The 57,048-nt window shown below is 59.4% G+C and carries 50 protein-coding genes and 3 pseudogenes (2 of these 53 running past the window's edge); 29 read left to right on the top strand and 24 right to left on the bottom strand.

All coding sequences use genetic code 11. From position 1 onward, the window contains the following. Together F6R97_RS29250 and tpx are read right to left on the bottom strand one after the other, a co-directional pair. A protein-coding gene (locus F6R97_RS29250; protein WP_315867548.1) for an MdtA/MuxA family multidrug efflux RND transporter periplasmic adaptor subunit crosses the window boundary here: on the bottom strand, positions 1–384 show its 5' portion. The gene continues 933 nt to the left of window position 1, outside the view; 384 of the gene's 1,317 nt are visible here — the first part of the coding sequence; the start codon lies at positions 382–384; its stop codon lies off the left edge, out of view. A gap of 166 nt (positions 385–550) precedes the next feature. Further along, a complete protein-coding gene (tpx, locus tag F6R97_RS29245) occupies positions 551–1,051 on the bottom strand; it encodes a thiol peroxidase (protein ID WP_038983540.1) in 501 nt (166 codons plus the stop codon). Positions 1,052–1,306: 255 nt separating this feature from the next. On the opposite strand from tpx, the gene F6R97_RS29240 reads away from it, so the two are divergent. Then, on the top strand, positions 1,307–1,732 hold the full coding sequence (locus F6R97_RS29240; RefSeq protein WP_038983541.1) for a YciI family protein: 426 nt from the start codon (positions 1,307–1,309) through the stop codon (positions 1,730–1,732). A gap of 152 nt (positions 1,733–1,884) precedes the next feature. On the opposite strand, the gene F6R97_RS29235 is transcribed toward F6R97_RS29240, so the two are convergent. The 4 genes from F6R97_RS29235 to F6R97_RS29220 form a co-directional block, all read right to left on the bottom strand. Continuing rightward, entirely contained in the window at positions 1,885–2,556 is a 672-nt protein-coding gene (locus F6R97_RS29235) for a DUF3313 domain-containing protein (protein WP_038983542.1), read from the bottom strand. A 175-nt stretch (positions 2,557–2,731) separates the two neighbouring features. Beyond that, the gene (locus F6R97_RS29230; RefSeq protein WP_038983544.1) at positions 2,732–3,700 is read right to left on the bottom strand and encodes a hypothetical protein; all 969 of its coding nucleotides are present in this window, start codon (positions 3,698–3,700) and stop codon (positions 2,732–2,734) included. A 207-nt stretch (positions 3,701–3,907) separates the two neighbouring features. Continuing rightward, positions 3,908–4,402, bottom strand: coding sequence for a DUF934 domain-containing protein (locus F6R97_RS29225; protein ID WP_315867547.1), 495 nt, complete (start codon positions 4,400–4,402; stop codon positions 3,908–3,910). Continuing rightward, a complete protein-coding gene (locus F6R97_RS29220; RefSeq protein WP_315867546.1) occupies positions 4,399–6,072 on the bottom strand; it encodes a nitrite/sulfite reductase in 1,674 nt (557 codons plus the stop codon). The genes F6R97_RS29225 and F6R97_RS29220 overlap by 4 nt, the downstream gene beginning before the upstream one ends. A gap of 432 nt (positions 6,073–6,504) precedes the next feature. Between F6R97_RS29220 and ccoN the strand changes: the two genes are divergently transcribed. Next, positions 6,505–7,932: a cytochrome-c oxidase, cbb3-type subunit I gene (gene ccoN, locus F6R97_RS29215; RefSeq protein WP_315867545.1), complete on the top strand. Its 1,428-nt coding sequence runs from the start codon at positions 6,505–6,507 to the stop codon at positions 7,930–7,932. Positions 7,933–7,947: 15 nt separating this feature from the next. Next, positions 7,948–8,169, top strand: a complete 222-nt coding sequence (locus F6R97_RS29210; protein ID WP_315867544.1) for a cbb3-type cytochrome c oxidase subunit 3 — start codon at positions 7,948–7,950, stop codon at positions 8,167–8,169. A 126-nt stretch (positions 8,170–8,295) separates the two neighbouring features. Here the strand turns inward: F6R97_RS29210 and F6R97_RS29205 are convergent, their stop codons facing one another. Further along, positions 8,296–8,790 carry a hypothetical protein gene (locus tag F6R97_RS29205; RefSeq protein ID WP_315867543.1) on the bottom strand — a complete coding sequence of 165 codons (495 nt, stop codon included), beginning with the start codon at positions 8,788–8,790 and terminating at the stop codon, positions 8,296–8,298. A 240-nt stretch (positions 8,791–9,030) separates the two neighbouring features. Between F6R97_RS29205 and F6R97_RS29200 the strand changes: the two genes are divergently transcribed. The 4 genes from F6R97_RS29200 to F6R97_RS29185 all read left to right on the top strand — a co-directional run bounded on the left by F6R97_RS29200 (position 9,031) and on the right by F6R97_RS29185 (position 12,708). Further along, positions 9,031–10,413 carry a hypothetical protein gene (locus F6R97_RS29200; protein WP_315867542.1) on the top strand — a complete coding sequence of 461 codons (1,383 nt, stop codon included), beginning with the start codon at positions 9,031–9,033 and terminating at the stop codon, positions 10,411–10,413. A gap of 87 nt (positions 10,414–10,500) precedes the next feature. After that, on the top strand, positions 10,501–11,433 hold the full coding sequence (locus F6R97_RS29195; protein ID WP_038983549.1) for a hypothetical protein: 933 nt from the start codon (positions 10,501–10,503) through the stop codon (positions 11,431–11,433). Positions 11,434–11,503: 70 nt separating this feature from the next. After that, a complete protein-coding gene (locus F6R97_RS29190; RefSeq protein WP_174160150.1) occupies positions 11,504–11,899 on the top strand; it encodes a DUF2599 domain-containing protein in 396 nt (131 codons plus the stop codon). 116 nt (positions 11,900–12,015) lie between these two features. After that, positions 12,016–12,708: an aspartate/glutamate racemase family protein gene (locus F6R97_RS29185; protein ID WP_315867541.1), complete on the top strand. Its 693-nt coding sequence runs from the start codon at positions 12,016–12,018 to the stop codon at positions 12,706–12,708. A gap of 1 nt (position 12,709) precedes the next feature. Here F6R97_RS29185 and F6R97_RS29180 read toward each other — a convergent pair whose 3' ends face one another. Beyond that, positions 12,710–13,231 (bottom strand): GNAT family N-acetyltransferase, encoded by a 522-nt coding sequence (locus tag F6R97_RS29180; RefSeq protein WP_048397632.1) that lies wholly within the window; start codon positions 13,229–13,231, stop codon positions 12,710–12,712. Positions 13,232–13,767: 536 nt separating this feature from the next. Here F6R97_RS29180 and F6R97_RS29175 point away from each other — a divergent pair. From F6R97_RS29175 to F6R97_RS29145, 7 genes are all read left to right on the top strand, one after another. Beyond that, positions 13,768–14,052 (top strand): DUF3077 domain-containing protein, encoded by a 285-nt coding sequence (locus F6R97_RS29175; protein WP_048397630.1) that lies wholly within the window; start codon positions 13,768–13,770, stop codon positions 14,050–14,052. Then, on the top strand, positions 14,049–14,315 hold the full coding sequence (locus F6R97_RS29170) for a hypothetical protein (protein ID WP_048397628.1): 267 nt from the start codon (positions 14,049–14,051) through the stop codon (positions 14,313–14,315). The genes F6R97_RS29175 and F6R97_RS29170 overlap by 4 nt, the downstream gene beginning before the upstream one ends. A 206-nt stretch (positions 14,316–14,521) precedes the next feature. Next, positions 14,522–15,316 carry a hypothetical protein gene (locus F6R97_RS29165; protein WP_235375781.1) on the top strand — a complete coding sequence of 265 codons (795 nt, stop codon included), beginning with the start codon at positions 14,522–14,524 and terminating at the stop codon, positions 15,314–15,316. After that, the gene (locus F6R97_RS29160; RefSeq protein ID WP_315867540.1) at positions 15,274–16,590 is read left to right on the top strand and encodes an MFS transporter; all 1,317 of its coding nucleotides are present in this window, start codon (positions 15,274–15,276) and stop codon (positions 16,588–16,590) included. Before F6R97_RS29165 ends, F6R97_RS29160 begins: the two co-directional genes overlap by 43 nt. Next, positions 16,583–17,614: a fatty acid desaturase family protein gene (locus F6R97_RS29155; protein ID WP_315867539.1), complete on the top strand. Its 1,032-nt coding sequence runs from the start codon at positions 16,583–16,585 to the stop codon at positions 17,612–17,614. The genes F6R97_RS29160 and F6R97_RS29155 overlap by 8 nt, the downstream gene beginning before the upstream one ends. A gap of 3 nt (positions 17,615–17,617) precedes the next feature. After that, positions 17,618–18,601, top strand: a complete 984-nt coding sequence (locus tag F6R97_RS29150) for a fatty acid desaturase family protein (protein WP_050683267.1) — start codon at positions 17,618–17,620, stop codon at positions 18,599–18,601. 3 nt (positions 18,602–18,604) lie between these two features. After that, positions 18,605–19,360 (top strand): metal-dependent hydrolase, encoded by a 756-nt coding sequence (locus F6R97_RS29145; RefSeq protein ID WP_050683266.1) that lies wholly within the window; start codon positions 18,605–18,607, stop codon positions 19,358–19,360. Between the two features lie 102 nt (positions 19,361–19,462). Here F6R97_RS29145 and F6R97_RS29140 read toward each other — a convergent pair. From F6R97_RS29140 to F6R97_RS29115, 5 genes and pseudogenes are all read right to left on the bottom strand, one after another. Then, positions 19,463–20,444, bottom strand: a pseudogene (locus F6R97_RS29140) (LysR substrate-binding domain-containing protein). 277 nt (positions 20,445–20,721) lie between these two features. After that, positions 20,722–21,012, bottom strand: a pseudogene (locus tag F6R97_RS29685) (transposase); the annotation flags it as partial. Positions 21,013–21,752: 740 nt separating this feature from the next. Continuing rightward, a complete protein-coding gene (locus tag F6R97_RS29125) occupies positions 21,753–22,166 on the bottom strand; it encodes a hypothetical protein (RefSeq protein ID WP_315867538.1) in 414 nt (137 codons plus the stop codon). Positions 22,167–22,771: 605 nt separating this feature from the next. Beyond that, positions 22,772–23,131: pseudogene (locus tag F6R97_RS29120) on the bottom strand (DUF6124 family protein). A 449-nt stretch (positions 23,132–23,580) separates the two neighbouring features. Continuing rightward, on the bottom strand, positions 23,581–24,021 hold the full coding sequence (locus tag F6R97_RS29115; RefSeq protein ID WP_315867537.1) for a carboxymuconolactone decarboxylase family protein: 441 nt from the start codon (positions 24,019–24,021) through the stop codon (positions 23,581–23,583). 196 nt (positions 24,022–24,217) lie between these two features. Here F6R97_RS29115 and F6R97_RS29110 point away from each other — a divergent pair, with 196 nt between their 5' ends. The 3 genes from F6R97_RS29110 (at position 24,218) to F6R97_RS29100 (ending at position 26,714) form a co-directional block, all read left to right on the top strand. Next, positions 24,218–25,651, top strand: coding sequence for a PLP-dependent aminotransferase family protein (locus tag F6R97_RS29110; RefSeq protein ID WP_315867536.1), 1,434 nt, complete (start codon positions 24,218–24,220; stop codon positions 25,649–25,651). A gap of 123 nt (positions 25,652–25,774) precedes the next feature. Then, positions 25,775–26,068 (top strand): antibiotic biosynthesis monooxygenase family protein, encoded by a 294-nt coding sequence (locus tag F6R97_RS29105; RefSeq protein ID WP_008010413.1) that lies wholly within the window; start codon positions 25,775–25,777, stop codon positions 26,066–26,068. A 226-nt stretch (positions 26,069–26,294) separates the two neighbouring features. Further along, positions 26,295–26,714 carry a cupin domain-containing protein gene (locus tag F6R97_RS29100; RefSeq protein WP_315867535.1) on the top strand — a complete coding sequence of 140 codons (420 nt, stop codon included), beginning with the start codon at positions 26,295–26,297 and terminating at the stop codon, positions 26,712–26,714. Positions 26,715–26,885: 171 nt separating this feature from the next. Here F6R97_RS29100 and F6R97_RS29095 read toward each other — a convergent pair whose 3' ends face one another. Beyond that, positions 26,886–31,793 carry an NAD-glutamate dehydrogenase gene (locus F6R97_RS29095; RefSeq protein ID WP_050682856.1) on the bottom strand — a complete coding sequence of 1,636 codons (4,908 nt, stop codon included), beginning with the start codon at positions 31,791–31,793 and terminating at the stop codon, positions 26,886–26,888. Positions 31,794–32,296: 503 nt separating this feature from the next. On the opposite strand from F6R97_RS29095, the gene F6R97_RS29090 reads away from it, so the two are divergent. The 10 genes from F6R97_RS29090 (at position 32,297) to F6R97_RS29045 (ending at position 45,451) form a co-directional block, all read left to right on the top strand. Next, positions 32,297–32,650 (top strand): hypothetical protein, encoded by a 354-nt coding sequence (locus F6R97_RS29090; RefSeq protein WP_038984062.1) that lies wholly within the window; start codon positions 32,297–32,299, stop codon positions 32,648–32,650. Between the two features lie 289 nt (positions 32,651–32,939). Continuing rightward, positions 32,940–33,899 (top strand): AAA family ATPase, encoded by a 960-nt coding sequence (locus F6R97_RS29085; RefSeq protein WP_007901181.1) that lies wholly within the window; start codon positions 32,940–32,942, stop codon positions 33,897–33,899. 5 nt (positions 33,900–33,904) lie between these two features. After that, positions 33,905–34,849 (top strand): DUF58 domain-containing protein, encoded by a 945-nt coding sequence (locus F6R97_RS29080; RefSeq protein ID WP_038984064.1) that lies wholly within the window; start codon positions 33,905–33,907, stop codon positions 34,847–34,849. Further along, positions 34,846–35,340, top strand: coding sequence for a DUF4381 domain-containing protein (locus tag F6R97_RS29075; RefSeq protein WP_038984065.1), 495 nt, complete (start codon positions 34,846–34,848; stop codon positions 35,338–35,340). The genes F6R97_RS29080 and F6R97_RS29075 overlap by 4 nt, the downstream gene beginning before the upstream one ends. Next, a complete protein-coding gene (locus F6R97_RS29070) occupies positions 35,333–36,412 on the top strand; it encodes a vWA domain-containing protein (protein WP_038984066.1) in 1,080 nt (359 codons plus the stop codon). The genes F6R97_RS29075 and F6R97_RS29070 overlap by 8 nt, the downstream gene beginning before the upstream one ends. Further along, positions 36,409–38,145, top strand: coding sequence for a tetratricopeptide repeat protein (locus F6R97_RS29065; protein WP_315867534.1), 1,737 nt, complete (start codon positions 36,409–36,411; stop codon positions 38,143–38,145). Before F6R97_RS29070 ends, F6R97_RS29065 begins: the two co-directional genes overlap by 4 nt. After that, complete coding sequence (locus F6R97_RS29060) at positions 38,142–39,794, top strand: BatD family protein (protein ID WP_315867533.1); 1,653 nt, start codon at positions 38,142–38,144, stop codon at positions 39,792–39,794. Before F6R97_RS29065 ends, F6R97_RS29060 begins: the two co-directional genes overlap by 4 nt. A 181-nt stretch (positions 39,795–39,975) precedes the next feature. After that, positions 39,976–41,220 carry an exonuclease SbcCD subunit D C-terminal domain-containing protein gene (locus F6R97_RS29055; protein WP_315867532.1) on the top strand — a complete coding sequence of 415 codons (1,245 nt, stop codon included), beginning with the start codon at positions 39,976–39,978 and terminating at the stop codon, positions 41,218–41,220. After that, positions 41,217–44,858: an AAA family ATPase gene (locus F6R97_RS29050; RefSeq protein ID WP_315867531.1), complete on the top strand. Its 3,642-nt coding sequence runs from the start codon at positions 41,217–41,219 to the stop codon at positions 44,856–44,858. Before F6R97_RS29055 ends, F6R97_RS29050 begins: the two co-directional genes overlap by 4 nt. Continuing rightward, a complete protein-coding gene (locus tag F6R97_RS29045; RefSeq protein WP_315867530.1) occupies positions 44,855–45,451 on the top strand; it encodes a glutathione S-transferase in 597 nt (198 codons plus the stop codon). The genes F6R97_RS29050 and F6R97_RS29045 overlap by 4 nt, the downstream gene beginning before the upstream one ends. Before the next feature lie 95 nt (positions 45,452–45,546). On the opposite strand, the gene F6R97_RS29040 is transcribed toward F6R97_RS29045, so the two are convergent. The 9 genes from F6R97_RS29040 to F6R97_RS29000 form a co-directional block, all read right to left on the bottom strand. Continuing rightward, on the bottom strand, positions 45,547–45,804 hold the full coding sequence (locus F6R97_RS29040) for a hypothetical protein (protein ID WP_038984078.1): 258 nt from the start codon (positions 45,802–45,804) through the stop codon (positions 45,547–45,549). After that, positions 45,801–46,013 carry a hypothetical protein gene (locus F6R97_RS29035; RefSeq protein WP_038984079.1) on the bottom strand — a complete coding sequence of 71 codons (213 nt, stop codon included), beginning with the start codon at positions 46,011–46,013 and terminating at the stop codon, positions 45,801–45,803. Before F6R97_RS29035 ends, F6R97_RS29040 begins: the two co-directional genes overlap by 4 nt. 114 nt (positions 46,014–46,127) lie before the next feature. Then, positions 46,128–46,253 carry a hypothetical protein gene (locus F6R97_RS29030; protein ID WP_007901166.1) on the bottom strand — a complete coding sequence of 42 codons (126 nt, stop codon included), beginning with the start codon at positions 46,251–46,253 and terminating at the stop codon, positions 46,128–46,130. Between the two features lie 200 nt (positions 46,254–46,453). After that, on the bottom strand, positions 46,454–46,633 hold the full coding sequence (locus F6R97_RS29025; protein ID WP_315867529.1) for a hypothetical protein: 180 nt from the start codon (positions 46,631–46,633) through the stop codon (positions 46,454–46,456). A gap of 155 nt (positions 46,634–46,788) precedes the next feature. After that, entirely contained in the window at positions 46,789–47,958 is a 1,170-nt protein-coding gene (locus F6R97_RS29020) for a lactonase family protein (RefSeq protein ID WP_050682953.1), read from the bottom strand. Further along, positions 47,951–48,247 carry a DUF5629 family protein gene (locus F6R97_RS29015; protein WP_038984082.1) on the bottom strand — a complete coding sequence of 99 codons (297 nt, stop codon included), beginning with the start codon at positions 48,245–48,247 and terminating at the stop codon, positions 47,951–47,953. Before F6R97_RS29015 ends, F6R97_RS29020 begins: the two co-directional genes overlap by 8 nt. 196 nt (positions 48,248–48,443) lie before the next feature. Beyond that, positions 48,444–50,024 carry an aldehyde dehydrogenase (NADP(+)) gene (locus F6R97_RS29010; RefSeq protein WP_315867528.1) on the bottom strand — a complete coding sequence of 527 codons (1,581 nt, stop codon included), beginning with the start codon at positions 50,022–50,024 and terminating at the stop codon, positions 48,444–48,446. Between the two features lie 10 nt (positions 50,025–50,034). Then, the gene (gene araD1 / locus F6R97_RS29005; protein WP_315867527.1) at positions 50,035–51,027 is read right to left on the bottom strand and encodes an AraD1 family protein; all 993 of its coding nucleotides are present in this window, start codon (positions 51,025–51,027) and stop codon (positions 50,035–50,037) included. Positions 51,028–51,178: 151 nt separating this feature from the next. Further along, a complete protein-coding gene (locus F6R97_RS29000) occupies positions 51,179–52,501 on the bottom strand; it encodes an MFS transporter (protein WP_315867526.1) in 1,323 nt (440 codons plus the stop codon). 193 nt (positions 52,502–52,694) lie between these two features. On the opposite strand from F6R97_RS29000, the gene F6R97_RS28995 reads away from it, so the two are divergent. Continuing rightward, positions 52,695–54,431: an IlvD/Edd family dehydratase gene (locus F6R97_RS28995; RefSeq protein WP_038984086.1), complete on the top strand. Its 1,737-nt coding sequence runs from the start codon at positions 52,695–52,697 to the stop codon at positions 54,429–54,431. A 207-nt stretch (positions 54,432–54,638) separates the two neighbouring features. Then, positions 54,639–55,358, top strand: coding sequence for a FadR/GntR family transcriptional regulator (locus F6R97_RS28990; RefSeq protein WP_032835696.1), 720 nt, complete (start codon positions 54,639–54,641; stop codon positions 55,356–55,358). Between the two features lie 174 nt (positions 55,359–55,532). Here F6R97_RS28990 and F6R97_RS28985 read toward each other — a convergent pair whose 3' ends face one another. After that, a protein-coding gene (locus tag F6R97_RS28985; protein WP_305421540.1) for an efflux RND transporter permease subunit crosses the window boundary here: on the bottom strand, positions 55,533–57,048 show its 3' portion. Its footprint extends 869 nt past the window's final position; only the last 1,516 of its 2,385 coding nucleotides appear in the window; the start codon falls outside the window, past its right edge — the gene reads right to left on this strand; its stop codon occupies positions 55,533–55,535.

Raw genomic sequence — 57,048 nt, 5'->3', positions numbered from 1 at the left:
CTCGGCCAGCAGGTCGCCCGCCTTGACCATCTGCCCTTCTTCGAACGAAATCTTGATCAACTCACCGCCAACGCGGCTGCGCACATTGATGGTGTTCAGCGCGGTCACGGTGCCCAGCGCCTTGTAATACAGCGGGAAATCGCCTTTGACCGCCGGCGCCACGCGCACCGGCACCGGCCCGCTCGCCCCGCCGAATCCCGGACGCATCCCCCCTGACCGGCCTGTATGCCCGGCAACGGCTTTCTGCCCCGCGCCCTCTTTCGGGCTGCTGCCGGCGGGCCAGAATTTCCAGCACAGGCCGGCGATGACCAACAGGACAAGCAGGCCGAACAGCCAGCGACGAGGATTGCGGGAAGCGGAGGATTGCATGGAATGATCAACCATTGGGCGCGTGAGCTTTTTCTACGGGAGGCTGAACGATAAGCACTGATGGGTATTAAGCAAAGCGCCTTTACCGGCAATTTACCTTTGGCTTACGTTGGCTAAAACACTGAAGCACAAATGAAAACGGCCTGGACAGGGCCAGGCCGTTAACAATTGTAAACTTCGCTTACTTCAGAACGGCGAGTGCTGCGTCGTAGTTCGGTTCTTCAGCGATTTCCTTGACCAGTTCGCTGTGCAGGACCTTGTCGTTTTCGTCCAGCACCACGACGGCACGAGCGGTCAGGCCTTTGAGTGGGCCATCGGCAATCGCTACGCCGTAGTTCTCGATGAACTCGGCACCGCGCAGGGTCGACAGGTTCTGGACGTTTTCCAGACCTTCGGCGCCGCAGAAACGAGCCTGGGCGAACGGCAGGTCAGCGGAGATGCACAGCACGACGGTGTTGGCGATGTCATTGGCCTGGGCGTTGAACTTGCGCACGGAGGTAGCGCAGGTCGGAGTGTCCACACTTGGGAAGATGTTCAGCACTTTGCGCTTGCCGGCGAAGCTCGCCAGGGTCACGTCGGACAGATTGCCGGCAACCAGGGAAAAGGCTGGCGCCTGAGAACCGGCTTGTGGCAGTTGGCCGTTGACTTGAACCGGGTTGCCTTTAAGAGTGACTTGAGCCATGAACGGAGTCCTTCTGAACGTTGATGTGGAGAATTTTGACGAGGCCGAAGTTAACCACGAAATCGCCTGACGACCTATGCCCAGATACAAATTGTGATATGTCGTCGCACAAAACTGGATACACGTTTCAATAAAACTTACTAACACTGCATAAGCTTGTGGGAGCGAGGCGATTTTCCATTGGCCGCGTTGTCGATTTGGCCCGTCGCTATTCGACTAGACAGCGAGTCACTCAAATCCAGCGGAGACAAGACCATGCGATTCATGATCATTGTGAAAGCCAGCCCGGATTCCGAGGCCGGTGTGATGCCCAGCGAAGAACTGATGACCGCGATGGGCAATTTCAACGAGGAACTGGCCAAGGCCGGCATTCTTATCGATTGCGACGGCCTGCAGCCCAGCAGCAAAGGCGCCCGCGTACGTTTTTCGGGTGACCAGCGCACGGTGATCGACGGCCCGTTCGCCGCAACCAAGGAGCTGATCGCCGGCTATTGGCTGTGGCAGGTGAAGTCGAAAGAGGAAGCGATCGAGTGGGTCAAGCGCTGCCCCAACCCGATGCCGGGTACAGAGGCCGAGATCGAGATTCGCCAGGTGTACGAGGCCGAAGACTTTGGTGCCGAGTTCACACCGCAGTTGCGCGAGCAGGAAGAACGAGTGCGTGCGCAGGCGAAGAAGCTCTGAAGCACACCTGATACACCTCCTACGCCTGAACGACCGCTTTCGCGAGCAAGCCCGCTCCCACATTTGATCTGCTGTGAACACACTATTCGTGAACACTGGAGATCGAATGTGGGAGCGGGCTTGCTCGCGAAGAGGCCCTCAGCCCCGCCGCATTACTTGGACTTGAGCTTCAGATACGACTGATGCAGATCCGACGCCCAGCCATCGATCACGTTTTTCACATCATTGGGCTTCATCACCTGATCTACGTTTTCCAGCGGTTTGCCGGTGCCCTTGCGCACGACTTGGGCGATGACTTTGTTGTTGCCGCCATCGAGAAACACCGCTTCGGTGGCCAGATCGGTTTCCTGGTCGCGAATGCCGGTCGCAGTGCTGACTGCCGCCGCCACCAGGGCAATCGGGATGACTTCATAAGGCTTGAGGCCTTCGGTCTTGCTACTGACGGCAGTGATCGCCGCACGCACCACCATAACGCCAGGGCCAGGGCCGGAGGCCAATGGCAGGGATTTACCCACTTCGCGTTTGAGCGCCTGATCGTAGTAACTGGTGATGCCGTTCAGTGTGGTCTGAGGGATTTTCACCGTCGGTTGTGGTTTGGGATAAAGCTGAGTCGGCTCGATGTAGACACTGGTGAATTTATTGACATCGAGCTTGGGGTCCATCCAGCGCATCACCACGGCGCCTGATGGCGACTTGGCTTCCTTGAGCTGACTGTAGTCCTTGAGAAAGCCGGAATACTGGTCGGGCTCAACGACTTTGCTGGAGCAACCCACCACCCCGATAGAGGCGATGCACAGTGTGCTCATCATTAACGCAAGCTTCATGCTTGTAACTCCTGTCAGAAGGCCGGGCAACAATATTGCGTAGGGGAATTACAGGTATAGCCAATGCTCGGCGTTTTGTTATCAAAACATACAATATTCATCTATTGCCGTAGCCGTTGAAGTGATCGCGGCAATATTCAAAGGCCCCTTCGCGGACAAGCCTCGCTCTACAGAATCACCAAGAAGACCCGCTTTTCGCGGCCAACTCCCGCCGACTATTGGCCCGCATCGCCTTGATCAGCGACACCGTGCCCACCAGGATAATCACCGCGGCAAACAGGAAGTCGATGGTGTACAGCTGGAAGTCGTTCAATGGCCCCACCAGAAACACCCGGATCGCACCGATACTCACCAACGTCGCGAGAAAATCGATGCCCGGCTCGTCGCGATAAAACACATGCAGCAGCGGCAGGCACATCACCAGCAACAACAGCAGCACAATCACCTTGAACGAGCCCTTGCGCTCGACGCTGAATGCGCATTCGTTGGCGCTGTAGGGCTTGTAGTCTTCCTCGCGAATCAACGAATTCTTCTCGTTGATGTACTCGACGCGGTTGTACTTCTGGATCGGCGTAAAGGTGTTGGACATCTCCATGCTCGTGGTGATGTTCCTGAACTTCAGGTCGATGCGTTCGTTGCCCTTGAGGTAGTACAGCACCGGTTTGTAGCCGTAACGATAGGTGTCGAACGGAAAGTCCGTCGACCGCCCCTGGACGCCGATGGGTCTGGACTCAAGTTCCGCGTAGGCACTTTTGTTGGTCGAAGACAGGTTGCGGCTCAGGGGTTTGATCTTGACCTGTTCCATGAGAATCGGCGCAATGCCGTAGGACCACTGCATGGGCTCCATGCGCAGCCGCAGTTCGTTGCGGCCCAGGTCATAACGATCAAAGGTTCGCTCGGAGACGATCACCGCGCCCGAGAGCATGAACTCGCCATGAACGTTGTTGGTGATGTGCAGCGACAGTCGGTCCTTGCCCGAGCCGGTGGCATCGCTGGCCGGCGGCGTGCCACACCAGGCGTAGCTGCTGAACGTCTCCCCGAGTTGGCCGTTACGGTTCTCTTTGAACACATAAAAGTAACTGCCCCACAGGGCCGCCATCAGTAACAGCGCCATCAGCCCTAAAATCTTCTTGCCCACGCTCAAACCAGACTCCTTTCTTTTGCTGACTCCTTATGAGGCGCGGACTCTACCAAAATGCCATCATTGGCCCAAGCAAAAATACCCAGGCAAGAGAGATCCCTGTGGGAGCGAGGCTTGCCCGCGAAGAACGATGACGCGTAATACCTGAAAAACCGCGGTGTATTCTTCGCGGGCAAGCCACGCTCCCACAGGATTTTCGTCGCTCAAAATTCAGCGCCGTCTGAACAACGGCCGCGGCTCAATCACCGAGCGCCCATAAAGCACGCTCATCCCGGCCAATCCCTTCAGCGCATCTTCGGCGGATTTGTCTTCGCGCACGGCAAAGCTGTCGAAACCGCATTGGCGCATGTGGCTGAGTTGATCGCGCAGTACATCGCCAATCGCGCGTAATTCGCCTTGCCAACCGAAACGCGTACGCAGCAGATAGGCTTGGCTGTAGGCGCGTCCGTCGCGAAAACTCGGGAAGTCCAGGGCAATCAGCGGCAGGTCGGGAAACCACGGAGTCAGGTTTGTCACTTCGTCATTGGGACCCAGCCAGACGCCTTCGAGCGCTGATGTCCTGTCGGCATTCAGGGCCAGCCACTGGGGTAGCGGCAATATCAGCGGCCCGGCCGGCAACTCATTCGTTGCTTCACGAATCAACTGCCACGGGTCATCGCGCACCCACTCGGCGCCGCCGTCTTGCAAACGCAGCAGATTGTTCATGCCGACACCTCCAGCATTTTCGGGTACACCCGCTCCTTGAACGGCTCCAGACCGATGCGTGCCAAGGTATCGACGAACAGCTCCTCGCTCTCCCGGTAGCGGACAAACGTACCGATGATCCGCTCGATTACCTCGGGCACTTCGGCGGCGCTGAAGGACGGGCCGATGACCTTGCCCAATGCACTGTTCTTGCCCTGGGCGCCACCGAGGGTGATCTGGTACCACTCGCTGCCGTTCTTATCGACGCCAAGAATGCCGATGTTGCCGATGTGGTGGTGGCCGCAGGCGTTCATGCAACCGGAGATATTCAGGCTGATGTCGCCCAGGTCATGCAGGTAATCCAGATCCTCGAAGCGCGCCTGAATCGCTTGTGCAATGGGGATTGATTTGGCGTTGGCCAGCGCGCAAAAGTCGCCGCCCGGGCAAGCGATGATGTCGGTCAGCAAGCCGATGTTGGCGCATCCAAGGCCTTGCTCGCAGGCCAGGCACCACAGTGGGTAAAGGTCGGCCTTGGGCACATCCGGCAGGACGATGTTCTGTTCATGGGCGATGCGGATCTCGCCGAAACCAAACTGCTCGGACCACTGGGCCACCGCTTCCATTTGCTCGGCCGTGACATCCCCCGGTGGCGCGGCGATGCCCGGTTTGGTCGACAGCACCACGCTGGCGTAACCCGGCACCTTATGCGGCTGAACGTTGCGCGTCACCCAACGGGCGAACGCCGGGTTCTCGGCCAGGCGTGTGCCGAAGTCCAGGTCGGTGCCGGCCAGTGAACGGTAATCGGGGGGCACGAAGGCACTGGCGACACGCTCATATTCGACGTCGGTCAACTGTGCCGGACCGTTCTTGAGGTACTGCCATTCCTCCTCCACTTCTTTGGCGAAGGCTTCGATACCCAAGGCTTTGACCAGAATCTTGATCCGCGCCTTGTACTTGTTATCGCGCCGCCCGTGGCGGTTATAGACCCGCAGCACCGCCTCGACGTAGGACAGCAGATGCTGCCACGGCAAACCTTCGCGAATCTGCAAACCGAGGATCGGCGTGCGTCCCAAGCCGCCGCCAACGATCACCCGCAAGAGCATTTGCCCGCTGTCATCGCGATAAAGATAAAGGCCGATGTCATGCATCATGATCGCCGCGCGGTCCTGCTTCGCCGAGCAGATGGCGATTTTGAACTTGCGCGGCAGGAACAGGAATTCCGGGTTGATGGTCGACCATTGACGCAGGATCTCCGCCAGCGGGCGCGGGTCCATCAACTCGTCCGCCGCGACGCCGGCGAAGGCTTCGGTGGTGATGTTGCGCACGCAGTTGCCGGAGGTCTGGATCGCATGCATTTCCACCTCGGCCAGGCGTTCGAGGATGTCCGGTACCTGAGCCAGTTCGATCCAGTTGAACTGCATGTTCTGCCGGGTGGTGAAGTGGCCGTAGCCACGATCGTAGTCCCGCGCAATGCTCGCCAGAATGCGCATTTGCTTCGCACTCAGCGTGCCGTAGGGAATCGCCACGCGCAGCATGTAGGCATGCTTTTGCATGTACAGGCCGTTCTGCAGACGCAAGGGCAGGAATTCTTCTTCGCTCAAATCGCCTGCCATGAAGCGTTCGACCTGATCACGAAACTGCGCAACACGCTCGAACACCAGGGCCCGGTCATAGTCGTCGTACTGATACATGTAGCTGCCACCTCATCAGGATTATCGGGCTCTGTGGCTAATGCCAGTCAGTAAGGTGCAAAACCTGTGGGAGCGGGCTTGCTCGCGAAGAGGCCGTCACATTCAACATTACCGGTGACTGACACTCCGTCTTCGCGAGCAAGCCCGCTCCCACAAGGATTGCGGTGTTCAATTCCTTAACTGGTCGGCATCAGGCTCTGCGGCTCGTTCTTGAGGTGGCGACTATGCACCGGCAGCGCAGCACGTTACAGATTCAGCTGCACACTAAAAAACCGTATCAGAACGCGGCCTATGGCCTCAGGCCCGCATTGCATCTGATCCGCATAAACTCGGTTTTTCTGAGTCTGTTTTGTTTGCGGCAGGGTTTCTACAGTTCATGGCATGCCAGACCGGGTGGCCTGGCAAGTCTTTGCAACCGTGGAAGAACTGACCATGAGCACAGCAACAATCGGACAAGCCTATAACTACAAGGTCGTTCGCCAATTCGTCGTGGCAACCATCGTCTGGGGTGTCGTCGGGATGGCGATGGGGGTATGGATCGCCTCGCAACTGGTCTGGCCCGAGATGAACCTCGACCTGCCGTGGACCACCTTCGGCCGCCTGCGTCCGCTGCACACCAGCCTGGTGATTTTCGGCTTTGCCGGCAGCGCGCAATTCGCCGCCAGCTACTACGCGGTGCAACGCACCTGCCAGGTGCGGCTGTACTCCGACAAGCTCGCCGCGTTCACCTTCTGGGGCTGGCAATCGGTGATCGTGGTCATGCTGATCACCCTGCCGCTGGGCTATACCACCACCAAGGAATACGCCGAGATCGAATTCTCCGGCGCGGTGTGGATGACGGTGGTCTGGGTCGCTTACGCCATCGTGTTCTTCACCACCGTGGTGCAACGCAAGACCAAACACATCTACGTCGGCAACTGGTTTTTCGGTGCGTTCATCGTGGTGATCGCCATGCTGCACGTGGTCAATCACCTGTCGATTCCGGTGGACTGGTTCAAGTCGTATCCAGTGTATTCCGGGGCCACCGACGCTATGGTGCAGTGGTGGTATGGCCACAACGCGGTAGGTTTTTTCCTGACCACCGGCTTCCTCGGGATGATGTATTACTTCGTGCCGAAACAGGTTGGGCGGCCGGTGTATTCCTATCGGTTGTCGATCGTGCATTTCTGGGCGCTGATCACCCTGTACATCTGGGCCGGTCCGCACCACTTGCACTACACCGCGCTGCCAGACTGGGCGCAGTCACTGGGCATGGCAATGTCGCTGATTCTGTTGGCGCCGAGCTGGGGCGGGATGATCAACGGCATGATGACGTTGTCGGGCGCCTGGCATAAGTTGCGTACCGACCCGATCCTGCGCTTTCTGGTGCTGTCATTGGCCTTCTACGGCATGTCGACCTTCGAAGGGCCGATGATGGCGATCAAAACGGTCAACGCCCTCTCTCACTACACCGACTGGACCATCGGCCACGTTCACGCCGGGGCCTTGGGCTGGGTGGCGATGATCACGTTTGGTGCCATCTACCACATGGTCCCGAAAGTCTTCGGCCGCCCGCAGATGCACAGCATCGGCCTGATCAACGCGCACTTCTGGCTGGCGACCATCGGCACCGTGCTGTACATCGCCTCGATGTGGGTCAACGGCATCACCCAGGGTTTGATGTGGCGCGCGATCAACGACGACGGCACGCTGACCTACTCCTTCGTCGAAGCCTTGCAAGCCAGTCACCCGGGGTTTGTGGTGCGCTTTGTAGGCGGAGTGTTCTTCCTCAGCGGCATGTTGCTGATGGCCTACAACACCTGGCGCACGGTGCGTGTGGCGAATGTGCAAATGGCTGAACTTGAAGCGCAGATTGCCTGAGGCAAGGAGCCGGACATGATCGAGATGGGGTTGAATCTATTGGGTGTTTTGGGGCTTTGGTTGGCGGTCGAGTACTGCCTGAAACACCAGACCGCCGAAAGCCTGGACGATGCCAGCCTGATTCCGTTCGCCGATGACCCCGAAGTGGCGCGGCGGGTGGAATTGGCCACGGGCAAGAAAGTGAACGCGGTGGCACCGCAAGAGCTGAAGCCGGGTTGGGGCAACCTCGAAATCTAATGCAGCACCAATGATCGTTCCCACGCTCTGCGTGGGAATGCAGCCCGGGACGCTCTGCGTCCCATTGGAACGCGGAGCGTCCCTTGAGGCATTCCCACGCAGAGCGTGGGAACGATAATCACCGGGTCAGCCGCGCTCGCGGGGAATCAGGCCCTGCAGCTGCTGCGCCAGAAAATTCGCATCAAAGGCAAAGACGTCCGGGTCTTTCAAGCCATTGGTCTTGCGCCACTGCCAATCGCTGGACGGTGGCAGGCACACCAGCGAAATGCTGCCATAGCGCGCCGCGGTCAAGCCCATCACGGCGAGGGAAATCTGCCCTCCCGCACCCATCACGTCCGGCACAAACTCCACCGGTTTCCCGGCGATGACGATGCTCAGCTTCTCGGTCTTGAACGTCGACGTTTCCGCCGGAACGCTCGGCCCGGACGCGACATACGCCTCGCGGCTCACTTCCAACAGATTCGGCGTCAGGACCGGTGCCAGCCACTGCTGGATCTGATCGAACAACTCACCAATGCGCGTCGCCCACACGGCCGATTGCGACTCAAACAGTTGCTTCTTGTGTGCTTCGCTATCTGCGTAGTGGCGAAGCATCTCACCTAGTTGCTGTACGTCATCCATTGCGGTGTTCCTTTGGTTGAAGCGGTGCTGCGGACTTTGAGCATGGCAGATGCCGACAGCTTCCGTACGACAAAGGTGCGAACGGCTACAGAGGCTCGGCCGATGAGCGCGACGAACGGTCGTGTTTTGCCTGCTTTTCAGGGTTTTACCTGTCAGATCTGTCAGTTGCGGGGCATGACAATCCGGGTATTAGATAAACCTTGTCCGCAAAGCCCACATCACGATCAAGGAAGGCGAGCCATGAGTAGCCAGGAAGACGTCGGGGTTTTAAATATTGATAAGGTGATCATCACCGGGTTGACGATTCCGGTTATCCATCCTGACCCGGACGTTACGGGAGGCCTGGCACTTTCTCTAATCGTCAATTCGGTGGTGAAAGTGCTAATCGATCCCTGGCTCAATCAATCCGCTGACGACAGAGCAGAGCTCCTGATCAATGAGGAGCCCACAGCGGTGGCCACCAAAACCATCAATCCGGGTGAGGAGAACAAACGGTTCACGATGGATCTGCCGGCTGCTTTTCTGCGAAACGGCATCAACCGGATTCGCTTGAGAGTCACACGTGTCAGTCAGGAACCTGAGACATCAGCCGATCTTGTGGTTCTTTATCACACACCCCGCCCGGGGGGCGAAGTGGTGGGCTCCGGAGACAACCCCAATCTCCTGATGACGCTTCCCGCGGATGTCATCGACAAAGGAGTGGATGCCGCTCGCGCCGCGCAAGGGGTGGACGTCACGCTGAGCTACGTCCATATGCGCGAACACGACAAAATCACGCTGGATTGTGATGGTCACCTGGTTTTGCACACCGTGACGGCTGCCCAGGCCGCAGCCGACACCGTCGTACTGAAGCTGTTCGCCGATGACTTCTGGCAAGACAACCAAGAATTCGCCCTGAAATTCAGGGTGGTCGATCAAATCGGTAACTCCTCCGGTCCTCTGGCGATCTGGTCGTCAACCACCGTTATCGATGTGCATATCCGCAAACCGGTGCTGGATCTGTTGCCGCCCAAAGTGCTGGAAGCCAAGGACTCCAACGGCACCGTGTTGAATTTTGTGCGGGACTTTTATGAGGCCCAATTCGCCACGGTCGAGGTGAACTACATCGGATCGGCTCCGGGGCAAACGGTGAAGGTGTATTGGCTTGGCCGCAACAGCACCTATGGCAGCGAGATCCAGACGGTAGCCGTCGCCGGGGAGACGCTGAGATTTTTAGTGCCTCGACTGGAAGTGGTCGACTGCATCGGTAAGGAGGCAAGAATCTGGTACACCGTGAGACTGCCCAATACCACCCAAGACCGTCCCTCCAGGGAGCTGAACATCACGGTCACCCCACAAAGTCTGAGCCTTGGAGAGCCTACCCTCAACGCCGACAAGACCAATCTCAGAACCCCCTACCCATCACTGGTCGGCCAATACTCGGTGCGCATGGCCTTTTTCGGCGTCAACACGTATTACGGTCCGGAAGTCCCGATCACGCAAGCCTCCTATACCAATCACTCCGTGCCACGGGCTTGGCTGGATGAAAACCGAGGGAAAACCGTCATGTTCAATTTCACCCTGAGAAAAACAGGTGCTGGCGAACCGATTATCTTTTCGTGGTGCCTCAGGCTGATTCCGTAACAGCTTAGATCTCAACGACACCTGACTGACATTCAATGTCTCAAAGTGCCCGAACAAAGTGCTGTCTTAATGGACAAGGGAGCTGTCATGCAAAAAATAATCGGTTCTTTGCTAATCGCGTTGCTGGTCGGTTGCACTCAGGTCACCCCACAACCGCCAAGTGAAGTGGGAGCGATCAACAATGTACAGACCCTGAACGGCCCCACCATCGCCACCCAATTGAACACGCTGTACAACCGCAAATTTCCCAACTGCAACAAGTCAGACTCACAGCCTGCGTTTCTGTGTTCGGGTGTGACCCTCAGGGTGACGGTAAAAGACCCCAACAATACTTATAAAGTCTGGGATCCCAGCCCTGCCTCAGTCAAAAATGGCGGAGTGGCATTCTCCTATCTCCGGGCGGATTCCAATTTTGGCCGACTCGCCTGGGGGCACGGTAACGGCTATATCGTGTATCCGATCTTCGAAGCGCCTACAGACAAGTATGATCTGGATTACCTGTGCGCCTACCCTTATGACGCATGGACCTGGACCCGCAATGCCAACGCTGTCTGCGTCGCCCACCCTACTTATCCGGATCAAAGTCAGATCTGCCATAACGCTGGGGTAACCAGCGCAGAACAATGGCTCGCCGTCTGGAATATTCCTGGAGGAAACCCCAACCAGCGCCAATGCGGGTTCGACGTATCGGATGACCGCAACGCATTAGCAGGCCCGGCCTTCTATCAATCCATACGCGCCAGAGGCCTGGCCGGGGTGACGGGGTACAACGAACATAACGAAATTCTGATCAAGACCTGGAGTTTTCGCGACCCCAACAAGTTCCCGATCATGGCGTTTTTCTATATTTACGGTGGTACCAACGCCGGCCTTGCCGAAGCTCGATACAACCAACAGGACTTCTATAACTCGACTAACCCGAAAGTCGTTGTACCGATTATTCGGCTGATACCTGCCGACAGTGCTGGTGGAAATTCCAGTTTTGCCTACGCTCCGGCGGATCAGGTGGTGACTCAATGAACACCCTACTGTGGCGCACGCTCGGCAAGGTCCTGAGGATTCTCTCTTATTCGCTAATGGGGTCGGTTTAATGTTGAGTATCAACTCGCCCCTTTATGCACAAACAGCAACAGAACCCCCTGACAGCTACATTCTTACCGTGGAACGCTGTGTGAAATATGTCGAAAGTGCGCAATGGGTTTATCGGGACTATCAGTGGTCGTTTTCCATCACGCCCACACCCTGTGCGCGGCGGACACAACCGGAAGGGACAGCCTTCCTGTTGGACGAACTTTCCCGTGACTATTCCAATAGCCACTACTGGAAAAATAACCATGGCATGCGCCACCAACTGATTTGTCATCTAGCGATTGCACGAGATAAACCACAGTGGAACCTGGAGCCGTGGCGACCTGATGTGGGATATGCGCAAACTTTGGCTGCCGGCTGCAACCATGTCGTCCCGCTGCCTGAAAAGGCACCATGACACTTCACCAAAACTTGAGCATTACAGTTGATTTATCGCTGGTGCCCGCCATCGAACAAATGGAAACTCGCTTCAGGCCTGGCCTATCAACACAGGCCATAGCCTGAGGAAATCCAATGCGCACCATCGGCCTTATCGGCGGCATGAGCTGGGAGTCCAGCGCCGAGTATTACCGTCTCATCAACCAGCAGGTACGCGATCGCCTCGGGCCGTTGCGTTCGTCGAAATTGCTGATGTACAGCGTCGACTTCGGCCCTGTCGAACAGGCCCAGCATGCCGGGCGCTGGGACGATGCGGCGGCGATTCTGGTGGATGCAGCCCTGCGCCTGGAAGCGGGTGGCGCCGAGTGCGTGGTGCTGTGTACCAACACCATGCACAAGGTGGCCGGGCAGATTCAGGCAGCGATCGATATTCCGTTCCTGCACATTGCCGACCCGGCCGGTCAGGCGGCACTGGAAACCGGTGCTCTGCGGGTGGGTTTGCTCGGCACTGCGTTCACCATGGAGCAGGACTTTCTCAAGGCACGTCTGACGGCCAAGGGCCTGACGGTGCTGGTGCCGGAAGCCGAGGAGCGCCAAGCCGTGCACCGGATCATCTATGACGAGTTGTGCGTCGGGGTGATCAGCGAGGCCTCGCGCCAGGTCTATCAACGGGTGATCGAATCGCTGACCGAGCGCGGCGCCCAGGCGATCATCCTCGGCTGCACCGAAATCGGCCTGCTGATAAAGCCCGAGCACAGCGCCCTGCCCTTGCTCGACACCACCGAACTGCATGCGCAGGCGGCGGTGGCGTTTGCTTTGGGCGACTGACTCAGTCTGCCTTGAGCGTGCGACGCAGGCGCGCCATGCTCAGGGTATCGACCAGTCGGCCGTCACGCACGGCGTAATCGCGGAACAGGCCTTCGGTCTCGAAGCCGAATTTTTGGTACAACCCAATAGCTGCTTCGTTGTCGGCGTACACCGACAGTTCGACCCGTTGCAGGTTCATCCAGTTGTCGGCGACATCGAGTGCTGCTGCCAGCAATTTCGAACCGACGCCCTTGCCCTGCCACGCCACTGCGACGCCCATGCCGAGGTTGCCGGCGTGGCTGCGGCGGATTCGCGAAAACTGCTCAAGCCCAATGTTGCCGATGACCGACCCCTGATGCAGCGCCACCAGTTGCACCACTCGTTCATTGTCCGGCGCCAGGCGTTTGCGCCAGACCTCGGTGGACTGAAACGGCATTTGCAGCACCTGACGGGTGATCGCCGGGTCGTTGTAGAGCGCGGTGATGCCCTCGATGTGGGATTCGTTGAAGCGTTCGAGGTGAATGGCGGAGTCGTGGTCGGGCATGGTGAGTCGTCCTTGATCGGGTTGTGGCCGGTCACTCTAAACCGCCGCACCTTCCTCTGCCAGATCCGGCGAATGCATCCTTACTGTAGGAGCTGCCGAAGGCTGCGATCTTTTGACTTTGCTTTTGCTGTACCCGGAAAACACAAGATCAAAAGATCGCAGCCTTCGGCAGCTCCTACGGGGTTGGGGTTGTTTGTTGAGGTTATGAACGAATGGAATTCATACCGGCACAGACCTACACGCAAAGCAGCGCTTCGCCGGTTGACTGCCCTGCCCTCACTCCCTATCCTCGCGCCTGTCACGACTCATTCGTGATCGGGTTTGACGGCTCGGTTGTATCTCTCAGGTCGTATAGTTCCTTAACTTTGCACGCGTACGCTTTCGTCCGCAGCAAAGTGATATGGCAACTGTACGTGGGGCATCTTCGGATGCGCCGGGTGCCTTGAGACCGGTCCGTCAACCTGCGTACAGTTGCCACCCTAATTTCGTTTGACGGCGATCTAGTGGCAGCTCTTATTTTTCTCAGGAGCGACACCATGACCGACCCAACCACAAAATCCACACCCTTCGCCCGCTGCGACCACGTCGATCACCACCTCTTCGCCGTACAACCCGGCATCCCGTTACTCGACGCCCTGGAGCACGCCTCGGTCTACCTCAGCTGCGCCGAAGCCCTCGCCCATCAAGCCCCCACCGCCACCCGCCCGGAACACAGCGCTTCGTTGCGTTGGGCCAGCCAGCAGATGCTCGGCACCGCACGCTCGCTGGTGCAAGCTTCGGTCGACGGTTTACACGCCGCTCAGGCGGGAGGTGACGCATGAATCCGCACATGCCGATGACGCATAACGAAGACAATATTCCAGTGTTGCTGGTGGCCACCCAAGCACCGCTGGATGTACTGCATCGCAGTGCAGCCAGCCGTTTTCTGGCGGTAACGCAGATGATGGAAAGCCTGGCCAGCCTTGATATCACGGGGGCCAAAGGCACCGATGTGCAGCAACTGGCCCATGCGGCGGCGATGTTGCTGCGCGATGGCTGTGATGTGATGGATGTACTGGGGCGGCAGCTACGGGCGCGAGTCTGACGAAAGCCACGCAGATCAAAAGATCGCAGCCTTCGGCAGCTCCTACAGGGATCATGTGAACCCGTCATTGCGCGGGTGTACGCACCCTCTGTAGGAGCTGCCGAAGGCTGCGATCTTTTTTGGCCCGATCATCAGACGTTCACAAAGGCGCAATACATTAGCGCGGATTGATTTCTCGCCCCTTCAATCTGTGAGCCGTATACGTCATGTTGCCTGTTGCCGAGATGGAAGCTGCCTTAAAAAACGGGATTGCAAAGGTCCCTGATCGTTGCGCTGGCAGACATGACGTGGGGGCTTACAGCCCCTCTGATGACCTTGAGATCGAGGTTCGATTTCTGTCGCTGGCGGACATTCCTTCGGTGCTTGAACTTGAGCAAAGGAAATGGCAAGACGATCAGCGCGCCGATGCCTCGATGCTGGCGTCACGGATCGCCTCTTTCCCTGCATTGAGTATCGGCGCTTTTTGCACTCGCACGGGGACTGCACTGGCGTCAGTGTTCATGAAACCTGCCCGGCACGACATCATACGCAAGTGCCCGACGTGGGAAGACTGTGCAAGAAAACAGCACGGCGACGAGTCTGCAAAAACTGGCGTGCTGTTTGGCATCAGCCTGAGCAGCGTTGATCCGAAAGCGGCGCAAGCGATTTTCGAGTTCTTTTGGCCCCATGCGCTGAAGGCGGGATGGTCAGAGGTCTATCTTGGCTCGCCGGTTCCGGGCCTTCGTAACTGGATCTCGAAAAACCCTGACATTCCGGTAGCGCAGTATGTGCGAGGTGAACGCAAGGGCCTGCCGCTGGATCCGCAACTGCGGTATTACTTCAAAAAAGGCTTTCGCAAGATCGTCGCCATCAACGACAACTATTTCCCGCATGAGCCTTCGCTGGATGTCGGCGTGCTGATCGTAGGTAAAGTGCCACTCTCCGGCCTTTCCTTTATATGGAAGCGAGTTCCGCTGACTTGGCTGCAGCGTATGAAAAAACTATTCTTCGTGTGCTTGTGAACGCTTCCCTGGCAGTAGAAAGCGCAGCCCGTCCACTCGCGCGCGACAGACGTTTTTGGCGGCTGCTGACCTGCGCTGCGGCGTCCATGATGGGAGACCAGTTCACCCTCGTCGCCTTTCCCCTGCTGGTCATGGCCATAACGCCAGACCCGATGGCGCTCGGCTGGGCTTTTGCCGCGCTCGCATTACCGCGCGCCTTGTTCCTGTTGGCGGGCGGCTCGCTGGTCGACCGTTTTGGCGCCCGCTCGGTATGGATGTTCGGCTGCTGTTCAAGTGCAATGGCGCTATGCGGCTTGTCCTGGGCGGTTTTTCAAGGCCATGCCACGTTGCCCGTGATCTTTGGATGCGCCGCATTATTGGGGCTGTTCAGCGCGCTCACTTTACCGGCCGGCAGTGCCTTGGTGCCCGGCATTGTGAACCCGCGCGATCTGGAGCAGGCCAACGGCGTCTTTCTTGCGCTCAGACAGGTCACCATGGCCCTGGGCCCGGTCGCCGCCAGTGCGCTCATCGCCAGCGCGTTCTTGCCCTCTGGTGCGCGCTCAGATTCAAACGGCGCGCTGGACGCCTTTGCCATCGCGTTTGCACTCGATGCGCTGACCTTTGCCCTGTCCGCGTTCGGGCTGAGGACTCTGCTTATCCGCAGAGCGACTTCCGCTGATTCCGGCCCCACGGCCTCGGCAGAAGGCCTGCGTTATTTCTTTCAGAATCAGCGGCTTCGTACGTATCTGATCTATATGGCGGCCATGACACTGTTCATGAGCGGCCCCGTACAGATCGCCGTGCCGCTACTGGTTCACATGCGTTTCACCCCTGAGGCGCAAGCCCTGGGCTGGCTACTCGGTGCCCAAGGCGCGGGTACCTTGGTCGGCATGCTGATGTTCACGGCCCACCCGAAACTGCGGATTATCAATTTAGGCACCACCCTGCTCGCAGTGGACGGCGCCATCGCCTTGCTGCTGATGCCGCTGGGATGGGTATATGCCCTCTGGCAAGGCGTGGCACTGCTGTTCGCCATTGGTATCTTCGGCGGCTTTGTGCAGGTCATGGCGTACACCTGGCTGCAGCGAGCATTACCGCCTGCATTGCTCGGTCGCGGCATGAGCCTGTTCATGCTCGTGTTTGCCGGACTCGCGCCGGTCTCGGCAGCGATTTCAGGCTGGGTTTTGCAATTCATCTCCATCGAAGCCGTGTTCGTAGCATCCGGTGTGCTGCTATTGACGACGGTGGCGTTTTTTTACGTTGGCTCGGGCCTTGGGAGGCTGTCGGATGTTTAAGCAAGCAGAGCCATTGGGTAGTGTCCGTAGCAGCTGCCGCCAGGCTGCGTCCGGCCGCGAAGCGGTCGCAAAATCAGGCACTCCGGTATTGCAGGCGAACCGTGCAAGCAGGATTTGCGACTGCTTCGCAGCCGAACGCAGCCTTCGGCAGCTGCTACATTTGGCGGCCTTTCATTCATTGCGCTCCAACATGCCCAGCTATCTGTTCATGGCCCTGTGCGTCTTGAATACGGCGGCGATTGTCTGGCTGGCTGCACACGAGGTGTTCGGATGGCTGGCCATTGCTCCGCTTATAGTGTTTCAGGCGATTCTGATGATCGGGGTTCAGGAGGCCAAACATCAATGTGTGCATCGCCAGTTCCTCGTTGGCACGCGTCTGAACGATGCAGTGGGTGTGTTCACGGCTGCCATTTTCGGCGTCAACTTCGTGGGCTACCGCTGCTTTCACCTCGAACACCATCGCAAAACCTGCCAGGCCGATGATCCCGAAGGGTTGCTGTACCAACAGACATGGCGAACACGCCTGATCAGCCTGTTTGGCGCCGTTGAGCAGTTGTGGGTTGCCGTTTCCATCAATATTTTTTCCCGACGCTACACACCTCCTCATGCGCTCCGGCGCTGGCGCTGGAACAATGCCCTTCTCGCTGTTTTCGTCGCAGCGCTGGCTTTGGGCATCCATGAGGTGCCTCGACAAATCGTATCCGCCTACCTGCTTCCGTATTGCATTTTTGCCTGGCTGGATTTCTGGCTGACCCAGGCCGAGCACTATGGAGTACCGATCTCGGCTCAAGGCTCGCGCCGCGCGCCCTCTGACATCACAACCGATTTATATCTGCCAACGCCACTGTCCTGGCTCGTCCTGCATCGCTCGCTGCACCGCATTCATCATGAGGCGCCGGCGACGCGCTGGTTCCATGCCCACGCTCAATCGAGGGCTCTGGCCGAACGCAAGCCAGGCGGCGTAACGGACCTCCCCACCTTCTTTGCGACCTGGATGCGACTCGGTCCCCGACTCTGGAAGTAAGCCATGACAGACGCAGCTATCGAACCACGGCACACAAAGACTGCCGAGACCCAACACCCCATCCGCACTGTAGAGCGCGCCCAGCTGTTGGCGTGGGGCAAACCCGCCCCATTGCGTTTACTCGCCGCCACGGTTTTCGAGTGGGTGCTGATCCTGTGTGCGGCAGGCCTGGCCATGTACGCCGGCACGATTTGGGCCTCGGTGTTGGCCGTTGTGTTCATCGGCACAAGGCAGCATGCATTGCTCATCCTGATGCATGAGTTTTCACACCGGCAGTTCAGCCGGTCTCGCCCCATGCTCAACGACACCCTTGGCGATTTCCTGACGGCAATCCCGTTCACCATCACCATCTTCGGATTTCGTCGCGACCACACCGCCCACCACCTGCATACCGCGACCGACCGTGATCCCAACTGGGTTTCATGCATGGGACAGGACCGATTCACGTTTCCGAAATCTCCGTTCAACATCGCCATCCTGTTGCTGAAACACTGCGCTGGGCTGTACGGCATCCATGAGTTGAAAACGGCCCTGGTGACTTCAAAAATGGCGTCGCAATGCCCGCCTTCCACGCGGTATAGGCAATGGATTTTCGCCGTTTTTTGCGCGGTGGTTTTCACCTGGCTCCACCTCTGGTTGGCGGTCTTGGTGTACTGGCTCCTGCCACTGTTTACCGTGTTGATGGCCTTGCTGTATTTCCGCGACGTGGCAGAGCACTTCGCTCTGCCCCACCCCGGTCCCGGAGCATCCCGAACGGTGATTGCAACGTGGTGGGAACGCTTGTTGATCGCCCCCCACGGCGTCGGCTTTCATGCCGAACACCACCTGTATCCTGCCGTGCCGTGCTTTCGCCTTAGGCAGGTGCATGAGGCGCTCGCGAAAGACGAGGCACATACCCGGCAGGCGCAAATCACGCAGGGTTATTTCTCGGGATTGATTCGCGAGATCGCTGCCGCCGACACCCCGCGTTCATGTGTGAGGCATTGACCCATGGACTACCTCGAGCAGCCTGTATCTGACAAACGCGAAGAGGCCACCCTCTTCAAGCCATTCTGGAACGACACATCGATCAAGACTTACCTGTTCGATGCCTGTTCGGTACTGCTTCCTGCGGGTGAGCAATTCGTGATTTCGGTGGTGGAGTCAGCCGCTTTGCGATTGCAACAAACGTCGGTTCTTGCCAAATGTTCGCGCAACTTTGTGGCCGAGGAACGTGCTCACCAACGAGCGCACCGGCTGTACAACCAGCAACTGGAAAACCAGGGGTTTGAAGTCAAGACGTTCGAGCACATGATCGAGAAAGACCTTGAGGCTCTTCAGTCGAAATTGTCACTCAATGCGCAATTGGCATTGGCTGCCGCGTTCGAGCACGTGACGGCCGTCATGTCCGCAGCCGCCTTACGTAGAAACGGCTTGCTCTCGGTCAAGGAGTCACCACAGACCCGCCTGTGGCGATGGCATTGCGCTGAAGAAGTGGCGCACCAGCACGTCACCACGGACCTGGTGCGGTCGCTGGGCATACCCTATTGGCAGCGGATTTTCTATTTCCTGGCAGCATCGGGGCTCATGGCGTTCGATGTCATTCGCCACATGCACAGTTTTGCCCGCCTCGACATCGCCCGCGGCCGCGTCAGCTCGAAGGAAGTACGGCGTGCCGCGGGCAGCTTGCTGTTGCGCGATGGCGCCAATCTGGCGTTGATGGCAATCAGATGGGCCGCCTACTTTCTTCCGCTGAAAAAAAGCTGATTTCGCAAGACACTGGCTCGCGATGGGACCCTCACATTCAACGTTGATGTTGATTGCTGGATCGCTATCGCGAGCAGGCTCGCTCACACATTAAAACAGTGGTTATCCTTCGAACCACTCCCGTCGCTCACTGAACGTGTTGTGGATCAACTCGACGATCCCCTGCACCCCGGCCTCATTCCGGGAGTCGGCATTGACCGCCATCCACACCTGGCGCTGCATCGGTTGCTTGAAGAGCCCGGGCAACGCCACCAGCCCCCGGTCGAATTGGCTCATGTAGTGCGGCAACAAACCGATGCAGGCGCTGCAACGGATCATCTCCAGCATCAGTTCGTAGGAATGCAGCTGCACCACCCCCGCCAGGCGCTGCTCCACCAGATTGTTCCACGGCCCAAAAGCGGTGACGTGGCGATCGTGCTGCCATTGCACCAGCATGAAATCGGCCAGGTCACCCAGACTGTCCGGCCGCGCCGCGACCCGTGAATAGCGTTTGGCGATGTGCGGCAGATAGTCCAGCCGTGCCAGACGCTGGGGTTCGCTGATGGCAAAACTGGGGCCTGGCAACGGCGAATCGGTGCCCGCCAGCCACACCACCACATCGGCACTGATCGCTCGCAGGGACAGCTCGCTGTCCAGGGAAATGATGTCCAGGCGCACACTGGCGTTGCGTCGCAGCAGCGAGACCAGATCGCGGCCGAGGATGTCGTGCAGGATCGACTCGGCCACGGCCAGGCGAATCAACGGCTGTTCGATCACCGGCAACTTGCGCTCGTGCGCCAACGCGACCAACTGCGCCTGCAACTGCTGACCGTCACGACTCAAGGTCAGTGCGCTGCCCTGGAACTTGAACAGCGAACGTTGCAGCTGATCTTCCAGCTGCGCCAGGTGCTTGCGCAGCAGGGTCGCCCGCACATTGAGGCTGCGCGCGGCCTGCATGAAACATGCCGCAACGGGCGCTGACCAGAAAGTATTGCGCGACCTCGGTATCAATCCCGGCGGCCCGTGCCAGCCAGGATTCGGATGGCCCCTGCGGCGATCGGTATTCGACAACACCCTGACGTCCTGTGGGTTCTATGAATGACATCGATGACTCCCTGTCGATCTTTGTTTTTGATTGCTTCCAGCGCGATAGAAATTCTTTAAACCAGTGAGAAACCTGTGGGAGCGGGTTCGTGTGTGGCGAAGGGGGTTGCTCTCATCACCAGAAATTCGCCCTGCACCGACATCCTTGGCCCCGCCATACATCTGTTGATTCTTGACCGCACATTGCTGCATTTGTGTGTCACGCTCAGCCAATTGCGTCTCGAGCTGGGTACGTGCGGCTTCTCGACCAGCGTTCGACCCACTCAATTGCTTGTTGTCTACGTCGCTGCGTGTTTGGCCAGCCAGGTGTGCAGCAGCGCGAAATTCAAGGAGAACTCGGGCATTGGCAGCAAGGCACCGCAGAACACTTCGCCAATAATTTTCTGGATCAGCTGCACCGCCCGCGGGTTGTTCAGCAGCGTGGCGATGTCGCGGCTCAATACGTTGAAGCCCCAGACCTTCTGGTTCAGGTCCAGGCCGACGAACCAGCGAAACAGCAGGTTGTAATTGAGCTGTTCGTAGAGCTGCTGCTCGCTGGGCACCGAATAGAGCAACTGCAGCAGCAGGATGTGCATGACCGTTTGCGGGGCGATGAGCATGCCGGGCTCGGCGTTGAGGCCGTGCAGGATGTCGCGGTGCTCTTCGAGCAGGTCATCGATTTATGGGCGCAGCAGCACCAGTGAATGACCCGGCGGAATGTAGCTGGACACTTCTTTCAAAGCGCCCTGCCAGTCATCCTGAGACACGATCCAGACCCACGGCGCGCCGTAGCGATAGACCGAAACCGGCTTCTTGCGCGCGGCTTCGACAGGCGCTGATCGAGTTCTTGCATGCCCACTTTCGAGTAGCGTTCCATAGTCCCCATTGCCTCACTCCCGGCTTCCCGCCCTCGGCTTGTGAAAAGCGGCCAAAAGGCCCCTCAAGCGCGTCACATAGGCATGACCGGAATGGCGATGTGCTACCGAACTTTTGTCATGAAAGCTTCATTATTGGAGGTGGGAATTGCGCGGATTTTTCTGGGTACACCCATAAAATGGGGGAGCGGGCTTGCTCGCGAAAGCGGAGTGTCAGCGAAGTATTTCTCAAATACGTTGCATCGAGATGATCAGGCTGGTGATGTACTATCGATTTTTTGCCATGAGAGGTTCATATACAAAAATGGGACGATGAGCGGTGGTGCAGCCAATCGTTGCATGAGGGATATGCTTCTTGATTTAGCGCCATACCGTAACTTCAATAGCGGCCGGCATGACGCTAACTATTAAACACCCAATACCTGATATGCAACGATATTAAACATCACATCAACCTAGCTATTCTCCAAGTCAAAAGACCCTGTAACAATTAACTTTGCAGGCCCCCAACTATCACCACGGATTTTTTTCATTTCCATATTAAACTCACCTTTAGTTTTCCGAGGCGAATCCGTATACGACACAGTTACCGAGCCGGAAACAGGACCATACTCAAAGTATTCCGCCTCACCTCCTTTATGATACATCGCCCTCAAGTCTTTTACATCATACTGTTTTGAGGGCTCTTTTTTCGGAAAAACAAGTTCAAAGGATTGCGTCACCTTGTTCTCAGTCTTAAAAACCCTGACTTTAAAGCCCTCACCATCATCTTCAAACGAAATATTCCCCTGTTCTATGCTTCCAAACCCAATGGCACTGACTTTAAAAGTACCCACTGTGCTGGTTGTTACATTCGCTGGAGTCGCCATTTTTTATTCATCCCTTTGAAAAAATTATTCCCCTTCTACATACCAATGAGAAGGGTGTCCTTGGCACCGCTCACGGCCAACACTTTCGCTTCCGACCAGCACGTTGCCGACGAAATTAATATATTAACCGTGATAAGCCTGTCTACTGTCAAACCTGATAGTAGACAGGAATGCAACATGAGGGGCATTCTTCTCCGTTTAGAAATAAACAGGCCACACATCAAAAAGAAAAACGAAAAGAGGACGAATTTATTTATCCAGAGGGAGTTGCACTTGAGTGACTCGAAGAAATGGAGCCTAACCCGCTGTTGTGGCGAGGGGGCTTGCCCCCGTTGGGTTGCGAAGCGACCCCCAAACCTGCAATCGCATGTTTTCAGGCACACCGCATATGCCGATTTTACGACGGCTTCGCCGCCGAACGGGGGCAAGCCCTAATGCCAGTCAGTTAAGGTGCGAAACCTGTGGGAGCGGGCTTGCTCGCGAAAGCGGTGGGTCAGGCAACATCAATGTTTACTGTGCCGCCGTCTTCGCGAGCAAGCCCGCTCCCACATGGATTGCGCTTAACTGACTGGCATTAGGGCAAGCCCCCTCGCCACAGGTCTTCGCTAGCCTTGCGGGTCCAGGTTATCCAGCACCCGGTTCACCGCCAGCTCACCGAGCATGACCACCGATTGAATCCCCAACATCATGTTGCGATGTGGCATGTCCATCAATCCGGCGAACTCACTGAGCATCATGCTCGCGGACGCCAGGGATTCGCAGGCGTTAACCAGCAGGGTTTCGTTATCGACCTTGGGGCCTACGTGGTAAATGGTGCTGGGTTTGCGCTAGGTGTCTTTGGGGATGGGTGGTTTGAGGTAGTGATCGAGGGCGCGGTCGGCGGCTTCGTTGAGCTTTTTGGAATCGAGGGATTCGTAGGGGGATGCCGGATCGGTTTCCGGTGGGTTGGGTGTTGGTTTGAACATAGTGAAACTCCTAATTGAAATGTAAGGAGCCTTCACCCTCGCTACCAAACGAAGAGTGGTGGCCATACGCGGGTTGGTAGACCGGCAACTAGGACCCGGCGCCCCCGAAGGAGCCCTGCGCATGACCACCATAAAGCAGAGACCTGAACAGGCCTTCAAACGGTGCGCTATGCGACTAGTTAAACCGGGCTACCAAACCCGATCGCTGTTTTTCAGCGACAGGCAAACGATAGAGCCCGGACCCAAGGCGCACAAGCCGGCGAATTCTGGCGCAGTCGTAGGCAACGGCGCAAGGATGTGTAGCCTGAGTGAGTATCTGGAAGTGTCGTTTAAACAGTGCTTGTTTAGTGGTCTGACTGTGGGAATTGTGATGGATGGGCGGGCCTCTTCGCGAGCAAGCCCGCTCCCACATGGATTGCGGAAAGCCCCCTCGCCACACTCTTCATTAATCAATCACTGGACGTCTGCCGAAAGCTCACCGCCAGGCGGTTCCAGCTGTTGATGGTACTGACGGCCATCGTCAGGTCGACCAGTTCGCCTTCGCTGAACTGTTCCCGGGCCAGTGCGTAAACGTCATCCGGCACATGGCTTTCCGAAAGCAGGGTCACCGCTTCCGTCCAAGCCAGGGCGGCTCGCTCCCGAGGGTTGAAGAAGTTGCTGTCGCGCCAGACCACGATTGCATACAGCCGACGATCGCTCTCGCCGAAGCGGCGCGCGTCAACCGAGTGCATGTCGGTGCAGAAGGCGCAGCCATTGAGCTGCGAGGCGCGGATTTTGATCAAGTGCAACAAGGCCGGTTCGATGCTCAGGTCGCTGGTCAAGGCCTCCAGGGCGATCATGGCTTTCATCGCTTTGGGCGATGCGCTGTAGTAATCCAGACGGGCATTCATGGGGTGACCTCGGGGATCGGATAGATGACTCCAAGATAGAGCTGGACCCAGCGGCGGCACAGCTCCAATTCGTCGAAAAAAACGTGGACCGCCCCGCAGAAGGCCAATCGGCGGTTTTTCGCCCACGCAACTTCTGCGTAGCCGCTCATGCGGGTAATCTGGCGCGACGTACAGTCGCCTCAGGAGCCCCGCCGGTATGGAACTTCATGTTGTCATCGATGGCCGCAAGGACCTGGCGGGCCAGTTGTACCGGCAACTGCGCAGCGCCATCGAATCCGGTCGCCTGACAGCCGGGACGCAGCTGCCGCCCAGCCGCTTGCTGGCCGAACAACTGGGGATTTCGCGCAAGACCATTTCCGACACTTATTCGCAACTGACCTACGAGAACTTCCTCACCGGGGTGATCGGCAAAGGCACCTACGTCAATGCCCGGGCGGCGAAAATCGTCCATAAGCAGAGCCATTCGGAGCTGGCGAGCTTTGATGTCATCGAACGCTGGCGCAGCCTGCCGACATTCTTGCGCCACCCGACGCTGGAAGGCTCGTTGCGTTACGAGTTCATCGGTGGAGCCACCAGCAAAGGCCAGTTTCCTCAGGACGATTGGCGCCGCTGCACCTCCCATGCCTTGCGCCAGATTGCCGGTTCCAAAGGTTTCTATAACCTGCCCGAAGGTCTGCCGGCGCTGCGCAATGCGATCGCACGGCACATCGCGTTTTCGCGCGGGGTCAATTGTCAGGATGAAGACGTGGTGGTGTGCAACGGCGCGCAGCAGGCGCTGGACCTGATTTCCCGGGTGCTGACCCAACCGGGCAGCCTCGTCGCCATGGAAGACCCCGGCTACCCGCCGGCGCGCCTGTTGTTCGGGTCCCATGGCGCGACGGTGGTCGGCGTGCCGGTGGATGCGCAAGGCATTCAGGTAGAGCATATTCCCGACGGCACCCGGCTGATTTACGTCACCCCGTCCCACCAGTTCCCCTTGGGCATGCCCATGAGCCAGGCCCGGCGCGAAGCCCTGCTCGCAAGGGCCTATGAGCTGGGGGCGATCATCATCGAAGACGATTACGACAGCGAATTCCGCTACGAAGGCCGGCCCACCGACTCCCTGCAGAGCCTGGATCAGCGCGGCATCGTTGCCTACGTCGGCACCTTCTCGAAGACCCTGTTGCCGGAGCTGCGGCTGGGTTACGCGATTTTGCCGCCGGCGATTCTCGAAGCGGTGATCCGCGCCAAGCAGCTCACTGACTTGCACACTTCCACCCTGCCGCAATGGGCGCTGGCCAAGTTCATCGCCGAGGGCTGTCTGCTCAAGCACATCCGACGCTGCCATACAATTTACGCCGGGCGCCGTGAACGAATTCTGGCGCGCATGGCGGACGACCTTTCGCCGTGGTTTGAAGCGGTGCCGACCACGGCCGGGTTCCACATGGCGGTGCTGTGCAAGGTGCCGGTCGATATTCCATTGGTGATCGAATTGGCAAAAAAAGTCGAAGTGGGGCTCTATTCCCTGGACAGCTTTTTTTACCAGCAAGCGCCGCGAGCCGGGCTTTTCCTGGGATTCGGCGCAATCGAAACCCTGGACATCGACATTGCCCTGGACCGGTTAAGGGACATTTTGCAGCAGCTCGGCTGAGGGATTGGTCTGCGGCTTTATCCGGTGATTGGCTATTGGCGGCCTTGGGGTGCAGGCCTATCCTGATTGGGCGTTATCCCTCAATGAGCAGGATTCGTCCGGCCTGATTCAGGAGTGTGAGCAATGTCCAACGAAGTGATCAACACCGTAAAGGTGCAGGCTGCCGCCGGCCGCTCGGACGAACTGGGCAAGCAACTGCAAAAGATTGTCGACACCCTGCGCGAACTTCCGGGCTGTGATTCCTATATGGTCGACCGCTGCCCCGAGGACGACACCCGCTGGACGGTCAGCGCCCGCTGGCAATCGGAAGCGGCCATGCAATCGCATTTCAACTGCCCCGAAGTGCAAGGCTTTATCGGCCTGATCGACAGCCGCTTGGCCAATGCCGTCGACTTCAACAGCTTTCCAATCGTTTAAAAGCAAGATCAAAAGATCGCAGCGTTCCGCAGCTCCTACAGAATTTGCGTCCGCCCGATGTTTCAAGGGTGTACGCGATTCCAATGTAGGAGCTGCGGAACGCTGCGATCTTTTGATTTTGACTTGCTTGATTGGTCCCCTCACCTTCCCGAAAATTGGCCGTTTGATTGCCCGATAACGCGGCTTACTGTGGTTCCTGACGACTCACCACCACAGGTAATCAACCATGAATGCGCTTCGTTTTTTTGCTGCCCCTTTCGCCGCTCTGACGCTGAGCGTTTCAGCCCCGGCATTCGCCCACGACACCGCAGCCCCGTCAGAAAAAATTACTGTCCTGCAAGACCAGATGCTGAAAAACGTACCCGACAAAAAAGCCATGATGATCGAAGTCGACTACCTGCCGGGCCAATCGTCCATCGCTCATAAACACGAGGGCACGGCCATGGCCTATGTGCTTTCGGGGGAGATCATTTCGCAAGTCAAAGGTGAAAAAGCGATCAGCTACAAGGCCGGCGAGCTCTGGTACGAACCGGCTGGCTCTGAACATTTGGTCTCGAAAAACGCCAGCGCCACCCAACCCGCCAAGCTGTTGGTGTTCATGGTGTTGGCGCCGGATGAGAAAGTGTTGATTCCTTTGGAAAACTAATAGCTGAGGTGGTGCTCATGGCCCCTTCGCGAGCAAGCCCGCTCCCACAGTGGAATGCATTTCAAATGTGGGAGCGGGCTTGCCCGCGAAGAGGCCCGCCCAGCCGCTGCAAATCCCAGACAAAAAAAAGCCCCATCTCTTTCGAGACAGGGCTTTTTCATTCAACGCCTATCAGGCAGCCGGTTCCAGCTCGGTGCTGACAGCGGCAGTCGCAGTGACAGGCACCACCGCTTGACCGCTCAACGCCAGGTCCAGCAGTTCGCGGTTGGCCACCGCGTACATGGCGTAGTCAGTGCCGCTGGCAGCACGGATTTCCACCAGCATGGCGCGCCAGCGTTCGATCATGCCTTCGTGCTCTTCCATCCACAGCGCCAAGCGTGTTTCCACGTCCTGGGTGCCGTCGCCCTGCTGCAGGACGGAGATGGTGATCGCACGTTGTTGCCAATCGACGTCATCACGGAACGCTTCACGGGCCAGGGCTTGCCAGTTGTTTTCAACCGGCAGAGCGCTGATCTGTTGCAGGTACCAGGTGATGTCCAGCGCACTGCCCACGGCGAAGTAGGCCTTGGCCACGTCGGCTGCGTCCTGACCGGTCACATCCGAGGCCTCGATGATCGGCAGCAAGGTGTACAGGTGAGTGGTGCCTGCAACCATGCGCGCCAGCAACTCCGGCACACCGGCTGCGACATACGCCTGATAACGCGCCTGCCAGGTTTCGCGGATTTCGCCACTGAGCAGATCGTCGAGCTTGAGGCCCAACTCTTTCAGATGCGGACCGAAGTGCGCGACGTCACGGGCAGCGTTCTGCTCGTTGCGACGGGCACGCAGGAACCAGCGCGTAGCGCGGCGGCCCAGACGCATCAGCTCATCCATCAGCTCCAGTTGTACGTCGGCCGAAACCTGGTAATCCAGGGCTTCGATCTGACGGAACCAGTGCGGGAGGTGGAAGATATCCCGAACTATTACATATGCCCCCGCAACATTCGCCGGGCTCATGCCGGTCGACTCTTTGAGTCGTTGAACGAAGGTGATGCCCATGTGGTTGACCAGATCGTTGGCGATCTGGGTGCTGACGATTTCTCGCTTCAGACGGTGACGGCGCATGGCGTCAGAGAACTTGCTCACCAGCGACGGCGGGAAAGCGGTTTCCATGTCGCGCGTCAGGTAATCGTCGTCCGGTACCTGGGAGTTGAGCAGCGCTTCCTTGAGGTCGATCTTGCTGTAGGAGATCAGCACCGACAGCTCGGCACGGGTCAGGCCGTGGCCTTCCGCGAGGCGTTCGTTGATCGCTTCTTCAGCCGGCAGGAACTCGATGGCGCGATCCAGCTTGCCGCGGCCTTCCAGATCGTTCATCAAGCGCTTGTATTCAGCAATCCGCACGAAAGCACGGCGTGCCGCCAGGGACAGGGCCTGAGTCTGCTTGTAGTTGTTGCCGAGCACCAGGTTACCGACTTCGTCGGTCATGCTCGCCAGCAACTGGTTACGTTGCTTGTCGGTCATGTCACCGGCGTGTACCACTTCGTTCAGCAGGATCTTGATGTTCACTTCGTGGTCGGAGCAGTCCACACCACCGGCGTTGTCGATGAAGTCGGTGTTGGAACCGCCGCCATTGAGGCCGAATTCGACACGACCCAGCTGAGTCATACCGAGGTTACCGCCCTCGCCCACAACTTTGCAGCGCAGTTCGTTGCCGTTCACGCGCAGTGCATCGTTGGCCTTGTCGCCGACATCGGCGTGGCTTTCGCTGCTGGCTTTGACGTACGTACCGATACCGCCGTTCCACAACAGGTCTACCGGTGCCTTGAGCAAGGCATTCAGCAGTTCGGTCGGGGTCAGTTTGTCAGCCTGAATATCGAAGCGCTCTTTCATCTGCGGGGAAATCGCGATGCTTTTTGCGCTGCGCGAGAAGATCCCGCCGCCTTCGGACATGATGCTGGTGTCGTAGTCCGACCACGCCGAACGTGGCAAGTCGAACAGACGCTGACGCTCGGCGAAGCTGTTGGCTGGCTCCGGGTTCGGGTCGATGAAGATGTGCAGGTGGTTGAAGGCAGCGACCAGTTGCAGCTTTTCGGACATCAGCAAGCCGTTACCGAACACGTCACCGGCCATGTCGCCGACGCCAACCACAGTGATGCTGTCTTCCTGAACATTGATGCCGCGCTCGCGGAAGTGGCGCTGTACGCCGACCCACGCGCCCTTGGCGGTAATGCCCATTTTCTTGTGGTCGTAACCGGCCGAGCCGCCGGACGCAAAGGCGTCGCCGAGCCAGAAGCCGTAGTCGATGGCGATACCGTTGGCGATGTCGGAGAAGGTCGCAGTGCCTTTGTCCGCCGCTACCACCAGGTACGGGTCATCGTCGTCATGACGCACGACGTTGGCCGGCGGTACCAGCGCGCCGTCTTTCAGGTTGTCGGTGATGTCCAACAGGCCCGAGATGAAGATGCGGTAGCAGGCGATGCCCTCGGCCGCGATCTCGTCACGGCTGCCGCCCAGTGGCAGGCGACGCGGCAGGAAGCCGCCCTTCGCACCCACCGGCACGATGACCGAGTTCTTCACTTGCTGGGCTTTTACCAGGCCCAGGACTTCGGTACGGAAGTCTTCTTCACGGTCGGACCAGCGCAGACCACCACGTGCAACGTTGCCGAAGCGCAGGTGCACGCCTTCAACGCGAGGCGAATAAACGAAGATTTCGAACTTCGGTACCGGCTTCGGCAGCTCTGGAATCTGGTGCGGGTTGAACTTGAAGCTGAAGTAGGACTTGTTCTGACCGTGGGCGTCGGTCTGGTAGAAGTTGGTCCGCAGGGTCGCTTTGATCAGGTCCAGGTAACGACGCAGGATGCGGTCTTCGTTCAGCACCTGAACATCGTCCAGTGCTGCCAGAATCGCGTGTTCCAGACGTTGTTGCTTGTCTTCCAGATCATCGCTGGTCAGCTTGCGCGCCAGGTAGAAACGGGTCTTGAACAACCGGGTCAACTCGCGAGCGATGTCGGTGTGGTTGTTCAGGGTGCTGGCGATGTAACCCAGGTCGAAGCCCAGACGGATCTGCTTCATGTAACGGGCGTAAGCACGCAGCAGCGCCACGTCGCGCCATGGCAGGCCGGCGGTCAGCACCAAGCGGTTGAATGCATCGTTCTCGGCATCGCCACGCACGATGTGGACGAAAGCGTCCTGCAAGGTGTCGTTGAGTTGCTGGATGTCGAGTTCCAGGCCTTCGGCGGCGGTGAACGCGAAGTCATGAATCCAGAATTCACGGCCATTGTTGTGACGCAGGCGATACGGGAACTCACCCAGCACGCGCAGGCCGAGGTTTTCCAGGATCGGCAACACGTCGGACAACGCCAGCGGCGTATCGGCGTGGTACAGCTTGCAGTGCAGCATGCGCTGACCGGAGACCTGGGCCAGTGGCTGATAGAAGCTCATGACCAGCGGATTTTTTTCGCTCAGGCTCAGCAGGTGCTGCATGTCGACCACAGCCGAGTGGGCTGCGAAACGCTCGCGGTAACCGGCCGGGAAGCCTTTCGGGAAGTCGGCCAGCACGTTGGTGCCTTGGGCTTCGCCGAAGCTCTCGACCACCAGGCTCGCGTAGTCGTCCTGCCAGCTGCGGCAGGCCTGCACCACTTCTTTTTCCAGCAGAACCGGGTCGATGTCCAGACGGTTCTTCGGATCGACCCGCAGAATCAGTTGCACACGGGCCAGCACGGACTCGGAGAAGAAGGTCCAGAACTCGCAGTCCGAGGCTTTCAGGCGATCCATCAGCACTTGCTGGATCTTCTGGCGCACTTCGGTGGAGTAGATGTCGCGCGGCACGTAGGCCAGGCAGTAGCAGAAACGGCCGTACGGGTCTTTGCGCAGGAACACGCGGATCTTGTTGCGTTCCTGGATCTGCACGATCGACATCACGGTGGTGAACAGCTCGTCCACCGGGGTCTGGAACAAGTCATCGCGCGGCAGCACTTCAAGCACCTGGGCCAATTCCTTGCCCAAGTGAGCCTTGGCCTGGAAGCCCGAACGCTGTTCGATGATCTCGACCTTGCGACGGATGTAAGGAATGACCCGCACGCTTTCGCCATACACCGAGGAGGTGTACAGGCCCATGAAGCGGCATTCTTTAACGACTTTGCCATCGGCATCGATCTGGCGGATCGACACGTAATCCGGGTACGCCGGACGGTGTACGCGGCTTGGGTGTGCAGCCTTGGCGAACGACAGCGGCGTCGGTTCGCGCAGGTAGTTGACGGCGTAGTCTTCGATGCGCAGATCATCGACGGTCAGGCCGGCGCGCAGCAGTTTGGTCAGGCCGAGGAACGAGTTCTGGTCATATTCGATGTGACCGCCGTTCTGATCTTCGCCCACCACGAACTCTTCGTAGCCCAGGAAAGTGAAGTGGTTGCCCACCAGCCATTCCAGGAAGCTCTTGATTTCGGACTTTTCGTCGGCGTTGATGATGAACTGGCTGTTGTCGATGCCTTGGATCAGCTCCTGGACCTTGGCTTTCATCGGCTCGAAATCGGCGACCGCGACGCGGACTTCACCGAGAACCTGCTCCAGCTCTTTGGTCAGGACATTCAGTTCGGCCGTGTTGGCGCAACGGTCGATTTCCAGGTACATCAGCGATTCTTGCAGAATGCCTTCGCCCTGGGTGCCTTTCGGCAAGATTTCCAGCAGCTCGCCCTTGCTGCCGCGACGCACGCTCAGCACAGTGGTTTGCAGGGTATGAATGCTGTAGCCGCGACGGTTCAGCTCGGTACGCACCGAGTCCACCAGAAACGGCAGATCGTGGTGCAGCACTTCGACCGCGGTGTGGGTCGACTGCCAGCCGTGGCGTTCGTAATCTGGGTTGTAGACGCGCACTTGCGGATGCGCGTGATCGAAGCGCTCAAGCAGGCGCCACGCAGAAAGGGTGCAGCCGGCGAGGTCGGACAACCGACGCTGGGTCAGCTCGTCCAGGGAAATAATGCCGAAAAATTGTTCAGCGAACAGCGCCACTTGTGGCAGTGCCTGTTCACTGATGTGCTGCGCCAGTGCCGCTTGCAGTTGGTGCTGGAAGTCGGCTTTGCTGGCTGCGGTGAAGAACGCCATCTGTGGTACTCCGCTTGGGCTTGTTATTGATGGAAGCGTCGCGTGCAAACCCCTTTCGGGGCAATCCGTCACCCTGTTCCTGATTCTCGGGCAGAGGAAACAGGATGACAGGTGGGTGAAGCTGGACGAGACACTCAGGTCACATTCACCTTCCATTGAATGGGCATCTGCAAAAACGACTGCGCGATCTATAGCGCACTGCCTTTACGGGTGCTCATCCGTAGCGCAGCTTAACGAGTGCAGCAAGGGCTGTGCTTGCAGCGCTGCGACATATTCGGTCATCGGCACGTAAACGGCGGTCCATGCCTCGAACAACACTAGCAGTCATGCAGGAAAATGGGCGTTTTATGCCCGGTTTTACGGCACATCCGTACCAGAAATGACCAGTAACACCCCGAATGCTCACGACACATCTTCTGACACTCAGCCGAGCAGAAATTCCCGAGGGCTGGCAGAATTGTCTTTTGTTACGTTCACCACGCTCGCCGAGCCAGGATTTTCCCATGCAAATGACAACTGACCTCTTGATCGTCAACCCGTGCGACGAAGAAGAAGACAACTTGGCCATGCTCTGCTGCAACAGCGCCGAGGGCGAAATGTTCCTGATGAGCCGTTTTCCGGACGAGGATGAGCTGGAGATCATCTTCCACGACAAGCCTTCGGCACTCAACGGGGTGAAAGTCACTCTCAGCCCTGACCGCCTGCTGATCGAAATCGCCGCCGCGGACGCCGATGTGCTCGATGGCGAAGATTCGCTGGAAATTCTGCATAGCACTGATGCGCAGGATTTGGCTGAAGTTGAAGAAACCTTGCAGAACATCCTCAAGGGGACTGGGACTTATATAAGCCAGCTCTGATGGTGTTCGGGCGGGCCTCATCGCGGGCAAGCCCGCTCCCACAGGGTCTGATGTGTTGCAAAGATTGCAAGCACACCGCTGAAACTTGTGGGAGCCGGGCTTGCCCGCGATGAGGCCAGAACAGCCACCGCCCGGCCCGCACTACAAACTTCCAACAATTTCGCCCATCAATTCCCGCACTTTGCACAAAATGCCGTTAGTCGCCGCACCCTGCGATGGATTAAAGTAACGCCCCCAGCCCTGGCGTTATTCGAACGTCTTCGGTCACCCTTTCCAGGAACAGTCATCGATGGAACATCGTGAAGCGCTGCTCGCGCTGCGAACCTTTCTTTCAACGCAGATTCTCGGCCAGGAAAAACTCATCGAGCGCTTGCTCATCGCCTTGCTCGCCGACGGCCACATGCTGGTCGAGGGCGCCCCGGGGCTGGCCAAGACCAAGGCCATCAAAGAGCTCGCCGAAGGCATCGAAGCACAGTTCCATCGCATCCAGTTCACCCCCGACCTGCTACCGGCCGACATCACCGGCACGGAAATCTATCGCCCGGAAACCGGCAGCTTCGTGTTCCAGCAAGGTCCGATTTTCCACAATCTGGTGCTGGCGGACGAAATCAATCGTGCCCCGGCCAAGGTTCAGTCGGCCCTGCTTGAAGCCATGGGCGAACGCCAGGTCAGTGTCGGGCGCAGCACCTACGACCTGTCGCCGCTGTTTTTGGTCATGGCCACGCAAAACCCCATCGAGCAGGAAGGCACCTACCCGCTGCCCGAAGCCCAGCTCGACCGTTTCCTGATGCACGTAAAAATCGGCTTCCCTGACGCCGCCGTCGAGCGCCGGATTCTGCAACAGGCTCGCGGCGAAGCGCTGCACGGCGAAACCAAACCTGAACGCCGAGTCAGCCAGCAGGCGATCTTCGCCGCGCGCAAGGAAATCCTCGGGTTGTACATGGCCGACGCCGTGGAGGAATACCTGGTGCAACTGGTCATGGCCACGCGCACGCCGGCCAAGTTCGACCCGGAAATGGCCGAATGGATCGCCTACGGCGCCAGCCCGCGCGGCTCCATTGCCCTGGACCGTTGCGCCCGGGCTCACGCCTGGCTGGCCGGTCGCGACTTCGTCAGCCCGGAAGACATTCAGGCGGTGCTGTTCGATGTGTTGCGCCACCGCATCATTCTTTCCTTTGAAGCCGAAGCCGCTGGCATCGACCAGGACCGGGTGGTCCAGCGGATTCTCGACGTCGTAGCCGTCGCTTGACCCCGATGAACGCCCCCCTGCCGCCCGAGCCGGGCATCCGTGTCAGCCTCGCCGAGCTGATCGAGATGCGTCATCGCGTGCGTGAAGTGCAGCTGTTTTCCACGCCGAGCCAGCGCAGCCCGCTGATCGGCCTGCACCACTCCAAACTGCGCGGGCGCGGGGTGGACTTCGATCAGGTGCGGGTCTATCAGGCCGGTGATGATGTGCGAAGCATCGACTGGCGCGTCACCGCCCGTACCCAGGAACCCCACACCAAGCTGTTCCATGAAGAACGCGAGCGACCGATTTTCATCATGGTCGAACAGAGCCGCCGGTTGTTTTTCGGCTCCGGCCTGATGTTCAAATCGGTGCTTGCCGCCCAGGCAGCGAGCCTGATTGGCTGGGCAGCGCTGGGCCATAACGACCGGGTCGGCGGGCTGGTGTTCGGCGACGACGAGCACTACGAGATCAAACCGCGACGCAGCAAACAGAGCCTGCTGCAATTGCTCAACCGACTGGTGCGGGTCAATCAGTCGTTGCACACCGAACGCGAGCCGGACCGCGACGCCTTCGGTATTGCCCTGCGCCGCGCCCGGGAAGTATTGCGCCCTGGCAGCCTGGTGATTGTGATCTGCGATGAACGCGCCTTGTCCGACGGTGCCGAGCAGCAGTTGAGCCTGTTGTCACGCCATTGCGACCTGTTGCTGCTGCCCGTGTCCGATCCGCTGGATCACGCCCTGCCCGCTGCCGGGCTTTTACGCTTCGCGGAACGCGGTGCGCAATTGGAACTCGACACGTTGAATTTCGACTTGCGCCAGGCTTATCGCGCACAAGCTGAAACGCGCATCGCCCGCTGGGAGCTGCTGGCGCAGAAGTTGCGGATATTGCTGATGCCTTTGAGTACCCAAAGCGAAATGGTCGAGCAACTGCGCGAATACCTGAACCCTCAACGTCCGGGGAAAGGTCGATGAGCAGCCTCGATCAGCTGCAACCGCTGATTTCCCCGCCACCTATCGGCTTCTGGCCGCCGGCGCCGGGCTGGTGGCTGCTGCTGTTATTGCTGCCATTGATCGGTTTCGGCCTGTGGCAGTTGCGCCGTTTCATTCCGAACAAGCGCCCTGTCGTCCGCGCCGAACAACCGCTGGACCCGGTGCGTCTCGCTGCGCTGGCCGAGCTCGCCCGGATGCCCAAACCCTACGACGGTGCCCCGGCCGGTGCCTGGCTGCAGCAACTCAACGGGTTGCTCAAACGTCTGTGCCGCAACCACTACCCCTACAGCCAGAGCCACACCCTTAACGGGCGCAAATGGCTGGCATTCCTCGATAACCGCTGCCCGGCCGCTGGCCTTACGCGCTGGATGGTACTGGTGGAAGGCGCCTACAAACCCGAATGCAAACTCGACGACAAGGCCATCGCCGGCCTGACTCAAGCCGTCGACACCTGGATTCGCAAACATGTTTGAGTTCGCCTGGCCGTGGATCTTCGCCCTGCTGCCCCTGCCCTGGCTGATGCGGGTGCTGCTGCCGGTCGCCGACAGTGGCGAACCGGCGCTCAAAGTCAGCTTCCTCAGCGACCTCGAAGGCCTCGCTCGCCGCCGTGCCCGGGCGAATCTGCCGGCCTGGCGTCAACAAGCCCCGTTCATCCTCATGTGGCTATTGTTGCTGATCGCCGCGGCGCGTCCGCAATGGCTAGGCGAACCCCTGCCGGTTGCCGCCAGTGGCCGCGATCTGCTGGTGGCGGTGGACGTGTCCGGCTCCATGGACTTCCCCGACATGCAGTGGCAGGACGAAGACGTCAGCCGACTGTCACTGGTGCAGCATTTACTCGGTGATTTTCTCGAAAGTCGCGACGGCGACCGGGTCGGCTTGATCCTGTTCGGCAGTCAGGCCTATCTGCAAGCGCCACTGACTTTCGACCGGCACACCGTTCGCGTGTGGCTCGACGAAGCGCGAATCGGCATCGCCGGCAAGAACACCGCCATCGGCGATGCCATCGGCCTGGCCCTCAAACGCCTGCGTCAACGCCCGGCACAAAGCCGCGTGCTGATTCTGGTCACCGATGGCGCCAACAACGGCGGCGAGATCGATCCGCTGACCGCCGCACGACTGGCGGCCAACGAAGGCGTGAAAATCTACCCGATCGGTATCGGCGCCGATCCGGAACAAAGTGGCACCCTGGGATTCCTGGGCATCAACCCGAGCCTGGACCTCGACGAACCAGCCTTGAAAGCCATCGCCCAAGCCACCGGCGGCCAGTACTTCCGCGCCCGCGACGGTGAGGAATTGCAGGCGATCAAGCGCACCCTCGACAAACTGGAGCCGGTGACCCAGCAACCCACCCAAGCCCGCCCGGCCCAAGCGTTGTATCACTGGCCTCTGGCGATGGCGCTGCTGTTGAGCATGCTGCTGGTGATCCGCGAGCGCTGGCCGGACAACCCGTTGCAACGGCTGTTTACCAAGAAGCTGTTTTTGCAAACGCAACTGCCCGACTGGCGTCAGCGGCTTAAACGCCTGCGTCTGCGGAGGCGCCGATGATTGCGCTCTGGCCGCACTGGTTCCGCCCCTGGTGGCTGCTGTTGTTGCCGTTGCTGGGCTGGTTGCTCTGGCAACTCTGGCATCGGCAGAAACGCGCCGGTCGCTGGCAAATGATTCTGCCGCCGGCCTTCCATGCCGCGTTGCTCAGTGGTGGCAGCGGTCGAGAAAGCAAACTGCCATGGGTCGCTCTTGGCCTGGCCTGGGTGCTGACCGTGCTGGCCCTCCTGGGGCCGAGCTGGCAGCGTGTCGAACAAACCAGTCAGAAACCCGCCGATCCGCTGGTGGTGTTGCTTGAGCTGACCCCGGAAATGCTCGCCACCGACGTCGCACCGAACAGACTGGAACAGGCCCGGCGCAAACTGTTCGACCTGCTGCAGAACCGCAGCGATGCCCAGACCGCAATCATCGTCTACGCCGGCAGTGCCCACACCTTGGTGCCGCTGTCGGATGACCTGTCGACCAGCCGCAACCTGCTGGACGCACTTAAGCCGTCGCTGATGCCCCAAGTCGGTCATCGTGCCGATCTGGCGGCGGCCAAGGCCCTTGCGCTGTTGGATCAGGGCGCCCTCGGCCAGGGTCGGATCCTGCTGATCGGTTCGTCGCTGACGGAACAGGAACGCCAAGGGGTTCGTCAGGCGCTGGACGACAAGTCCACGCAATTTCTGATGCTCGGTATCGGCACCGCCGAAGGTGCGCCGGTCGCGCAGGACGATGGCAGTTTCCTCAAGGATGACCAGGGCGCAATTCTGGTGCCCCGTCTGGACGGCCCCAGCCTGAAAGCCTTTGCCAATGGCCTGGGCGGACGTTATCGCCAGGCGCGTCTGGACGATGCCGACCTGCGCGGTCTTGGCCTGCTCGATGGCCCACGGGATCTGCGCAACGACGGCCAGACATTGCGCCTCGACACCTGGGCCGATCAGGGCTACTGGCTGCTGCTGCCGCTGTTATTACTGGCCGCCTGTGCCGGGCGCCGGGGTTGGCTGTTCTGCCTGCCGCTGCTGTTCCTGCTGCCGCAACCGAGTTACGCCTTCGATTTCGAAGACTTGTGGCTGCGTCCCGATCAGCAAGGCCTGCACTTACTCAAACAAAAGCGCCCGGCCGAGGCCGCGCAGCATTTCGAAGATCCGCAGTGGCAAGGTGTGGCGCTCTATAACGCCGGCGACTACAGTGGCGCCGCCCAGCGGTTTGCCCAAGGCAACGACGCCCACGCCCACTACAATCGGGGTAACGCCCTGGCCAAAGGCGGTGAGCTGGAAGCGGCGCTGGATGCTTACGATCAAGCGCTGGAACGTCAACCGGATCTGCGCCCGGCCCTGACCAACAAGGCACTGGTGGAAAGCCTGCTCAAGCAGAAAACCTCAGCGCCGCCCGTCGAGCCGGACAAAACCGCCGATGGCAAAACCGAAACCATCACCCAGGAACCGCCGCCGGGCAGCGCCACCCAACCCAGCAATGGCGAGCCGAAAACCGACGCCGAGCAAACCACGCCGGACGCCGAGCAGCCGCCCACGACGCCACCGCAACCGGGTGCCAATGAAGTCCCGGGCAGCGAGTTGGGCGATGAGCAAAGCACCACGCCACCGCGGCGCCCGGCCAGCGACATGATTGAAGGCGAACAGCGCCAGGCGCTGGAGCAATGGCTGCGCAAGATCCCGGATGACCCCGGCGAACTGCTCAGACGCAAATTCTGGTACGAACAGCAACAACATCAGGATCAGGAAAAAACTCGATGACCCGCTTCACCGCCTACTTGCTCGCATTGTTGCCGGCCCTGTTGCTCTGCACCGCTCAGGCCCAGGCTGCGGAACTGGTCGCCAGCGTCGATCGCAGCCGCCTGAATTCCGGCGAGACGGTCGAACTGATCCTGGAAACCAGCGACGTGACCCAGTTCGGCAAACCCGACCTGACCCCTCTGGAGCCGCTGTTCGAAGTGCGCGGCACTCGCCAAGTCAACCAACTGAACACCCTCAACGGCAACACTCAGGCGACCACGCGCTGGATCATCACCCTGCTGCCCCGGCAAAACGGCAGCGTGGTGATTCCATCGCTGCAACTGGGCGACGTCCAGAGTCAGCCGATTACCGTGCAAGTGATCGAGAGCGAAGCGCAGGACAGCAGCAACACACTGGCGCCAGTGTTCATTGAGGCCAGCCTCGACCAGAACAGCGTCTATGTGCAGGCTCAGGCGATCCTGACCTTGCGCATTTACCATTCGGTGTCGCTGTACGACGACAGCAGCCTGACCCCGTTGCAGATTCCCGATGCGCGCATCGAACAGCTGGGCGACTCGCGCACCTACGAAAAAGTCATCAATGGACTGCGCCATGGCGTGATCGAAATGCGTTATGCGATCTACCCGCAGCAAAGCGGTGAACTGGTTATTCCAGCGCAGATGTTCAGTGCAACCCCAGTCGATACCCGACCGTCCCAAGACGCAACACCCCAAGGGCCAAAACCGGGCAAGCAGATGCGCGTCAAATCCGCCGAGATCCCGCTGACGGTCAAGGCCAAACCCGGCACGTATCCAGCCGATGTGCCCTGGCTGCCGGCCCGCAGCCTGAGCCTGAGCGAAAGCTGGAGCCCGGAACCGGATAATGCGCAGGTCGGCTACTCGCTGACCCGCAGCCTGACCCTGAACGCCGAAGGCCTCGCCAGTTCGCAACTACCACCGTTGCCCGCCACCGAGATCAACGGCCTGCGGCGCTACCCGGATCAGCCGGTACTGGGCAACCAAAGCAGCGAACGCGGCTTGATCGGCAGTCGCGAGGACCGTGAAGCCCTGGTGCCGACCCGCACCGGCAACATTGATTTGCCGAGCGTTGAAGTGGTCTGGTGGAACACCTTCGAGGATCACCTGGAACACAGCAGCCTGCCGGCCCGTACACTGCAAGTGGCGAGCAATCCAAGCCTGATCGTCGATACCCCGGCGGGCAACCCGCAGGTAATGTCCGGCGCCAGCAACGAAGTCCTCTGGTGGTGGAAACTCAGCACAGTGATTCTGGCCTGCACCACCCTGCTGGGCTTCGGCCTCTGGTGGCGCGCCCGCTGGCAACCGGCGATCCTGCGAGCGGCGCAGACCGGCCCGAGCCCACGCACCTTGCTCGACGACCTCAAACGCGCCTGCCAGGCCAACGATACTCATGCCACCCGCCAGGCCCTCGACGCCTGGGCCCGACAACAACCGGAAACCCTGGCCGACATGGCGGCGCGTTTTGTGCCGTTGTCCGATGCGCTGGACGGCCTGAATGGCGCGCTGTACAGCGAAACCGGCCAGTACTGGCAGGGTGAGGATCTCTGGCGCGCAATTCGGGCAATCCCGACGGCCGAAGGGGTTCAAGACTTGGTTGGCGATACCGGGTTGCCGCCGCTTTATCCGAAATAGAATCAAAAGATCGCAGCCTTCGGCAGCTCCTACCTTGGAATGGCGTACACCCGTAGGAGCTGCCGAAGGCTGCGATCTTTTCTGCCCTTCTGCATTCCCGACCTTTTGCCAGTAAACTCTCCCCTCTTTAGTCGCTGTCATTTTCCTCGCGGCCATTACCTTATTTCCTACGGAGTACGCCTTGCGTCTGTTTCACACCTCCGACTGGCACCTTGGGCAGAACCTGCACGGCCAGGAGCGCGATTTCGAGCACGCCTGTTTTCTTGACTGGCTGCTGCGTCAGCTGAAGCTGGATCAGCCCGATGTGCTGCTGATCGCCGGCGATATCTTTGACACGGTCAATCCGCCGGTCAAAGCCCAGGAACGCCTCTACGATTTCATCGTCAGTGCCCACGAACAGCAGCCGTTGCTGACCATCGTGATGATCGCCGGCAACCACGACTCTGGTTCGCGGATCGAACTGCCCGCGCCGTTGATGCGGCGCTTGCGCACTCACGCCCTCGGTCGCGTGCTGTGGCTCGATGACGGTCAACTGGATGCCGAACGCCTGTTGTTGCCGCTGCCTGATGTCAGCGGTGAAATCGTCGCCTGGTGCCTGGCGCTGCCGTTCCTGCGCCCCGCCGAAGTGACGGGTGCGCATTTGGGCGATAACTATTTGCGTGGCATCGGCCAGGTTCATGAATGGCTGATCGAAGCGGCCAACGCCAAACGCAAGCCGGGCCAGGCGCTGATCGCCATCAGCCATGCGCACATGGCTGGCGGTTCGGTCTCGGAAGATTCCGAGCGCAGCCTGATCATCGGTAACGCCGAAGCCCTGCCCGCCAGTCTGTTCGGGCCGAGCATCAGCTATGTCGCCCTCGGGCATTTGCACAAGCCGCAGAAGGTCAACGGTGAAGAGCGCATCCGCTACTGCGGCTCGCCGATTCCGCTGTCGTTCTCCGAGATCAATTACCAGCATCAGATCCTCGACATTCAGCTTGATGGCGAAACATTGGTCAGCGTCGAACCGCGCCTGATTCCGCGTTCCGTCCACTTGCAACGCCTCGGCTCCGCGCCATTGGCGGAAATCCTGCTGCAACTGGCCGACCTGCCCAACATCGACCTGCTCGCCGATATCCAGCGCCAGCCGTGGCTGGAAGTGCGGGTCCGTCTCGACGAACCGCAACCGGACCTGCGCCATCAAGTGGAAACGGCGTTGCAAGGCAAAGCCGTGCGGCTGGTACGAATTGCCGCCGAATATGCCGGCAATGGCAGCCGCGACGGCGTCGATGACGGCACAACCTTGATCGAACTGGATCAGATGACGCCCCAGGAACTGTTCAGCCGCGCCTGGCAGGACAACTACGGCAGTGAGGTCGACGAGCAAACGCTCAAGGACTTCGCCGAGCTGTTGCAAGACGTGCAGATGGAGAGCGAACAGCCATGAAGATCCTCGCGATCCGCCTGAAAAACCTCGCTTCCCTGGCCGGGCCGTTTGAAATCGACTTCACCGCGGAGCCTTTGGCCAGTGCCGGTCTGTTCGCGATCACCGGGCCGACCGGTGCCGGCAAAAGCACGCTGCTCGACGCCCTGTGCCTGGCGCTGTTTGGCGCCGTGCCGCGCCTGAACAACACCGGCCGCGACGCCAAGGTCCCGGATGCCGATGGCGAAATCGGCACCGGCGACCCGCGCACCCTGCTGCGTCGCGGCACCGGCGAAGGCTATGCCGAAGTGGATTTCGTCGGCATCGACGGTCGCCGCTATCGCGCTCGCTGGGAGGCCAACCGCGCTCGGGAAAAGGCCGGTGGCAAGCTGCAAGCCAGTCGCCAGAGCCTGCGCGACATCGATCAGGATCAACTGCTGGCCAGCCAGAAAGGCGAATACAAAGCACAGCTCGAAGCCGCGCTGGGCCTGAACTTCGAACAGTTCACCCGCGCCGTCATGCTGGCTCAGAGCGAGTTCAGCGCCTTCCTCAAGGCTGACGACAACGACCGCAGCGAACTGCTGGAAAAGCTCACCGACACCGCGCTCTACACCCGTCTCGGTCGCCGCGCGTTCGACAAGACCAAAGAAGCTCGCGAAGCCCACAAGTTATTGCAGGATCAGGCCACCGGGGTCACGCCGCTGTCGCCGGAAGCCCGGGCCGAACTCGATGAACGTTTCAACGATGCTCAGCAGCAACTCAAGACCCAACAGGCGCAGCTCAAACAGTTGGAGTTGCAACACACTTGGCTCAAGGACCTGCGCCAGGTGCAGGACGCGCAACAGAGCGCCACCGAGCAACTGCACTCCGCCCAGCAACACTGGAGCAGCCTGGCCGGCGAGCGCTTGAAGCTGAACCGTCTGGAACAACTGGCCCCGCAACGGCATCAGTTCGCACGCAAGATCGAACTCACCGCCCAGCTCACCCCGCTGGCGGCGCAGATTCAGCAGCACACGCAACAGCAAAGCGAGCTGATCGAACGACAGAATCAACTCGAACAGAGCCTGAGCACCGCCCAAACGGCGTTGACCCACGCGCAAAGCCAACACACCTCCAGCGCGCCACTGCTGCGTCAGGCCTTCGAAGAGCAAAGCGCCCTCACCCGTCTGGTCAAGGACGCCAGCCTCAGTGCCGACCTCAAGCAGCAGGCGGAACTGGCCTGCACTCAGGGCCAGGGCACGATTCAGGGTTTGCTCGACCAACAGAAACAGGTCGCCGAACGGTTGCAGCGGATTGCCGGTGAGCTTGAGCAAAGCACCCATCTGGCGCCGTTGAGCGATGCCTGGAATGCCTACCGCGATCGCCTGCAACAACTGATGCTGATCGGCAATCGCCTGAACAAGGGCCAGGCCGAACTGATCGCTCTGGAGCAAAGCGCCGCCCGCGCCGCCGAGGAGCTGGCAACACAACGCCAGAGCCTTGAGGTGCTGTACAAAGAGGCCGGCGCCGAGCCTGAAGCAGTGGCCGAGCAGATTCAGATTCTCGGCAGCCTGTTGCAGGACAACCGCAAGCAACTGCGGGCCTTTGAAGAACTGACACGACTGTGGGCCAGCCAGCAGGAACTGGACAAACGCGGTGCCGAGCTGCAGCAGCGGCAACTCGCCGCTCAGCAAGAGCGCGATCGTCTGACCCAGGACGGGGTGAAGACCAAGGCAGAACTGAGCGTCGCCGAACAGACCCTGACCGTCACCCGCGAACTGCTGGAGCGTCAGCGTCTGGCGCGCAGTGCCAGCGTCGAAGAACTACGCGCGCAGTTGCAGGACGATCAGCCGTGCCCGGTTTGTGGCAGCCCGGACCATCCTTATCATCAGCCTGAAGCCTTGCTGCAAAGCCTCGGCCGGCATGATGAAAGCGAACAGGCCAACGCTCAGAAAGCGGTGGACCTGCTCAAGGAAAAACTCACCGATCTGCGCGCAGAAGTCGGCGGTTTGATTGCTCAGCAAAAAGAACTGCTGCAACAGCAAGAACAGCTCGCGGCTCAGCAACAAGGCCTGACGCCAAGCCTGGAAGCGCACCCACTGTCCGCGCAACTGTTGGCGCAGGACGCAAGTAAACGCGATGCCTGGCTAACGCAACAAAGCAGCCAGTTGAACCAGAGCATCACGCAGGATGAACAACGGCAAACCGCCCTGCTCACCCTGCAACAGGATGCCGCACGCCTGGCGCAACAACTGCGCAGCGCCGAAGCAGCAAACCAACAGGCCACACAACACCTGCTCAACCAGCAACGCGAGTTGAGCAGCGATAGTAAACGCCTGGACGATGAACTGGCGGCGTTCAGCACCCTGCTCCCGGCCGACACGCTGGAGGCCTTGCGCAACGAACCCGCCGCGACCTTCATGCAGCTTGACCGGCAGATCGCTCAGCGCCTGGAACAACTTGACCAGCAGCGCGATGAACTCGGCGAACAGCAACAACGCCAGCAGACGCTGGAGAAAGAACAGTACCAACAGCAGACCCGCACCCAACAGTTGGACGCCGCGCAGCAACAGTTCACGGCGCTGGCCGGGCAGCAACAGGCGTGCCAGGAAAAACTGACGCAACTGCTGGGCGAACATGCCAGCGCCGAACAGTGGCAGCAGCAACTGGATCAGGCCGTCGAGCAGGCGCGCAGTGCCGAAGCGACGGCCAATCAGGAACTGCAAAGCGTGCGCACGCGGTTGGTGCAACTGGCCGCTGAACTCAAGGCGCAGCAGGAACGTTCGCAGGCCCTGGAAACTGAGGACCGTGAGTTGAGCGGCAAGATCGCCGACTGGCGTGCGCAGCATCCAGAGCTGGACGACGGCGGACTGGAAGATCTGTTGAGCGTCGATGACCAACACGTCAGCGAACTGCGTCAACAATTGCAGCAAAGCGAAAAAGCCATCGAGCAAGCCAAGGTGCTGCTGCAGGAGCGCGATCAGCGCTTGCTCGATCATCAGGCGCAGCACAACGGCAATCTCGACGCAGAACAACTGGCCACGACGCTGGCCGAGCTGCAAAACCTGTTCGCCGCCAGCGAGCACCGCTGCGCCGAATTGCGCGCCGAACAGGCCGAGGATCAGCGTCGACAGAACGCCAATCAGGCCCTGGCGCAGCAGATCGCCGACGCCTACACCGAATACCAGCGCTGGGCACGCTTGAATGCGCTAATCGGTTCGGCCACCGGCGACACCTTCCGCAAGATCGCCCAGGCCTACAACCTCGACCTGCTGGTGCATCACGCCAACGTCCAGCTGCGGCAACTGGTACGGCGCTATCGGTTGAAACGTGGCGGCAGCATGCTCGGGTTATTGGTGATGGACACCGAGATGGGCGATGAACTGCGCTCGGTGCATTCGCTGTCCGGCGGCGAGACGTTCCTGGTGTCGCTGGCCCTGGCGCTCGGTTTGGCGTCGATGGCGTCGAGCACGCTGAAAATCGAATCGCTGTTCATCGACGAAGGCTTCGGCAGCCTCGACCCGGAATCCCTGCAACTGGCCATGGACGCCCTCGACGGTCTGCAAGCGCAGGGCCGCAAGGTCGCAGTGATTTCCCACGTGCAGGAAATGCATGAACGAATTCCGGTGCAGATTCAGGTTCACCGTCAAGGCAACGGCCTGAGTACGCTGGAGGTGAAATGAATACGCTGTATTCGTTCCGCCGCTGCCCCTACGCCATGCGCGCACGCATGGCGCTGCGTTATTCAGGGGTTGAGGTGGATATCGTCGAGGTCAGCCTCAAGGCCAAACCGGCCGAAATGCTCGCACTGTCGAGCAAAGGCACAGTGCCGGTGCTGAGTCTGGATGGCCGGGTGATCGATGAAAGCCTGGAAGTCATGCGCTGGGCGCTGGCGCAGAATGATCCGCAGGACTGGTTGCTCAAGGATGATCCGCAAGGACAGGAACACAGCGCCGCACTGATCGAAGAGAACGATCAGGTGTTCAAGGTGCACCTGAATCGCTACAAGTACGCCGAGCGTTACCCCGAGCAGCCGATGGCTGTTTATCGCGCCGAGGGCGAGGTGTTCTTGCGTAAGCTGGATGAGTTGTTGGAGGGGCGCGACTACCTGCTAGCCGAGTACCCGAGCCTGGCGGATGTCGCCCTGATGCCGTTCGTACGGCAATTCGCCCACGTGGATCGCCAGTGGTTCGGGCAGACGCCTTATGTGCGGTTGCAGGCGTGGTTGCAGCGCTTCATCGAGTCAGACCTGTTCACATCAATAATGAAGAAATAACCGATCCCCGTAGGAGCTGCCGAAGGCTGCGATCTTTTGATTTTGATTTTTCAAGATCAAAAGATCGCAGCCTTCGGCAGCTCCTACGGGGGGATTCACGTCAACACCGAACACATCCCCAACGCCGAGCAATCCACCTGGAATGGCCCGAAGAATTCGCCATTGGGCTTGATCGGCGGATTGCCCACCAGCAATCCCCAGGCCTTGGCCGTCTGAATGTTGTGGGCGATGTTGTGGTTGCATTCGATGGCCCGCGCCACCGACCCCGCCGAGCCCTGCCCGATCCCCAATAAAGAAGCGCCATTGGTCATGAACGCCAGGAAGGCGATGACCCAGAGTTTGCGTCCTTTCATGCCCCCACCACTCCCGCCACGTCGGCATGATCGACCATAACGTTTTGAGCACGGTGTTCGAATTGAATGGCGGGATAAGCGACCTGGATTGGTGCTTGAAGGCTTTGTTGCGATTGAGCCGAAAGGCTGACGACCAACACCATGGCCACGTAAAGACCGATGGCCAGGTAGGCGCCGTATTTGGCAGAAGTGATGATTGCGCTGGCCATGGTGTTCTCCGTGGGCATATTTCAGTGCCCACAGAATCGATCAAAAAACAGAAGATAACTAGCGACCTTTATGCATAGTAGCTATCAGTTTTATTGATCATGAACCAGCGTGTTTCAGTCCTCGATAAAGCTCATCAAGCGCTCGCGGGCCGCATCCGGCTCATTGGGAACGGGCTGGGCAGCCGACAGAATCGGGGTGGAATAGAGAAACAGGAGAACCACTGCCAGACGCATCGCCATGCTGTCGATCCTTATTGGGGAAGGAGTCAAAAAATCAGCGTCAAATTTAAACTCATGGCCATGTGATATCAAGCGCAAGATTGATATCAATTTGATGATCTCCATGTAGAAGCTGCCGCAGGCTGCGATCTTTTGACTTTTAAAATCAAAAGATCGCAGCCTGCGGCAGCTCCTACTCGAGAGCCAGCAGCACGAAAGTTTCAGTATTGGGTTTTGTGATCCAGCGCGGCGTAGAAGTTGGCGCTCTGTTGCAGGTATTTCTGGGTATAGCTTTGGGCGTGGGATTTTTTGTCGCTGATTTCAACGTTGGCGCTGGCTGGCAATGCAACAGTGGCAGAGATGGCGGAAGCGGCGATGACGGAAAAGAGATTGAAGTTCATGGCGGTAGTCCTCGATTCAGTTGGCTTGCTTGCCCGGTGGGGCCGTGAAGCAAACTTAACTCCCGAGGGTCGGCGCCTTGAAATGCTTTGTAGCATTAGCCGATATCAGTCTCATTAATAGAAGGTTGCAGGCCCCATCAACCGGGGCCTGCGGCCTATTGACGCACCAGGAACTTGAGATCGCTGGGGGCATCCATCGGCAGTTTCTGCACGGTTTTACCCAACAGCCCAGTCTTGGCATCGCGCTCGACGACGACAATCTGGTTGCTCTTCTGGTTGGCAATCAGCACAAACTTGCCACTCGGATCGAGGCTGAACTCACGCGGGTGATCACCGTCCACGGAGCGGCGCTGAAGCTCCTTGAGATGACCGGTCGCCGGGTCAATGGCGAACACCAGCAACTGATTGGTGGTGCCACGGTTGCTGACGTAAAGGAACTTGCCGTCGGCCGAGGCGTGAAGCGCAGCCGCAGCCTTGCCCGATGTCGGCAGACCCGCCGCCAGATCGACCAACTGCGTTTGCTCAAGCTTGCCGTCGCGGTAATCGAACACTGCGACCTGCGCGCTCATTTCCATGGTCAGCCAGGCGTGTTTGCCATCGGCGCTGAACAACAAGTGTCGCGGCCCGCTGCCGGGTGGCAACTGAACGGACGCGGGTTTAGCGGCGGTCAGCGGCAGTTCCGGATTGGCCTTGGGATCGAAGCGATAGATGAAAATCTTGTCCGCCCCCAAATCGTTGGAAAACACGTAGTGACCATCCGGCGATGAAACCACCGAATGCACGTGCGCCGACTTCTGCCGCTCAGGGTTGACCCGGCTGGACGGATGACTGCTCATCTGCACGACGGGTTTCAGCTTGCCATCGGTGCCCACTGGTAACACCGCCATGGTGCCGCCCGGATCTTCAGCCACCGAGTAGTTGCTGATAAACACGTGACTGGCATCACCGCTGACGCTCGAGTGCGTCGGTTCGTTGCCCAGGGTTTGCGCCTGACTGATCAGGCTCAACTCGTGGGTCTTGGGATCAATCGCATAACTACTTACACGCCCTACCGGATCGGCCTGACCGGGACCGTTTTCGTTGACCGCGAACAGGCGCTGTTGATCCTTGGACACGGCCAGCCAGGACGGGTTGGCGCTCTTCACCACTTGCAGGGGTTTGGCCTCGATCTGCCCGGTGCGGCTGTCGAAACTCAGACGATAAATACCCTGGCTCTGGCCGGCGGTGTACGAGCCCACCAGCAGTTCGTAACTGTCGGCCGGGGCCGCCTGCACGCCCATCGCGCCGACACTGCCAGCCATCAACAGTGGCCAGAGGTTACGCATCCTCATTCGTTTCGTCCTCGTCGTCACCACCGCCGAACGCTTCCATGGGCACCAACCGGTGCTCGCCGGAGTCGCCGGTAATGATCCAGCTCTTCAAGTCGGGATCAAACGTTGCCGCCGCGATCTGAGCCACGCTGAACTCCCAGCGCTTGAGCGCCCGACCGTCCATGCATTCGATGTGCAGGTTATCGTCTTCATCGAGGGAGAAGTCGAACGCGTGCAGCCCGTCGATCTCCAGCATGTCGCAGTGTTCGAGGGCGTTGATCAAGGTGTCGTTTACGGCAGTCATGGCAGTCAATCTTTGAATGGAAAAAAGCAATGATAGCTCAATGTGGAAGCGGACTGTGGCGAGGGGGCTTGCCCCCGTTGGGCTGCAAAGCAGCCCCAAAATCTCTGATGTACCAAAGATTTTGTGAGTGCTACGCACTCAAACGGGGGCAAGCCCCCTCGCCACAGTCCGCTCCCACAGGGACTGCGTTCAACCGTTAGAGAGCTTCGCGCGATGGCTTGCCATCGACCAGGCGCTGGATGCGCAGCGGATTGCCATTTTTCAGTGCTTCCGGCAGCAGGCTGTCGGGGTAGTTCTGGAAGCACACCGGGCGCAGGAAACGGTCGATGGCCAGGGTCCCCACCGACGTGCCTCGCGCATCGGAAGTCGCCGGATACGGCCCGCCATGAACCATCGAGTCACAGACTTCCACGCCGGTCGGATAGCCGTTGAGCAGGATCCGCCCGACCTTCTGTTCCAACAATGGTGTCAGCTCGCCGAACTGTTCGAAGTCCGCCGGCTCACCAATAAGGGTCGCCGTCAGTTGCCCATGCAAGCCGTTCAACGCAGCACTGAGTTGCGCCTGATCCACCACTTCGACGAACACCGTGGTCGGCCCAAACACTTCCTCTTGCAGCACTTCATCGCCATCGAGCAACAGGCTGACATTGGCCTTGAACAGCTGCGGTTGCGCCTGATTGCCTTGTTGCGGGTTACCAGCCAAGTGCTCGATTTTCGGATGCGCGAGGAGCTTCTGCAGGCCTTTGTCATAGCCGCCCAACGTACCGGCATTGAGCATGGTTTGCGCCGGTTGGTCGCCAATCAGGCCCGCCACCTGCTGCACGAACGCGCTGAACTGCGGCGAACGAATGCCGATCACCAACCCCGGATTGGTACAGAACTGACCACAACCCTGGACCACCGACGCCGTGAGGTCACGGGCGACACTTTCAGCTCGAGCTTCCAGCGCTTGAGGCAGCACGATCACCGGGTTGATGCTCGACATCTCGGCAAACACCGGAATCGGCTGCGCACGTGTCGCGGCCATGTCGCACAGCGCACGGCCACCCTTCAGTGAGCCGGTAAAACCGACTGCCTGAATCGCCGGGTGCTTGACCAGCGCTTCACCCACCCCGCCGCCGTAGATCATGTTGAACACACCGGCGGGCATGGCGGTTTTCTCGGCGGCGCGGATCACGGCGTCGGCCACCCATTCAGCGGTTGCCATATGGCCACTGTGGGCCTTGAACACCACCGGGCAGCCGGCGGCCAATGCCGAAGCGGTGTCGCCGCCCGCCGTGGAAAACGCCAGCGGAAAGTTACTCGCGCCAAACACGGCGACCGGCCCTAGGCCGATGCGGTACTGACGCAGGTCCGGACGCGGCAAAGGCGTACGTTCTGGCAGCGCACGATCAATCCGCGCCCCATAGAAATCACCGCGCCGCAGCACCTTGGCGAACAGACGCATCTGGCCACTGGTGCGCCCACGCTCACCTTGAATACGGCCGGCTGGCAACGCGGTTTCGCGGCAGACCACGGCGACAAAATCATCGCCCAACGCGTCCAGCTCATCGGCAATCGCATCGAGGAATTGCGCACGTCGTTCGGCGCTCAGGCTGCGATAGGTTGGGTAAGCAGCGGCGGCAGCCTTCGCGGCGGCGTCAACTTCTTCAAGGGTGGCCTGATAGAAATCGTGGGGCAAAGCCTCGCCAGTGCTGGCATCGACGCTCTGGAGTTTGACGGTGCCGGTAGCGCTGCGCTGACCGCCAATGTAGTTGTGACCAAGAATCCGGGTCATGGGTGCCTCCTTAAAGTGTGCCGACGGTGCCAGGTTCAAACGCCGCCTCAACGGGCTCTATGCCGTTGATCAACGACGCGCCGAACTCGGCCTGACTGATCTCGAACACGTCACCCGGTTGGGTGCGAATGCCATCGGCGAAGGACAGGGTCGCGGTGCCGAAGAAGTGAATGTGCACGTCGCCGGGGCGCAGGAACTGGCTGTATTTGAAATGGTGGTATTCGAGGTTTTCCAGGCTGTGGCACATGTTCGCTTCGCCACTGAGGAATTCGTTCTGCCACAGCACTTCACCATCGCGCAGAATGCGACTGGTGCCGGCCAGATGCTGAGGCAGTTCGCCGACCCGAAGCTCCGGACCATAGCTGCAACTGCGCAATTTCGAATGGGCCAGGTAGAGGTAATTCTTGCGCTCCATCACATGATCGGAGAACTCGTTGCCCACCGCGAAACCGAGGCGATATGGTTTTCCGTCGTGGCCGATTACATAGAGACCGCTGAGCTCGGGTTCCTCCCCGGCATCTTCGGCAAACGGCGGCAGCGGGAACGGTTTGCCCGGTCGCACAACGATGCTGCCGTCGCCCTTGTAGAACCACTCCGGTTGCACGCCAGCTTGGCCGGTCGCGGGTTTACCGCCCTCCACGCCCCACTTGAAGATGCGCATGGTGTCGGTCATGGCGGTTTCGTCGCCGGCCTGCTGATGCATTTTGTCCCGGGCCGAAGCGCTGCCCAAATGAGTCAGACCGGTGCCGCTGATCAGCATATGCGCCGGGTCCGGGTGATCCAGCGGTGGGAGGATTTGCAGATTGGCCAGCAGCGCTGAATAGTCGTGGCTGATTCCCAGCCCCAGGGTTTGAACCTGTTGCTCAAGATTGACGCCCGCCTCGATCGCCGCCAGCGCCAGATCCCGCACCGAGCGCGCATCCCGCACTTCGCGCACCAGGCCGTCCTCGACCACGCCGACGCGGCGTTCGCCGTTACTCAATTCGAACTGAACTAAACGCATGATTTTCTCCTGTAAAACAATTCTTCAAAACACCGCAGAACCCATGTGGGAGCGGGCTTGCTCGCGAAGAGGCCATCACATTCAACATCACTGGTGACTGACACGACGCCTTCGCGAGCAAGCCCGCTCCCACATTTGAATTGTGTTGACCTCAGATACGGGTAGCTCCACGCGCACTGGCCGCAAACTCATCGACCGGCAGCACGTGCTTACGCTCCAGCAGCCGATAAACCACACCCGTCAGCACCAGGCCGAACACCATCACGCAGGACAGGAAGTACAACCCCGACGCCAGATTGCCGGTGTATTCCTTCAACGCACCAATCACGAACGGGCCGATGTAGCCACCAAGGTTGCCCACCGAGTTGATCAACGCGATCCCCGCCGCCGCACTGGCGCCGGCGAAGAAGCGACCCGGCAAGGTCCAGAACACCGCTGTGCAGGAAAACAGCGCGAACGCCACCAGGCACAGCGCCGCCAATTGCAGCACCGGCACCGTCAGCCAGGCGCTGAGGAACAGACCGATGGCACCCAACACATACAGCACCGCCAAATGGCCATAGCGATCATTCAAGCGATCAGAACTGCGCGGAATAATCAGCAAACCGATGATCCCGAAGATGTACGGCACCGATGACACGAAACCGGTCACCAGATCAGTGCCACCGAACTGCTTGATCAACGTCGGCAACCACAAACCGAGACCGTAGATGCTCAGGGTCACCGGCAGATAGAACAGCGCCAGCAGCAACACGCGTTTGTCCTTCAGCGCGTGCAGTGGATTGCCGTGGCGGGTCTGGCCGTACACCTCCAGGTCCTTTTTCAGCTCGCCGGTCAGCCAGTCTTTCTCAGACTGATCCATCCATTTCACCTGTTGCGGGCCGTCCGGGAGGTAACGCAGCACTGGCCAGGTCAGCAGGATCGCAGGCGTACCGATGACGATGAACAACCACTGCCAACCGTGCAGCCCAAGAATCCCGTCCATGCCCAGCAAGCCGCCGGACACCGGGCCGGTGATCATCATCGCGATGGGTTGGGAAAGGATGAACAACCCGAGGATCTTGCCGCGATGGCGGATCGGGAACCATTGGGTGATGTAGTACAGAACGCCCGGGAAGAACCCGGCTTCGGCCGCGCCGAGCAGAAAGCGCATCACATAGAAGCTGTTCGGTCCCTGGACGAACGCCATGCCGATGGTGATGGCGCCCCATGTGAGCATGATCCGCGCGAACCAGCGCCGGGCGCCGAAGCGGTCGAGCATCAGGTTGCTGGGGATTTCCAGCAGGAAATAGCCAATGAAGAACAGCCCGGCCCCCAAGCCATAAGCCGCGTCACCCAGGCCGATGTCGGCGCCCATGTGCAGCTTGGCGAAACCGACCGCGGAGCGATCCACATAGGCGATCAGGTACAGCAGGATCAGGAAGGGAATCAGTTTCAGCGTGATGCGACGAATAAGCCGCAGTTCCTGGCTCATGAGTTCGGTCTCCGATTGTTGTTGTTATAGAACCTCGGGGGACGCCTCTCGCAGAAAACCGCCAGGGCCATCCCTCCGTTGAAAACGACTATATAGTAATACTATTTAACCAACAACACTTCCAAACGGCCGAAATTGCGCTTATGTTACGCCGTAGCTCGAACTATATAGTCATACAATAAGAGAACCGATCATGTCTGATAAGAAACCCACCCTGCGCTCCGCCCAATGGTTTGGCACCGCCGACAAGAACGGCTTCATGTACCGCAGCTGGATGAAGAATCAGGGCATCGCCGACCATCAGTTCCACGGCAAGCCGATCATCGGCATCTGCAACACCTGGTCGGAACTGACCCCGTGCAACGCGCATTTCCGGCAGATCGCCGAGCACGTCAAGCGCGGGGTGATCGAAGCCGGCGGCTTTCCAGTGGAATTCCCGGTGTTCTCCAACGGAGAGTCGAACCTGCGCCCCACCGCGATGCTCACCCGCAACCTGGCGAGCATGGACGTCGAGGAAGCGATTCGCGGTAACCCGATCGATGGCGTGGTACTGCTTACCGGCTGCGACAAAACCACCCCAGCGTTGCTGATGGGCGCGGCCAGTTGCGACGTGCCGGCGATCGTCGTCACCGGTGGCCCGATGCTCAACGGCAAGCACAAGGGCCAGGACATCGGCTCGGGCACGGTGGTCTGGCAGCTCAGCGAACAGGTCAAGGCGGGCACCATCACCATCGATGATTTCCTCGCGGCCGAGGGCGGCATGTCGCGCTCGGCCGGTACCTGCAACACCATGGGCACCGCCTCGACCATGGCCTGCATGGCCGAAGCACTGGGCACTTCCCTGCCCCACAACGCGGCGATTCCGGCGGTCGACGCACGCCGTTATGTGTTGGCACACATGTCCGGTATGCGCGCGGTGGAGATGGTGCGCGAAGATTTGAAACTGTCGAAGATCCTCACCAAGGAAGCCTTCGAGAACGCCATCCGGGTGAACGCCGCCATCGGCGGTTCGACCAACGCGGTGATCCACTTGAAAGCCATCGCCGGGCGCATCGGCGTCGAGCTGGACCTGGATGACTGGACCCGCATCGGTCGCGGCATGCCGACCATCGTCGACCTGCAACCCTCCGGGCGCTTCCTGATGGAAGAGTTCTACTACGCCGGCGGCTTGCCCGCAGTGCTGCGTCGCCTCGGCGAAGCCAACCTGATTCCGAACCCGAATGCCCTCACCGTCAATGGCAAAACCATCGGCGAAAACACCAAGGACGCGCCGATCTACGGCCAGGACGAAGTGATCCGCACCCTCGACAACCCGATCCGTGCCGACGGCGGCATCTGCGTGTTGCGCGGCAACCTGGCGCCACTCGGTGCGGTGCTCAAGCCCTCCGCCGCGAGTGCCGAATTGATGCAACACCGTGGCCGTGCGGTGGTGTTCGAGAACTTCGACATGTACAAGGCGCGGATCAACGATCCGGAACTGGACGTGGATGCCAATTCGATTCTGGTGATGAAAAACTGTGGTCCGAAGGGTTATCCGGGCATGGCCGAAGTCGGCAACATGGGATTACCGGCCAAGCTGCTGGCCCAGGGCGTGACCGACATGGTGCGGATTTCCGACGCACGCATGAGCGGCACCGCGTACGGCACGGTAGTTCTGCATGTGGCACCGGAAGCGGCGGCTGGCGGGCCTTTGGCGACAGTGAAGGAAGGCGACTGGATCGAGCTTGATTGCGCCAACGGGCGTTTGCACCTGGATATTCCGGATGCAGAGCTGGCGGCGCGCATGGCGGATTTGCAGCCACCACAGCAATTGATCGTGGGCGGTTATCGTCAGTTGTACATCGACCATGTGCTGCAAGCGGATCAGGGTTGCGACTTCGATTTCCTGGTCGGGTGCCGAGGATCCGAGGTACCGCGTCACTCTCACTGACATCATCAACCTAATGTGGGAGCGGGCTTGCTCGCGAAGAGGCCATCACATTCAACATTGATGTTGACTGATAGTCCGCCTTCGCGAGCAAGCCCGCTCCCACATTTAATCCCCATATGGTTCAGGACTGTGCTTGCTCTGGCGACCGTCCTCGCCGCGCCTGCTATCATGCGCGGCACCCCATCGCACAGGATCGCGCCGTTCCCCATGGATTACCGCAAACCCTCCGACCGCAAAAGCATGCACTCGCGCATCGTCCAGGAACTGGGCATGCAGATCGTCTCGGGACGGTTCAAACCGGACGACAAACTGCCCGCCGAAGCCCTGCTGTGCGAGGAATACGCGGTCAGCCGGCCGGTGCTACGCGAAGCCACCCGGGTGCTGGTCGCCAAGGGCCTGGTGTATTCCCGTCCGCGGGTCGGCACGGTGGTCAAGCAGCGCAAGGAATGGCACATGCTTGACCCGGACGTGCTGCATTGGCTGATGCAAAGCAGCCCGCAAAATGAATTCTTTGATCTGCTGACCAGCGTGCGCAGCATCATCGAACCGGCCGCCGCCGCGTTGGCCGCGCAGTTCGCCACCGACGAAGACATCGCCTCTATCGGTGAGGCCTACCAACGCATGGAAGCGGCGCCAACCCCGGAAGCCTTGTTGCAGCCGGACCTGGATTTCCACAGCCGCATCGCCGACGCGACGCATAACGACTTGCTGGCGAACCTGTGCAACATGTTGTCGGTGGCGATTGCCGAAGCCTTGAAGCACTCCAACCAACGGCCGAACCTGCATGAATTGGCGATGCCACGGCACAAGGCGATCCTGACCGCTATCGAGAATCGTGATGCGCTGGGCGCGCGGCATGCGACGCTGGTGCAGCTGGATGATGCGCGTAGTGCGCTGAATGTGGTGTTGGGAACTGATCCCTCATAACCACCACTGAACCCTGTGGGAGCGGGCTTGCCCGCGATTGCGCAGTGTCAGTCGATACAAATGTTGAATGTTAAGCCGTCATCGCGGGCAAGCCCGCTCCCACAGGGGCTGGTGTGAACTTGAGATATAAAAAAGCCGCAACCTTGGTTGCGGCTTTTTAGTTTCAGCAACCGGTCAGTGAGCAAACAGCGAGTTGCCCTTCTGCCCTGCCAGTTTCTCCGGCTTGATCAGGAACCGTGCCAGCGCTGGCAGCAGCCACAAGGCGCCGAACATGTTCCAGAGCAGCATGAAGGTCAGCATCAGGCCCATGTCAGCCTGGAACTTGATCGCCGAGAAGATCCAGGTGCACACGCCGATCGCCAGGCACAGACCGGTGAACAACACGGCTTTACCGGTGGACTTCAGCGTCTGGTAGTACGCCTCTTGCAGCGGCAGACCGGCACGCAGGAAGCTTTCCAGACGGCTGTAGATGTAGATCCCGTAATCCACGCCAATCCCCACTCCGAGCGCTACCACCGGCAAGGTCGCCACTTTCACGCCGATGCCCATGAATGCCATCAATGCGTTGCCGAGGACCGAGGTCAGCACCAGCGGCAGCACGATGCACAAGGTCGCCGCCCAGGAACGGAAGGTGATCATGCACATGGTCGCGACACAGATGTACACCAGAATCAGAATGGTCAGTTCGGAGCGTTTGATCACCTCGTTGGTGGCCGCTTCGATCCCGGCATTACCGGCGGCAAGGATGAATTCCAGGCCTTCCTTGTTGTTCTCTTTGGCGAAGTCCTGCACCGCATGCACGGCGCGATCCAGGGTTTCGGCCTTGTGGTCATTGAGGAACACCAACACCGGTGCCAGAGAGCAATTGTTGTTGTACAGGCCATCGGCACGGGCGATGGAGTTGTTCAGCACGTCCGGGTTGCGCGACAGGGTTTCCCATTTCAGGTTGCCCTCGTTCATGCCCTTGATCATCTGCTTGGACACGGTCACCAGCGAGATCGCCGACTGCACGCCCTCGGTGTTCTGCATTTTCCACATCAGCTCGTCGATCGGCGCCATGGCTTCATAGCGCGAGCAACCTTCGGACTTGGTCTTGACCATCACCACCAATACATCGGAACTGGTGGAGTAGTTATTGATGATGAAGCTGTTGTCCTTGTTGTAACGCGAGTCCGGACGCAGTTCCGGCGCGCCCTGGTCGAGGTCGCCGATTTTCAGGTTCTGGCTGTACCAGAGGCCACCACCGAAAGCGATCAGCGCCAGGGCAATGGAAATCGGTGCGACTTTCGGGCTGGCAAAGTTCGACAGCAGACGCCAGAAAGGATGCTCGCGGTGCGCGTCTTTCTTGCTGCGTTCGACCGCGCGTTTGCTGATACCGACGTAGGAAATCGCCACCGGCAGCAGAATCAGGTTGGTGAACACGATCACCGCCACGCCGATGGAGGCGCCGATGGCCAGTTCACGAATCACGCCAATGTCGATGATCAACAGCGTGATGAAGCCCACCGCATCCGCGAGGATCGCGATCATCCCCGGCAGAAACAGCTGACGGAAAGTGCGACGTGCCGCTGTCAGCGCGTTCTCCGCCTCGCTGGACTGCAAGGCGATGCCGTTGATTTTCTGCACGCCGTGGGAAATCCCGATGGCGAAGATCAGGAACGGCACCAGCATCGAGTACGGGTCAAGCCCG

The organism is Pseudomonas sp. JV414 (assembly GCF_032424305.1).
GTDB lineage: Bacteria > Pseudomonadota > Gammaproteobacteria > Pseudomonadales > Pseudomonadaceae > Aquipseudomonas > Aquipseudomonas lini.
This window is presented reverse-complemented; position numbering and strand designations above follow the sequence as displayed.

What these genes read in the sequence shown, in the direction of transcription:
- F6R97_RS29010 (WP_315867528.1), bottom strand. Translation starts at nt 50,024, where the DNA reads ATGACCCGGATTCTTGGTCACAACTACATTGGCGGTCAGCGCAGCGCT.
- F6R97_RS29225 (WP_315867547.1), bottom strand. Translation starts at nt 4,402, where the DNA reads ATGAACAATCTGCTGCGTTTGCAAGACGGCGGCGCCGAGTGGGTGCGC.
- F6R97_RS29185 (WP_315867541.1), top strand. Translation starts at nt 12,016, where the DNA reads ATGCGCACCATCGGCCTTATCGGCGGCATGAGCTGGGAGTCCAGCGCC.
- F6R97_RS29035 (WP_038984079.1), bottom strand. Translation starts at nt 46,013, where the DNA reads ATGGCCAGCGCAATCATCACTTCTGCCAAATACGGCGCCTACCTGGCC.
- F6R97_RS29025 (WP_315867529.1), bottom strand. Translation starts at nt 46,633, where the DNA reads ATGAACTTCAATCTCTTTTCCGTCATCGCCGCTTCCGCCATCTCTGCC.
- F6R97_RS29210 (WP_315867544.1), top strand. Translation starts at nt 7,948, where the DNA reads ATGATCGAGATGGGGTTGAATCTATTGGGTGTTTTGGGGCTTTGGTTG.
- F6R97_RS29020 (WP_050682953.1), bottom strand. Translation starts at nt 47,958, where the DNA reads ATGCGTAACCTCTGGCCACTGTTGATGGCTGGCAGTGTCGGCGCGATG.
- F6R97_RS29240 (WP_038983541.1), top strand. Translation starts at nt 1,307, where the DNA reads ATGCGATTCATGATCATTGTGAAAGCCAGCCCGGATTCCGAGGCCGGT.
- F6R97_RS29170 (WP_048397628.1), top strand. Translation starts at nt 14,049, where the DNA reads ATGAATCCGCACATGCCGATGACGCATAACGAAGACAATATTCCAGTG.
- F6R97_RS29220 (WP_315867546.1), bottom strand. Translation starts at nt 6,072, where the DNA reads ATGTATCAGTACGACGACTATGACCGGGCCCTGGTGTTCGAGCGTGTT.
- F6R97_RS29050 (WP_315867531.1), top strand. Translation starts at nt 41,217, where the DNA reads ATGAAGATCCTCGCGATCCGCCTGAAAAACCTCGCTTCCCTGGCCGGG.
- F6R97_RS29200 (WP_315867542.1), top strand. Translation starts at nt 9,031, where the DNA reads ATGAGTAGCCAGGAAGACGTCGGGGTTTTAAATATTGATAAGGTGATC.
- F6R97_RS29045 (WP_315867530.1), top strand. Translation starts at nt 44,855, where the DNA reads ATGAATACGCTGTATTCGTTCCGCCGCTGCCCCTACGCCATGCGCGCA.
- F6R97_RS29235 (WP_038983542.1), bottom strand. Translation starts at nt 2,556, where the DNA reads ATGAAGCTTGCGTTAATGATGAGCACACTGTGCATCGCCTCTATCGGG.
- F6R97_RS29180 (WP_048397632.1), bottom strand. Translation starts at nt 13,231, where the DNA reads ATGCCCGACCACGACTCCGCCATTCACCTCGAACGCTTCAACGAATCC.
- F6R97_RS29110 (WP_315867536.1), top strand. Translation starts at nt 24,218, where the DNA reads ATGGAACTTCATGTTGTCATCGATGGCCGCAAGGACCTGGCGGGCCAG.
- F6R97_RS29085 (WP_007901181.1), top strand. Translation starts at nt 32,940, where the DNA reads ATGGAACATCGTGAAGCGCTGCTCGCGCTGCGAACCTTTCTTTCAACG.
- F6R97_RS29175 (WP_048397630.1), top strand. Translation starts at nt 13,768, where the DNA reads ATGACCGACCCAACCACAAAATCCACACCCTTCGCCCGCTGCGACCAC.
- F6R97_RS29090 (WP_038984062.1), top strand. Translation starts at nt 32,297, where the DNA reads ATGCAAATGACAACTGACCTCTTGATCGTCAACCCGTGCGACGAAGAA.
- F6R97_RS29155 (WP_315867539.1), top strand. Translation starts at nt 16,583, where the DNA reads ATGTTTAAGCAAGCAGAGCCATTGGGTAGTGTCCGTAGCAGCTGCCGC.
- F6R97_RS29015 (WP_038984082.1), bottom strand. Translation starts at nt 48,247, where the DNA reads ATGACTGCCGTAAACGACACCTTGATCAACGCCCTCGAACACTGCGAC.
- F6R97_RS28990 (WP_032835696.1), top strand. Translation starts at nt 54,639, where the DNA reads ATGGATTACCGCAAACCCTCCGACCGCAAAAGCATGCACTCGCGCATC.
- F6R97_RS29030 (WP_007901166.1), bottom strand. Translation starts at nt 46,253, where the DNA reads ATGGCGATGCGTCTGGCAGTGGTTCTCCTGTTTCTCTATTCCACCCCG.
- F6R97_RS29075 (WP_038984065.1), top strand. Translation starts at nt 34,846, where the DNA reads ATGAGCAGCCTCGATCAGCTGCAACCGCTGATTTCCCCGCCACCTATC.
- F6R97_RS29150 (WP_050683267.1), top strand. Translation starts at nt 17,618, where the DNA reads ATGACAGACGCAGCTATCGAACCACGGCACACAAAGACTGCCGAGACC.
- F6R97_RS29040 (WP_038984078.1), bottom strand. Translation starts at nt 45,804, where the DNA reads ATGAAAGGACGCAAACTCTGGGTCATCGCCTTCCTGGCGTTCATGACC.
- F6R97_RS29205 (WP_315867543.1), bottom strand. Translation starts at nt 8,790, where the DNA reads ATGGATGACGTACAGCAACTAGGTGAGATGCTTCGCCACTACGCAGAT.
- F6R97_RS29115 (WP_315867537.1), bottom strand. Translation starts at nt 24,021, where the DNA reads ATGAATGCCCGTCTGGATTACTACAGCGCATCGCCCAAAGCGATGAAA.
- F6R97_RS29145 (WP_050683266.1), top strand. Translation starts at nt 18,605, where the DNA reads ATGGACTACCTCGAGCAGCCTGTATCTGACAAACGCGAAGAGGCCACC.
- tpx (WP_038983540.1), bottom strand. Translation starts at nt 1,051, where the DNA reads ATGGCTCAAGTCACTCTTAAAGGCAACCCGGTTCAAGTCAACGGCCAA.
- F6R97_RS29105 (WP_008010413.1), top strand. Translation starts at nt 25,775, where the DNA reads ATGTCCAACGAAGTGATCAACACCGTAAAGGTGCAGGCTGCCGCCGGC.
- F6R97_RS29060 (WP_315867533.1), top strand. Translation starts at nt 38,142, where the DNA reads ATGACCCGCTTCACCGCCTACTTGCTCGCATTGTTGCCGGCCCTGTTG.
- F6R97_RS29195 (WP_038983549.1), top strand. Translation starts at nt 10,501, where the DNA reads ATGCAAAAAATAATCGGTTCTTTGCTAATCGCGTTGCTGGTCGGTTGC.
- F6R97_RS29100 (WP_315867535.1), top strand. Translation starts at nt 26,295, where the DNA reads ATGAATGCGCTTCGTTTTTTTGCTGCCCCTTTCGCCGCTCTGACGCTG.
- ccoN (WP_315867545.1), top strand. Translation starts at nt 6,505, where the DNA reads ATGAGCACAGCAACAATCGGACAAGCCTATAACTACAAGGTCGTTCGC.
- F6R97_RS29095 (WP_050682856.1), bottom strand. Translation starts at nt 31,793, where the DNA reads ATGGCGTTCTTCACCGCAGCCAGCAAAGCCGACTTCCAGCACCAACTG.
- F6R97_RS29070 (WP_038984066.1), top strand. Translation starts at nt 35,333, where the DNA reads ATGTTTGAGTTCGCCTGGCCGTGGATCTTCGCCCTGCTGCCCCTGCCC.
- F6R97_RS29165 (WP_235375781.1), top strand. Translation starts at nt 14,522, where the DNA reads ATGTTGCCTGTTGCCGAGATGGAAGCTGCCTTAAAAAACGGGATTGCA.
- F6R97_RS29125 (WP_315867538.1), bottom strand. Translation starts at nt 22,166, where the DNA reads ATGGCGACTCCAGCGAATGTAACAACCAGCACAGTGGGTACTTTTAAA.
- F6R97_RS29190 (WP_174160150.1), top strand. Translation starts at nt 11,504, where the DNA reads ATGTTGAGTATCAACTCGCCCCTTTATGCACAAACAGCAACAGAACCC.
- araD1 (WP_315867527.1), bottom strand. Translation starts at nt 51,027, where the DNA reads ATGCGTTTAGTTCAGTTCGAATTGAGTAACGGCGAACGCCGCGTCGGC.
- F6R97_RS29080 (WP_038984064.1), top strand. Translation starts at nt 33,905, where the DNA reads ATGAACGCCCCCCTGCCGCCCGAGCCGGGCATCCGTGTCAGCCTCGCC.
- F6R97_RS28995 (WP_038984086.1), top strand. Translation starts at nt 52,695, where the DNA reads ATGTCTGATAAGAAACCCACCCTGCGCTCCGCCCAATGGTTTGGCACC.
- F6R97_RS29000 (WP_315867526.1), bottom strand. Translation starts at nt 52,501, where the DNA reads ATGAGCCAGGAACTGCGGCTTATTCGTCGCATCACGCTGAAACTGATT.
- F6R97_RS29065 (WP_315867534.1), top strand. Translation starts at nt 36,409, where the DNA reads ATGATTGCGCTCTGGCCGCACTGGTTCCGCCCCTGGTGGCTGCTGTTG.